The organism is Rhodococcus sp. MS16, from assembly GCF_013277795.1.
GTDB lineage: Bacteria > Actinomycetota > Actinomycetes > Mycobacteriales > Mycobacteriaceae > Rhodococcus_F > Rhodococcus_F globerula.
Map to the genome: position 1 here is coordinate 974,520 of NZ_VBTM01000001.1, position 50,508 is coordinate 1,025,027.

General features: G+C 61.6%; 48 protein-coding genes, 1 tRNA gene, 1 rRNA gene and 1 riboswitch (1 of these 51 cut by a window edge). Of the genes, 10 read left to right on the forward strand and 40 right to left on the reverse strand.

The window, feature by feature from the left end; all coding sequences use genetic code 11:
- Positions 1 to 668, forward strand: the 3' portion of a protein-coding gene (locus FEZ60_RS04415; protein ID WP_045067854.1) for a metallophosphoesterase. It extends 478 nt beyond the left edge of the window; 668 of the gene's 1,146 nt are visible here — the last part of the coding sequence; the start codon falls outside the window, past its left edge; its stop codon occupies positions 666 to 668.
- A gap of 22 nt (positions 669 to 690) precedes the next feature.
- On the opposite strand, the gene gcvP is transcribed toward FEZ60_RS04415, so the two are convergent.
- From gcvP to FEZ60_RS04470, 11 genes are all read right to left on the reverse strand, one after another.
- The gene (gene gcvP, locus FEZ60_RS04420; protein ID WP_045068165.1) at positions 691 to 3,549 is read right to left on the reverse strand and encodes an aminomethyl-transferring glycine dehydrogenase; all 2,859 of its coding nucleotides are present in this window, start codon (positions 3,547 to 3,549) and stop codon (positions 691 to 693) included.
- Between the two features lie 52 nt (positions 3,550 to 3,601).
- Positions 3,602 to 3,730: riboswitch (glycine riboswitch) on the reverse strand.
- 213 nt (positions 3,731 to 3,943) lie between these two features.
- Positions 3,944 to 4,495: a MerR family transcriptional regulator gene (locus FEZ60_RS04425; RefSeq protein WP_230590041.1), complete on the reverse strand. Its 552-nt coding sequence runs from the start codon at positions 4,493 to 4,495 to the stop codon at positions 3,944 to 3,946.
- Between the two features lie 407 nt (positions 4,496 to 4,902).
- Positions 4,903 to 5,376 (reverse strand): bifunctional nuclease family protein, encoded by a 474-nt coding sequence (locus FEZ60_RS04430; protein WP_033231914.1) that lies wholly within the window; start codon positions 5,374 to 5,376, stop codon positions 4,903 to 4,905.
- Positions 5,377 to 5,465: 89 nt separating this feature from the next.
- Positions 5,466 to 6,203 (reverse strand): MerR family transcriptional regulator, encoded by a 738-nt coding sequence (locus tag FEZ60_RS04435; protein WP_033231913.1) that lies wholly within the window; start codon positions 6,201 to 6,203, stop codon positions 5,466 to 5,468.
- Positions 6,203 to 6,694 carry a glycogen accumulation regulator GarA gene (gene garA / locus FEZ60_RS04440; RefSeq protein WP_033231912.1) on the reverse strand — a complete coding sequence of 164 codons (492 nt, stop codon included), beginning with the start codon at positions 6,692 to 6,694 and terminating at the stop codon, positions 6,203 to 6,205. Before garA ends, FEZ60_RS04435 begins: the two co-directional genes overlap by 1 nt.
- A 199-nt stretch (positions 6,695 to 6,893) precedes the next feature.
- On the reverse strand, positions 6,894 to 7,298 hold the full coding sequence (gene gcvH, locus FEZ60_RS04445; protein WP_033231911.1) for a glycine cleavage system protein GcvH: 405 nt from the start codon (positions 7,296 to 7,298) through the stop codon (positions 6,894 to 6,896).
- A 46-nt stretch (positions 7,299 to 7,344) separates the two neighbouring features.
- A complete protein-coding gene (locus tag FEZ60_RS04450) occupies positions 7,345 to 8,097 on the reverse strand; it encodes a DUF881 domain-containing protein (RefSeq protein WP_033231910.1) in 753 nt (250 codons plus the stop codon).
- 3 nt (positions 8,098 to 8,100) lie between these two features.
- Positions 8,101 to 8,451 carry a DUF1290 domain-containing protein gene (locus tag FEZ60_RS04455; RefSeq protein ID WP_033231909.1) on the reverse strand — a complete coding sequence of 117 codons (351 nt, stop codon included), beginning with the start codon at positions 8,449 to 8,451 and terminating at the stop codon, positions 8,101 to 8,103.
- Between the two features lie 14 nt (positions 8,452 to 8,465).
- Positions 8,466 to 9,332, reverse strand: coding sequence for a DUF881 domain-containing protein (locus tag FEZ60_RS04460; RefSeq protein ID WP_045067855.1), 867 nt, complete (start codon positions 9,330 to 9,332; stop codon positions 8,466 to 8,468).
- A complete protein-coding gene (locus tag FEZ60_RS04465; protein WP_033232180.1) occupies positions 9,329 to 9,928 on the reverse strand; it encodes a CDP-alcohol phosphatidyltransferase family protein in 600 nt (199 codons plus the stop codon). Before FEZ60_RS04465 ends, FEZ60_RS04460 begins: the two co-directional genes overlap by 4 nt.
- Before the next feature lie 146 nt (positions 9,929 to 10,074).
- On the reverse strand, positions 10,075 to 10,689 hold the full coding sequence (locus FEZ60_RS04470) for a CoA pyrophosphatase (RefSeq protein ID WP_033231907.1): 615 nt from the start codon (positions 10,687 to 10,689) through the stop codon (positions 10,075 to 10,077).
- Between the two features lie 101 nt (positions 10,690 to 10,790).
- Here FEZ60_RS04470 and FEZ60_RS04475 point away from each other — a divergent pair, with 101 nt between their 5' ends.
- Entirely contained in the window at positions 10,791 to 13,007 is a 2,217-nt protein-coding gene (locus tag FEZ60_RS04475) for a DUF2254 family protein (protein ID WP_172935584.1), read from the forward strand.
- 1 nt (position 13,008) lies between these two features.
- On the opposite strand, the gene pepN is transcribed toward FEZ60_RS04475, so the two are convergent.
- From pepN to FEZ60_RS04500, 5 genes are all read right to left on the reverse strand, one after another.
- Complete coding sequence (gene pepN / locus FEZ60_RS04480) at positions 13,009 to 15,495, reverse strand: aminopeptidase N (RefSeq protein WP_045067857.1); 2,487 nt, start codon at positions 15,493 to 15,495, stop codon at positions 13,009 to 13,011.
- Positions 15,496 to 15,533: 38 nt separating this feature from the next.
- A complete protein-coding gene (thiD, locus tag FEZ60_RS04485; protein WP_033231904.1) occupies positions 15,534 to 16,334 on the reverse strand; it encodes a bifunctional hydroxymethylpyrimidine kinase/phosphomethylpyrimidine kinase in 801 nt (266 codons plus the stop codon).
- Between the two features lie 97 nt (positions 16,335 to 16,431).
- The gene (locus tag FEZ60_RS04490) at positions 16,432 to 17,736 is read right to left on the reverse strand and encodes a DUF1254 domain-containing protein (RefSeq protein ID WP_172935585.1); all 1,305 of its coding nucleotides are present in this window, start codon (positions 17,734 to 17,736) and stop codon (positions 16,432 to 16,434) included.
- An 88-nt stretch (positions 17,737 to 17,824) separates the two neighbouring features.
- Complete coding sequence (locus FEZ60_RS04495; RefSeq protein WP_239654742.1) at positions 17,825 to 18,445, reverse strand: class F sortase; 621 nt, start codon at positions 18,443 to 18,445, stop codon at positions 17,825 to 17,827.
- Positions 18,442 to 19,155: a hypothetical protein gene (locus tag FEZ60_RS04500; RefSeq protein ID WP_045067859.1), complete on the reverse strand. Its 714-nt coding sequence runs from the start codon at positions 19,153 to 19,155 to the stop codon at positions 18,442 to 18,444. The genes FEZ60_RS04495 and FEZ60_RS04500 overlap by 4 nt, the downstream gene beginning before the upstream one ends.
- A gap of 412 nt (positions 19,156 to 19,567) precedes the next feature.
- Between FEZ60_RS04500 and FEZ60_RS04505 the strand changes: the two genes are divergently transcribed.
- Positions 19,568 to 21,013 carry a UDP-N-acetylmuramoyl-L-alanyl-D-glutamate--2,6-diaminopimelate ligase gene (locus FEZ60_RS04505; RefSeq protein ID WP_346343324.1) on the forward strand — a complete coding sequence of 482 codons (1,446 nt, stop codon included), beginning with the start codon at positions 19,568 to 19,570 and terminating at the stop codon, positions 21,011 to 21,013.
- A 38-nt stretch (positions 21,014 to 21,051) separates the two neighbouring features.
- On the opposite strand, the gene FEZ60_RS04510 is transcribed toward FEZ60_RS04505, so the two are convergent.
- Entirely contained in the window at positions 21,052 to 21,408 is a 357-nt protein-coding gene (locus tag FEZ60_RS04510) for a hypothetical protein (RefSeq protein WP_033231900.1), read from the reverse strand.
- A 301-nt stretch (positions 21,409 to 21,709) separates the two neighbouring features.
- Between FEZ60_RS04510 and FEZ60_RS04515 the strand changes: the two genes are divergently transcribed.
- Together FEZ60_RS04515 and FEZ60_RS04520 are read left to right on the forward strand one after the other, a co-directional pair.
- On the forward strand, positions 21,710 to 22,381 hold the full coding sequence (locus FEZ60_RS04515) for a HemK2/MTQ2 family protein methyltransferase (RefSeq protein ID WP_172935587.1): 672 nt from the start codon (positions 21,710 to 21,712) through the stop codon (positions 22,379 to 22,381).
- A gap of 5 nt (positions 22,382 to 22,386) precedes the next feature.
- Entirely contained in the window at positions 22,387 to 22,608 is a 222-nt protein-coding gene (locus FEZ60_RS04520; RefSeq protein ID WP_172935588.1) for a CDGSH iron-sulfur domain-containing protein, read from the forward strand.
- A gap of 136 nt (positions 22,609 to 22,744) precedes the next feature.
- On the opposite strand, the gene FEZ60_RS04525 is transcribed toward FEZ60_RS04520, so the two are convergent.
- Positions 22,745 to 23,056, reverse strand: a complete 312-nt coding sequence (locus FEZ60_RS04525) for a MerR family transcriptional regulator (protein WP_033231898.1) — start codon at positions 23,054 to 23,056, stop codon at positions 22,745 to 22,747.
- 804 nt (positions 23,057 to 23,860) lie between these two features.
- On the opposite strand from FEZ60_RS04525, the gene FEZ60_RS04530 reads away from it, so the two are divergent.
- From FEZ60_RS04530 to FEZ60_RS04545, 4 genes are all read left to right on the forward strand, one after another.
- A complete protein-coding gene (locus FEZ60_RS04530; RefSeq protein ID WP_172935589.1) occupies positions 23,861 to 25,006 on the forward strand; it encodes an alkane 1-monooxygenase in 1,146 nt (381 codons plus the stop codon).
- The gene (locus FEZ60_RS04535) at positions 25,003 to 25,332 is read left to right on the forward strand and encodes a hypothetical protein (RefSeq protein ID WP_116103422.1); all 330 of its coding nucleotides are present in this window, start codon (positions 25,003 to 25,005) and stop codon (positions 25,330 to 25,332) included. Before FEZ60_RS04530 ends, FEZ60_RS04535 begins: the two co-directional genes overlap by 4 nt.
- Before the next feature lie 129 nt (positions 25,333 to 25,461).
- Positions 25,462 to 26,172, forward strand: coding sequence for a GAF and ANTAR domain-containing protein (locus FEZ60_RS04540; RefSeq protein WP_033231897.1), 711 nt, complete (start codon positions 25,462 to 25,464; stop codon positions 26,170 to 26,172).
- A 218-nt stretch (positions 26,173 to 26,390) separates the two neighbouring features.
- A complete protein-coding gene (locus tag FEZ60_RS04545; RefSeq protein ID WP_242484381.1) occupies positions 26,391 to 26,804 on the forward strand; it encodes a hypothetical protein in 414 nt (137 codons plus the stop codon).
- Between the two features lie 94 nt (positions 26,805 to 26,898).
- Here the strand turns inward: FEZ60_RS04545 and FEZ60_RS04550 are convergent, their stop codons facing one another.
- From FEZ60_RS04550 to FEZ60_RS04560, 3 genes are all read right to left on the reverse strand, one after another.
- Positions 26,899 to 27,297, reverse strand: a complete 399-nt coding sequence (locus FEZ60_RS04550; protein ID WP_172935590.1) for a hypothetical protein — start codon at positions 27,295 to 27,297, stop codon at positions 26,899 to 26,901.
- A 21-nt stretch (positions 27,298 to 27,318) separates the two neighbouring features.
- Positions 27,319 to 27,762: a DUF6389 family protein gene (locus FEZ60_RS04555; RefSeq protein WP_172935591.1), complete on the reverse strand. Its 444-nt coding sequence runs from the start codon at positions 27,760 to 27,762 to the stop codon at positions 27,319 to 27,321.
- 114 nt (positions 27,763 to 27,876) lie between these two features.
- Positions 27,877 to 31,161: a protein kinase gene (locus tag FEZ60_RS04560; protein WP_172935592.1), complete on the reverse strand. Its 3,285-nt coding sequence runs from the start codon at positions 31,159 to 31,161 to the stop codon at positions 27,877 to 27,879.
- A 134-nt stretch (positions 31,162 to 31,295) separates the two neighbouring features.
- On the opposite strand from FEZ60_RS04560, the gene FEZ60_RS04565 reads away from it, so the two are divergent.
- A complete protein-coding gene (locus FEZ60_RS04565) occupies positions 31,296 to 32,126 on the forward strand; it encodes a class II glutamine amidotransferase (RefSeq protein WP_172935593.1) in 831 nt (276 codons plus the stop codon).
- A gap of 83 nt (positions 32,127 to 32,209) precedes the next feature.
- Here the strand turns inward: FEZ60_RS04565 and FEZ60_RS04570 are convergent.
- From FEZ60_RS04570 to rrf, 19 genes are all read right to left on the reverse strand, one after another.
- Positions 32,210 to 32,283, reverse strand: a tRNA-Pro gene (locus FEZ60_RS04570).
- A gap of 101 nt (positions 32,284 to 32,384) precedes the next feature.
- Positions 32,385 to 33,812 (reverse strand): ribosome biogenesis GTPase Der, encoded by a 1,428-nt coding sequence (der, locus tag FEZ60_RS04575; protein WP_033231894.1) that lies wholly within the window; start codon positions 33,810 to 33,812, stop codon positions 32,385 to 32,387.
- A complete protein-coding gene (cmk, locus tag FEZ60_RS04580) occupies positions 33,809 to 34,489 on the reverse strand; it encodes a (d)CMP kinase (RefSeq protein WP_172935640.1) in 681 nt (226 codons plus the stop codon). The genes der and cmk overlap by 4 nt, the downstream gene beginning before the upstream one ends.
- A gap of 11 nt (positions 34,490 to 34,500) precedes the next feature.
- The gene (locus FEZ60_RS04585) at positions 34,501 to 36,066 is read right to left on the reverse strand and encodes a pseudouridine synthase (protein ID WP_172935594.1); all 1,566 of its coding nucleotides are present in this window, start codon (positions 36,064 to 36,066) and stop codon (positions 34,501 to 34,503) included.
- A 79-nt stretch (positions 36,067 to 36,145) separates the two neighbouring features.
- Positions 36,146 to 36,853, reverse strand: a complete 708-nt coding sequence (gene scpB, locus FEZ60_RS04590; protein WP_172935595.1) for an SMC-Scp complex subunit ScpB — start codon at positions 36,851 to 36,853, stop codon at positions 36,146 to 36,148.
- On the reverse strand, positions 36,850 to 37,665 hold the full coding sequence (locus FEZ60_RS04595; RefSeq protein ID WP_051730308.1) for a segregation/condensation protein A: 816 nt from the start codon (positions 37,663 to 37,665) through the stop codon (positions 36,850 to 36,852). The genes scpB and FEZ60_RS04595 overlap by 4 nt, the downstream gene beginning before the upstream one ends.
- Complete coding sequence (locus FEZ60_RS04600; RefSeq protein WP_095886393.1) at positions 37,665 to 38,648, reverse strand: ParA family protein; 984 nt, start codon at positions 38,646 to 38,648, stop codon at positions 37,665 to 37,667. The genes FEZ60_RS04595 and FEZ60_RS04600 overlap by 1 nt, the downstream gene beginning before the upstream one ends.
- A gap of 172 nt (positions 38,649 to 38,820) precedes the next feature.
- Positions 38,821 to 39,744 (reverse strand): site-specific tyrosine recombinase XerD, encoded by a 924-nt coding sequence (xerD, locus tag FEZ60_RS04605; RefSeq protein ID WP_092807649.1) that lies wholly within the window; start codon positions 39,742 to 39,744, stop codon positions 38,821 to 38,823.
- 1 nt (position 39,745) lies between these two features.
- On the reverse strand, positions 39,746 to 40,378 hold the full coding sequence (locus FEZ60_RS04610) for an NUDIX hydrolase (RefSeq protein ID WP_045067870.1): 633 nt from the start codon (positions 40,376 to 40,378) through the stop codon (positions 39,746 to 39,748).
- Between the two features lie 7 nt (positions 40,379 to 40,385).
- A complete protein-coding gene (locus FEZ60_RS04615; protein ID WP_172935596.1) occupies positions 40,386 to 42,146 on the reverse strand; it encodes a CTP synthase in 1,761 nt (586 codons plus the stop codon).
- Positions 42,147 to 42,289: 143 nt separating this feature from the next.
- Positions 42,290 to 43,237, reverse strand: a complete 948-nt coding sequence (locus FEZ60_RS04620; protein ID WP_172935597.1) for a copper transporter — start codon at positions 43,235 to 43,237, stop codon at positions 42,290 to 42,292.
- Positions 43,234 to 44,418, reverse strand: a complete 1,185-nt coding sequence (steA, locus tag FEZ60_RS04625; protein WP_033232172.1) for a putative cytokinetic ring protein SteA — start codon at positions 44,416 to 44,418, stop codon at positions 43,234 to 43,236. Before steA ends, FEZ60_RS04620 begins: the two co-directional genes overlap by 4 nt.
- A gap of 88 nt (positions 44,419 to 44,506) precedes the next feature.
- Complete coding sequence (gene recN, locus FEZ60_RS04630) at positions 44,507 to 46,282, reverse strand: DNA repair protein RecN (RefSeq protein WP_045067873.1); 1,776 nt, start codon at positions 46,280 to 46,282, stop codon at positions 44,507 to 44,509.
- A 3-nt stretch (positions 46,283 to 46,285) separates the two neighbouring features.
- Positions 46,286 to 47,233: an NAD kinase gene (locus FEZ60_RS04635; RefSeq protein WP_033231883.1), complete on the reverse strand. Its 948-nt coding sequence runs from the start codon at positions 47,231 to 47,233 to the stop codon at positions 46,286 to 46,288.
- Positions 47,230 to 48,060: a TlyA family RNA methyltransferase gene (locus FEZ60_RS04640; protein ID WP_172935598.1), complete on the reverse strand. Its 831-nt coding sequence runs from the start codon at positions 48,058 to 48,060 to the stop codon at positions 47,230 to 47,232. The genes FEZ60_RS04635 and FEZ60_RS04640 overlap by 4 nt, the downstream gene beginning before the upstream one ends.
- 1 nt (position 48,061) lies before the next feature.
- Entirely contained in the window at positions 48,062 to 48,304 is a 243-nt protein-coding gene (locus tag FEZ60_RS04645) for a hypothetical protein (RefSeq protein ID WP_033231881.1), read from the reverse strand.
- Positions 48,305 to 48,379: 75 nt separating this feature from the next.
- A complete protein-coding gene (locus tag FEZ60_RS04650) occupies positions 48,380 to 49,363 on the reverse strand; it encodes an HAD hydrolase-like protein (protein ID WP_045067875.1) in 984 nt (327 codons plus the stop codon).
- Complete coding sequence (locus tag FEZ60_RS04655) at positions 49,360 to 50,253, reverse strand: hypothetical protein (RefSeq protein ID WP_245006025.1); 894 nt, start codon at positions 50,251 to 50,253, stop codon at positions 49,360 to 49,362. The genes FEZ60_RS04650 and FEZ60_RS04655 overlap by 4 nt, the downstream gene beginning before the upstream one ends.
- A gap of 67 nt (positions 50,254 to 50,320) precedes the next feature.
- Positions 50,321 to 50,437, reverse strand: a 5S ribosomal RNA gene (gene rrf / locus FEZ60_RS04660).
- Positions 50,438 to 50,508: the final 71 nt, after the last annotated feature.

Genomic DNA, 50,508 nt, shown 5'->3' on the forward strand with positions numbered 1-50,508 from the left:
CCTTGATCACCGACTTGCATGTTGGCCCGGCCCGCGGAGTCGACTTCACCCGCAAGGTGGTCGAGATCGTGAACTCGCAGAATGTCGATCTGATTGCGATCGGCGGTGACCTCGTGGACGGCACAGTCGCGAAGGTTGCTCCCGATCTTGGGCCGCTCGCCGATCTTCATGCGCCGGACGGGATCTTCGGGGTCAGTGGCAATCACGAGTTCTACGCCGACGACGGCGGCAAGTGGCTCGACGTGTGGGAAACCTTGGGGATCACCACGCTTCGTAACAGCCGAGCGTCGATCGAGCGTGGCGGCGACACCATCGACATCGTGGGTATCCACGACTACACGTCACCGGCCCCGTACGAGCCGGATCTGACAGCAGCACTGAACGGGCACGATCCGAACACGTTTGCGTTGCTGCTCGCCCACGAACCCCGCCAAGCGCTCGAAGCGTCGGAGATGGGCATCGATCTGCAACTGTCCGGGCACACGCACGGCGGACAGATGTGGCCGCTGCGCTATCTCGTCCCGCTGCAACAACCTTCGGTGCAGGGCCTGGACACGATCGGCAATACCGTTCTGTACACAACGCGCGGCGCCGGAGCGTGGGGTCCGCCGGTGCGCGTCGGCGCGCCGCCGGAGATCACCGTCCTCGAACTCGTTCGCGAGAACTGATGGTCTCCGGCGGGCACACGCCTTAGTTGCCTGCGAACGCTTCGATCGGCGGGCACGAGCAGATCAGGTTGCGGTCGCCGTGTGCACCGTCGATACGACGCACGGACGGCCACACCTTGGGACGAGCCTTACCGCGCGGGAACACTGCGATCTCACGCGAGTACGGGTGATCCCACTGCGCCGCGATGCTTCCGGCAGTGTGGGGAGCGCCGCGAAGCGGGTTGTCCTCCACAGTCCACTCACCGGCTCCCACGCGATCGATCTCGCCGCGAATGGCGATCATCGCGTCGCAGAACTCGTCGATTTCCTCGAGGTTTTCACTCTCGGTCGGCTCGACCATCAAGGTGCCGACCACGGGGAAGCTCATGGTCGGAGCGTGGAAACCGTAGTCGGCGAGACGCTTTGCGACGTCGTCGACGGTCACGCCGGTGTCCTTGGTCAGACCGCGCAGGTCGAGGATGCACTCGTGCGCGACCATGCCGTTCTCGCCGGTGTAGAGAACCGGGAAGTACTCGTCGAGTCGACGCGCGATGTAGTTGGCCGACGCGATGGCGGTCAGGCTGGCGCGGCGCAGGCCCTGAGCTCCCATCATCCGGATGTAGGTCCAGGTAATGGGCAGGATTGACGCACTGCCGTACGGCGCTGCCGAGATCGTGCCTCTACCACCGAGTTCGGGGGCCATCGGGTGTCCGGGCAGGAACGGCGTCAGGTGCGAGCGCACGCCGATCGGTCCGACGCCGGGTCCCCCGCCGCCGTGCGGGATGCAGAAGGTCTTGTGCAGGTTCAGGTGGCTGACGTCGCCACCGAATCGGCCCGGACGAGCAAGGCCGACAAGCGCGTTGAGGTTGGCGCCGTCGACGTACACCTGGCCGCCGGCGTCGTGTACTGCTGCGCAAATGTCGGAGATCTCGTGCTCGTAGACACCGTGGGTGGACGGGTAGGTGATCATGATCGCGGCGAGACGCTCGGCGTGATCGGCGATCTTCGCGCGCAGATCGTCGACGTCGACGTCACCGTTGGGGCGGCACGCAACAACCTCGACGCGCATCCCGGCCATGACGGCCGAAGCCGCGTTGGTGCCGTGAGCACTCGACGGGATGAGGCACGTGTCGCGGTGATCGTCGCCGCGGCTGAGGTGGTAGTTACGGATCGCGAGCAGGCCCGCGTACTCCCCCTGGCTGCCGGCGTTGGGCTGGAGGCTGACGTTGTCGTAGCCGGTGACCGCGACCAGCCAGTCCTCGAGGTCCTTGATGATCTTGAGCAGTCCGGGTGCGTCGGACGTCGGCGCAAACGGGTGGATTGCGTTGAACGCGGGCCACGTGATGGATTCCATCTCGGCGGTCGCGTTGAGCTTCATGGTGCACGAACCCAGCGGGATCATGCTGCGATCGAGCGCAATGTCCTTGTCGGACAGCGCGCGCAGGTAGCGAAGCATTGCCGTTTCCGTACGGTAACGGGTGAAGGCTTCGTGCTGCAGGTAGTCGGAGGTGCGCTCCTGAGCAGCCGGAACCGAGTTGCCCTCGGCTTCGATGGCGACAACAGCGTCGTCGATCCCGAAAGCGTCGAGCACCGCGAGAACGTGATCGGCGGTGGTGGCCTCGTCGCAGGAGATGCCGACATGATCGGCGTCGACCAGACGCAGGTTGATTCCGGATTCCTTTGCGGCAGCGACAACGTCGGCCGCCTTGCCCGGAACCTGAGCCAGCACGGTGTCGAAGAACGAATCGTGGACAACGGTCACGCCGCCCTCACGCAAACCGTTTGCCAACGCGTGCGCCCGGGCAGCGACGCGCAAGGCAATCGCCTTGAGTCCCTCGGCGCCGTGGTAGCTCGCATACATCGCGGCCAGGATGGCGAGGAGCACCTGAGCGGTGCAGATGTTGGACGTCGCCTTCTCACGGCGAATGTGCTGCTCACGCGTCTGCAGCGCCAGGCGATACGCCTTGTCTCCGTCCGCGTCGATGGACACGCCGACCAAACGGCCGGGCAGCTGACGCGCGAGCTTGGAGTGCACCGCCAGGTAACCGGCGTGCGGTCCGCCGTAACCCATGGGAACACCGAAGCGCTGGGTGGTGCCGAAGCACGCGTCCGCACCGAGCTCACCGGGCGAGGTGATGAGCGTCATCGCAAGTAGGTCGGCACCGACGGCAACCAGTGCGCCGCGCTCATGAGCTTCCGCAATGATCGAGGTGTAGTCGACAACGCGTCCAGAAGCGCCCGGGATCTGGGCGATGACACCGAAGAAATCGCCCTCGGGCAGTCCGGCAGTGAGGTCAGCGGAGACGATCTCGATGCCGAGCGGCTCGGCGCGCGTCTCGATGACAGCAAGGGTCTGCGGGTACAGGTCCTCGTCGACGACACAGCGTGGGGACTTGCTGCGGTTCGCGCGGCGCAGGAGCGTCATGGCTTCGGCAGCGGCGGTGGCCTCGTCGAGCATGGACGAGTTGGCGAGCTCCATGCCGGAAAGATCGGCGACCATGGTCTGGAAATTGAGGAGGGCTTCGAGGCGGCCCTGGCTGATCTCGGGCTGGTACGGCGTGTACGCGGTGTACCAGGCCGGGTTCTCGATGATGTTGCGCAACAACACCGGCGGTGTCAACGTATCGAAGTAGCCGAGGCCGATCATCGACGTGGCGACAGTGTTCTGGGCAGCGAGGGCGGACAGTTCCGCGAGCGCTTCGTGCTCTCCGACCGGCAACGGCAATGCGTCGAGTCCGGCAGCGATTCCGCCGGGTGCGGCGTCGAGAATGACCGACGGAACGGCCTTGGTTGCGAGATCGTCGAGGGAGTCGACCCCGATGAGTTCGAGGATGCGCGCGAGTTCCGCGGCGTTCGGACCGACATGGCGGTCGGCAAAATTACGGCTTGCAGCGTCGATCACGACAACTCCCAGGCAGATCGGAGGATCAGGACACACACCGACTGCGGTGTGTTCCTCCCCCTCTGTCGCCTGCTCGACAACGAGCGCCTGAGAGATTCGGTAGTGATCCACCATGCCGGCGGAACCACAGCCTTTCCCCGTCGGCGGGTGGGTTATCCCACCGCTTTCCAGAGGCGTCGGAGCCCGTACGGTCCTTGGTGCCTGAGAGATTGACGGGGAGGTATTGCTCCTTCGGCGCCCTGATAACGCTCACGACAAGTCCGCAAATCGAAGACTGGTGTGTGAAGCACTACCCGAGGCTCTCCCGTACGCCGGCGACGCGTGGACCAGTCTAGTTGACCGGCCGACCTTCCGTCGCCACCACATCGACCGAGCGGGTGTGACGCCCGGAACACTATCCGGTCTTGCGGCTCACGCGATTCTTGCGGCGCGACGCCAATTCGTCTTCGGGATTCGGATCACTTTCGCCGCCGTCTGCACGCTCGGCCGGGAAGTCGGCGATGGTTCCGGTGAGTTCACGCATCGCGCCGCTGACGGCGATGCCGAATACTCCCTGCCCACCTTGGAGCAGGTCTACGACCTCTTCGGGGGACGTGCACTCGTAGACGGTGGTCCCGTCGGAGAACAGAGTGATGTTGGCGAGATCGCGAACGCCGCGGTGACGCAGGTGATCGACGGCCACCCGGATGTTCTGCAAAGAGATTCCGGTGTCGAGCAATCGCTTGACGATCTTGAGAACCAGAATGTCCTTGAACGAGTACAAACGCTGGCTGCCGGAGCCGGCCGCGCCGCGGATGGACGGGACGACCAGTGCGGTCCGTGCCCAGTAATCGAGCTGACGGTAGGTGATGCCGGCGATCTGGCATGCGATGGGAACGCGGTAGCCGACAAGATCGTCAGGAATGGAGTCGTCCGGGAACAATCCCGGCTGCAACTCTTCCGACATTGATTGGGCAGCCGGATCTGCAGTCAGTTCAGCGACGCCGGAATTCTCCGCCTTGCCTAAGTTCGACTGTTCTTCCACTGCCGTCTCCTTCTCGATACGCCATCGTGTCATCACGCTGTGCTATGCGGCAGAGTCTGATACCCGAACAGAAACGGATACCCGCGTCAGCCGATCTCGAACCACCGAACATTTCGAAGCAGTGAATCCGAGGCACGTAATTCCACGAGTGGACTTACCTAGAGTACGCCCCGACAGAGCACCAAGACCAGACTCTATTTCAAGGCTCAACGATCTTCACCGCTCGCAACGGTAAGACCCCGGCGCGATTTTGGTCAACGCAACACGCCGAACGAGACTAAACCTCTACTTGAGAGTTGAAGCCTCAAGCCAGTCTCGGAAACGATCGGCTAACCGTCAGTTGCCTTGAAATCATCCGGCGAGATCGTGTCCAGGAATTCCTTGAATTTCTCCACCTCGTCTTCACGCTCGTCAGGAATGACCAATCCCGCCTCGGCAAGGACTGATTCCGAGGCAAAGATCGGGACCCCGATCCGAAGTGCCAACGCGATGGAATCCGACGGACGAGCGGAGACCGTAGTTTGCTCGTCGAAAACCAGGTCGGCATAGAACGTGCCTTCTTGCAGATCCACGATGCGGACTTCCTGCAGACTGCGGCCGAAGGATTCGATCAGTATTTTGATCAGGTCGTGTGTGAGCGGCCTCGCCGGCTCGACTCCCTGTTGCTCCAGAACGATCGCCGTGGCTTCCGTCTGCCCGATCCAGATCGGAAGGTACCGATCACCATCTGACTCGCGGAGCAATAAAACCGGCTGATTCTGGGGCTGCTCGACACGAACTCCGATCACACGCATTTCGCCCATCGAGCTTGCCTCCAACCTGAAATGACCCTGGTGGCCGAATTCACGACCGTACTGAGATTCTATTCGCGTGGAACGAGATGATCGAGAACTCAGCGATCAAGACTTCCGCGGACTGCTGATTTGACCAGGCATGTATGCAATGTCAACGACAATGCTGCCAGTTCTCGAACCATTTCCTCGGCTCGATCACGGGCACCCGCATCACGTCCCTTGGCTACCGGTCCGGCGATCTGGGTAACCAACCCGGCTTCACGATCCGCAGCCAACTTGAACGCACGTAGATGTCGTACTTCCAAACCGTATTCCGCCATCGCCTTGGCTGTCCGGGCCAACGTCACTGCGTCTTCGTCGAAGAATCCGGCAGCGCCTGGCACGATCAGGCCGGTGCGAATGAGGTCGGTCAGGAATCGATCGTCGATGTCCGCGCGAGCGAGAAGATCCGCCCGACCCACTCGGACTTCTCGATCCACCCGGAAAACCTCGGGCGATACTTCTCCCGGAGCGATCGACAGGACGCGCGGACGTCGCGGCGCAGAGTTGTCTGCGCTGACCGTCGCGGCACCACTGTCGATCGCCTCGAGTTGTTCCTTGATGACTTTCAGCGGCAGGTACTGATCACGTTGAGCGGTCAGTACGTAGCGAAGACGCTCGCAGTCCTCGATGGAGAACCTGCGGTATCCCGACGGCGTCCGTTGTGGGCTGATCAAGCCCTCGGACTCGAGGAAACGAATCTTCGAAATCGTCACGTCGGGAAAATCTGGACGCAACCGATCCAGCACGGAGCCGATAGACATCCCCGGCTGGCTCTGCTGCCGCAATGCCGTCATTAGCTACCAGCACCTGCTGACGCCTCGCCCACCTGCGAACCGCCGGAACGCGGGCCGGTGAGGAAAACCAGACGGAACTTACCGATCTGCACCTCGTCGCCGTTGGCCAGCACTGCCGAATCGACAGGCTCACGGTTGACGTACGTGCCGTTGAGGCTTCCGACGTCGACGACGTGGAATTCGGCTTCTTCCTGACGGAACTCGGCGTGGCGGCGGCTGACCGTCACATCGTCGAGGAAGATGTCACTGTCCGGGTGGCGACCTGCCGACGTGGTCGGCTGATCCAGCAAGAAACGCGATCCCGCGTTTGGTCCTCGTTTGACGACGAGCAGAGCCGCGCCGGCAGGTAGACCTTCGACACCCGAAACCGGCTGCTCGGCGGCCGGTGCTGCTGAGGAGTTGTCGAGCTCGTTGAGGAAATCTGCACGGAATACCGATGTGGTCTCCGCCGGCGTCTCCCCGTAGCCCGCGTCGTTACCGTTCTCGCTCACTGTTTCTCCTCCTCGATCAATCGTCCAGATCAGAAATCACTGGACTACGCAGTGCACTTTTTTCTCGAGCATCTTTCACAGTCACTTACAGATACGACCTGCACCCCGACTTGGCACATGCGTACCCCACGACCGTACCCTGCGCGCACCCTTGTGTGCAGCGAGACTGGCCGCGACACAACGGGTCGGCAGTCAAGCCCTAGCTGGACGTCAGTGCGGTGTATCCCGCAGCATCCAAGGTCTCCGAAATCGCACTGTCCAAAGTGGCTTCGTCGGCAACCTCGAGATCGACGAGCCAACCGTTGTTGTACGGATCGGTGTTCACGAGTTCGGGAGCACCGTCCAATTCGCTGTTAGCCGCAATAACTTTCGCGGTGAACGGCGCAAAGATGTCGGATACGCTCTTGGTCGATTCGACCTCACCGAGCGATTCGCCAGCGGTGACGTCTTCTCCCGCGGCGGGGAGCTGAACGAACACCACATCTCCGAGCTGTGACTGAGCGAAGTCGGTAATGCCCACTCGAACAGATGTCGGGCCGGTTCGCTTCACCCACTCGTGCTCCGCGGTGTAACGCAGATCGGTAGGTGTATCGAGCTCACTCACAGTGGCTTCCTTTCACATGCCGCCCGAAAGTTCCGGACGCAAAAATTCAATTTCCGGGTTGAGCGTATTGGCGCGGATTCAATTGTCGCAAGGCGGAGATCGTGACCTGCTGTGATTGCTCGACGGTGGAACTTCCGCCGCCCCGTGACACGTTGTCGAACACTCCGCCCGGAATGTTCAATGCCGCTGCCAAAGTCGGCGGATCGCCGATCGCGCTCACAGTGTACGGCGCTGCGATCTTGGTTCCGTCCACTTCGATGTCACCGCCGCGGCCACCGACCCACGAGTTCACGCCGATCCGGATCGGTTCGCCTGTGGCTCCGGCAATCTGAATAGCCTCGGCTCCGGCGGCACGTAGTTCCTGGATCAGATCGAGAATCACCTCCGGCCCGACACCACCCGTCGGATCGGTCAACGTCATGGTGACGCCAGGACCGCTCGCCGGCGCTGTCCCCACCTGGATGGAGAGGGCATTCAATCGGGCCTGCGCTTCACCGAGAGCCGCGTCGGTGCTTCCGCTGCGCCGCAATGTCGCCAGAGAATCCTCGAGCTCCGAGACTTCCTGTCGCAGCGCGGCTTCGCGCCGATTCAGGTTGTCGAGAACCACAAGGAGATCGGCGGGGCGCGCAGAATCGAGCGAGTCCCCCGCAACGGTGCTGCGCACCTGAGTTGCGATTGCCACTCCCAGAACACCGAGCAGAACTGTCGCAAGAATTGCGAACACCACGTTGCTTCGGTGCTTGTTCACCGGTCGCAACTCGTGTCGTCCCTCGTCGTGCTTCCTGACCGCGTCAGCCATGTCTCACGCTCCGAACAGCCGGCGACGCAGTGCCGCTGCATTGCCGAAGATTCGAATCCCCAGGACCACTACGATGGCCGTCGAGAGTTGCGTGCCGACTCCGAGCTGATCACCCAGCCAGACGATCAGCGAGGCGACAAGAACGTTGAAGACAAACGAGACGACAAATACCTTGGCGTCGAAGATCTCGTCCAAGTACGCCCGCAAGCCACCGAATACCGCATCGAGTGCGGCTACAACGGCAATCGGAAGATACGGCGCGAATGCGTCGGGCACCTGTGGGCTGAAGACAACACCCAGGACGATGCCGATCACCAACGCGGCGAGTCCGTACAGGGCGGAACCGGCCTTCATCGAACTCGCTCCATCTATCTAGGTCCTATCGGTTCAGTCGCAACGCGCACCGGGCGCGTTGCGGCGGGCGGAAGGCTCATCGAATTATCCTCGGCCACAGCAAAACCGACGCCGTACAGCTGCGCGATGCTGGACATCCGCAGGTAGGCATCGCTCACGACAAATTCTCGCTGCAACGCACGAGAGTCACCGATCGCCTCGACGACGTACGGCGAGAAGACGGGCTGATTGTCGACCAGCATCGCGCCGCCGGCCTGACGGATCGTCACCGTCGGGCCGATGCGCACGCCGCCCACGGCAACGGCCTCGGCGCCGCCGGCCCACAGTGCGTTGACCACACTCTGTATATCTCTATCGAGTACGACGCTCTTTCCCCCGACGCTGCGTTGCGATGCGTCGGAAAGATTGGGGCGCCCAGCCGGGTCGGTGAGGGTGACGGTGATGCCTTCGCCGTGTACGGCTTCGGCGCCCGCTTCGGATTCGACGCCGCGCAGTTCCCCGAGAATTTGGTTGCCTTCGGTGTCTCCGGCCAATGCGGTGGCTCGGGCGGCGTCGACCTGCTCGGTGAGGGAGTCCCGAGTCGCGTCCAGATCGTCGATCTGATCTTCGGTCGCACGTACCTTCGCAACGAGATCGGAACGGAGATCTTCGGTGCCGGACACCTGCCCAACTGCCGAGACCGCTGAGACTGTCAGGACAAAACCGAGCAGGAGTCCGCCCAGAGCCAGCCACGGCCCGGTTCGGGGCATGGAGTTCTTGCTGTGTTCATGTTCTCGTTCGAGTGCTGCAGCCTCGTATCCGGGATCGAGGTGTTCGGTCATCAGCGACCGGAGCAGTGACGGCACCGGGTTGCGGCGCACGTCCTCCCCCGTTCTTTTCATCGGGGTACAACCTCGTAGGTCCGCGCAATCCGGGCAGCTTTGAGCACGTAGATCACGGCGGTCCACACGTACAGGACTGTTCCCCAGATCAGGAAGGCAAAACCGAAAGCGTGAGTGAATCCGGCGATCGGCCAATCTCCGTGGCCGGCCAGTATCAGCGGCAACGCAAACATCAGCAGGAATGTCGCGGCTTTGCCGAGATAGATGACCTCGGGCGGCGGGAGGCCGCGTCTGCGGTAGATCGGAAGAGTGAGAGCAAGGATCAAGTCCCGGCCGATCAGGATCGCTGCGACCCACCAGGGGATGAAGTCGCGGGCCACAAACGTCACGAGCGTCGTCACGACGTACAAGCGGTCGACCAGTGGATCGAGAACAGCGCCCAATTTCGAGCTCTGATCGAGAATCCGCGCCAGTTTGCCGTCGAGCCAGTCCGTGAATCCGGTGAGCATCAGCAGCGCCAGCGCCCACCCGTCAGAATGTGTCACCAAGAGCAGGTAAGCGAACACCGGGAGCAGCAGCAGGCGAGCCATGCTGAGAATGTTGGGAACCGTCAGAACTCGATCTGTCACGACAAGTTCCTGTTCACCTGATGTCACTGCACACACCTCGTATTGTTCCGCACTCCGCATCGAACTGCCCGCCGTTGCGGCGCCGTGGTGCCAGCTTTCCACAGCACTTGCGACATTTTGCTCATGGCCGCCCCTCGTGCGTGCCCAGGGTCGCTCGCGCCGTGCGGGTGTTGTTACCGCCAGGCGAAGACGGGTTGTTCGAGGTTGTCGATCCGGGTGTGCCGCCCACTGAGAACTTCCCGGAGTTGGTAGACGACGGCACCGGTCGGAGCATGCACGAGGCTGGTTCGAAACGGCCACTGCACCACAGGATTCGGCGACTCCTCGATCGACACGAAACGCGGGTCCACATCGAGTTCGGCTGATGTGACCGCGTACAACGACGCAACCTCGTCCGGGTTGGGTACCAATTTTTCGATCTCGGCGCCCGACCACACGACAAACGGGCGGATCACGAAGCCTGAGCGTGTGACGTAATCGTCGAGGCGGCCGATGATGTCGGACGTCGCGGCGGTCAGCCCCAGTTCTTCGGAGAGTTCGCGCAGGGCGCCTTCTTCGGGTGTTTCACCGGCGTCGACGCTCCCGCCTGGCAGGGCGAATTGACCGGGGTGCGCGCGCATTTTGCTCGGCCGCTTGGTCAGCGGGAACACCGATGTGCCGTCGGCATCTCGCATCAGGGCAAAGACCACAGATGCCAACCTGCGCCCATCGAGGTCGACAGACCGTGGTTCGAAGGTCGAAAAGGCTGATTCGACATGGGCCCGATCCAGTAAATCCGCGTTCACCATTTCTCGACAGTAGCGCGGCCCCGGCAAGATTCAGACACAGGCCAGTTTCCAATTGAGCGTTTTGCGAGAATACCTGCGGAAAACCCTGTCATGCTGACGTAGTGAAGGCATGGTTCGAGCACACGGTCGTCGATACCGGACGGCTGCCGTTGTTCTTCTTGCTGGTCGCGTTTTTACTTACCTTTCTGTTCATCAGATTCAGTGTGCGCATGATCCGCGCCGAAGTGTCGTGGTGGCCGGGCAATGTCACGCCGGGCGGTATGCATATCCATCACATGGTGTTCGGGCTGATGATGATGCTCGTCTCCGGGTTTGCCTTTATCGCATTGGCGGATTTCCACACCCCGGTCGCCAATTGTGTGCTCGCGTCGGTGTTCGGAATCGGTAGCGCCTTGGTTCTCGACGAATATGCGCTGGTTCTGCATTTGCGTGATGTCTATTGGGCCGAAGAAGGTCGGTCGTCGATAGATGCGGTCTTCGTGGCGATCGCCATTTCCTTTCTTTTCTTGTTCGGCGTCCATCCGATCGGGTTTGCCGGCGAGTTCGACCCATACGAGGAAGATCGCAGTATCGCAACCCTCATTGCAATTGTTGTCGCGCTGATACTCCAATTGGCACTCGCGATGATCACACTTCTCAAAGGCAAGTTGTGGACCGGTTTGATCGGATTGTTTTTCCCGCCGCTCCTCATCGTCGGCGCAATCCGCCTGAGCCGCCCGGGTGCGCCGTGGGCCAGATCCCGGTACCGCGACAAGCCGGCGAAGATGTCTCGCGCGGTCGCCCGCGAGCAACGCGTCAGGGAACCACTGATCAAAGCCAAAATTCGATTTCAGGAAAGCGTCTCGGGGAGTTTCGGGGTACCGGAAGCCATCCCTTCAGCAGCAGCTGAACCGACCACGGTGTCGACACCCGAGCCCCCGGCTACGACTCCGAAGTGGCGGCTATCCGACGCACTGCGGTGGCGTCGTACCCGCAGACGGCTTCGCACCGTCCCCGTGTGGCGGTTACCCGTTCTGCTTGTCGTCGCGGCATTCTTCTTGGCCGACACGCTTATCGATCTCGACAGTTCGGTGTTCGACGGCTTCGGTTCTGATTCGCTCGAATACGCCGTGGATCCGGGAGCTACAGCAACTCTGCTGAGCGTGATCGCCGGTGGAATGATCACCCTCACCGGTCTGGTGTTCACTGCGATCACACTGGCCATGCAATTCGGCGCTTCGCAGATATCGGTGCGAGTGGTGCCGATGCTGGCTCAGCAGCGAGTCATGCGATGGTCCATCGGGATGTTTCTCGCGACATTTGTCTACTCGATCATCGTTGCCCTCGATCTTGCTCTCAACACCCAACATTCAGCTCCCCAGATATCCACGTACACGGCGCTGTTTCTTGCGATCATCAGCGCCATTCTGTTTATTGCACTGGTGTCCCGAGTTGGCTCGATTCTCAATTCCAGTCGGCTTCTGCGGTGGATCGCAGCCGAAGGACGAAGCGCAATAATTCGCTCGTACCCGCATTACGACAAGTCGACGCAGGACGCAACTGCTGCACCCGTAGTCGCCAATCCCGCACCGGCCGACGACGAGTCCGCAGACCTCTTGATCGTCCGACTGCGACACCTCTCCCCCAACGGGCGCATACTGCTGGCGATCAACCTGCCGCGACTGGAGCGGTTGGCATCGAAGTGGGGGGTCAGCATCGCAGTCGTGCCCGGCATCGGAGAATTCGTCGCCCAGAACGCGCCGCTGTTCGAAGTCCGTGGCACCTCGATGGCGATCCGTCCGGATTCGCTGATGTCGTGCCTGGTTTTCGGTGACACTCACGGTCCCGTAGTCGGTCCGGCCGCGGCAATCCAATCCATTGTCGATATTGCGCTCAAAGCATTGTCTCCGGCTATCAACGATCCTGGCCGCGCGGTCCAAGCTCTCGACCACATCGAGGATCTGCTCGTTCTGCTGGCACCGCGGGTGCATGCCGACTCCGCGACGTCCACGTTGACCCGAATCCGCGGGCAGCAGAGAACCTGGACGGACTACGTGTCCATCGCGACCGACGAAATTCGGCACTTCAGTACCAATTCCGCCCAGGTGCAGCGCCGCTTGCGCGCCGTGTTCACGACCTTGCTGGCAGCGTGCCCGGTGGATCAGCACGCTCCGCTCCTCGAACGCCTCGACGCCATGGACGCCGAACTGACCCGCGAGTGGACCGGCGAACTGGACATACGCCTGGCCGGTGTCGCCGATCCCCAGGGCCTCGGATCCGAGGCAGGTGCAAGCGGCCGTGTCCATCCTCTGATTGTCGGACAACCAGGAGCGAAGTAATTCAGAGCGCCGAGTTGAACGCCTGAACCTTCAGATCCCGAGACAGGTTGTCGCGCTTCTCGAGCACCAACCGCCGCAACGACGCCGGCGCATCGGCATTGGCGTCGAGCCACCGATCGACCGCAATCAGATCCCCGGACGCCGGGAACAAGCCATTCACCAGGCGCCGCGCAATCTCGATGCTGCGCCCTGACCACCACGTGCGCAACGAGGCAAAATAGTCCGCCGCGTAGCCCTCGATCAGGGACGCGTCGACGCCGGCTTTGAAGCCGCCGATCATGGCATCGAGATGATCGTTCGACAATGTGAAGTCTGTGGTTGCGGCCTGCCAGACGCGTTGCTTGGTCGCTGCGGTGGGCAACGACGCGAGTGCGCGAGCGTATGCGATCCGGCCGGCCGATGTCCCGTCGCTGCGCAACTCGTGGTCGAGGTCACTCGGTTCGGCAAAGCCTGTGGCAGCCAGGGCAATCCACATCGACCACCGAAGATCGGGGTCGAGAGCGAGCCCGATCGGGCCGGGGCTCTCGCCGAGCAGGATGGCACGCAACGCGTCAGCCCGCGAATCGTCGAGCGCCGCCGCGGCGGCACAGGCTCGGGCCCACGCCAACTGACGGCCCGATTCCGGTTCGCTCTCGAACATCGCCTTCCATGCCGTCGCCAACCACCCAGCCGCCGCGCTGGAGCGCAGCTCGCGCGGAACGTAGTGCGCGATTGCGAACTGCGCGTCAGCAGTGATCGAACTGAGAATCGCCAGGTCCGGTTCGGAAGGGCCACTTTGTTCGGCCACCGCGAGGTACCGGAATACCGACAGCTCACCGTCACGTACGGAGTTCCACAGCGAGGACAGAATCAATCCACGCGCGAGTGGATCGACAACACGCTCGAGCGACGATTCGACGGTGGCCAGCGACGCGGCGTCGAGCCGAATCTTTGCGTATGTCAGGTCGTCGTCGTTGAGCACGATCAGTGGTCCCGCGGGAACGTCGATCGGTGTGCGCTCCGCCGAAATGTCGACCTCGACGCGTGCCGTGCGAACCAGGTCGCCGGTATCGCCGTAGTTGTAGACCCCGACTGCCAGACGATGCGGTCGTGGATCAGTTTGCACCAATTCCCCGCCCTCGAACGTCAACGTCGACACTCCCGTTGTCTCGAGCCAGGCACGTGACCAATCGCGCATGTCTCGCCCGGACGTCGCGCTCAGCGCGTCGAGGAAATCGACTAGCCGAGTGTTACCGAAAGCGTTCGCCCGGAAGTACTTCCGTGACGCCTCGAAAAACGCGTCACGCCCGACAAAGGCCACCAGTTGTTTGAGGACACTCGCACCTTTGGCGTAGGTAATGCCGTCGAAGTTCAGCTTCGCAGCTTCCAGATCGACGATGTCGGCGACGATCGGATGCGTGGTCGGCAACTGGTCCTGCACGTACGCCCAGGCTTTTCGCTTGATCGCAAACGCCACCCAGGCGTCGGTGAACCGCGTTGCCTCGACGCTGACAAGCGATCCCATGAAATCGGCGAACGATTCCTTGAGCCACAGATCGTCCCACCACACCATGGTCACGAGGTCGCCGAACCACATGTGTGCCATCTCGTGCAGGATCGTGTTCGCGCGGCGCTGGTACTGCTCGGCAGTGGCTTTGCCGCGAAACACGTAGGACTCTGTGAAGGTGACGAGGCCCGGATTCTCCATTGCGCCGAGGTTGTATTCGGGAACGAATATCTGGTCGTACTTGCCGAACGGATACGGGTAGTCGAAGGCATCGGCATAAAAGTCGAGACCTTGCCGAGTCACCTCGAACACGTCGTCGGCATCGAGGTACTGGGCCAGCGACGCTCGGCACAGAACACCCAGTTCGACGGTGAGGTCGCCGCGACTCCACCCCGAACTCACTCGATGGTACGGACCGGCCGCCACTGCCGTGATGTACGTCGAAATAGGCAGTGTCGGAGCAAAAGTGACGGTCTTGCTGCCGGCGAAATTCGAATCTGTCTGCACGGGAACCTGATTCGACAGCACTTCCCAGGACTGCGGTGCCGTGACCACAAAAGTGAATGGCGCCTTCATGTCCGGCTGCTCGAAGCACGCAAACACCCGACGCGCATCCGCTGGTTCGTATTGTGTGTAGAGGTACGCCTGCCCGTCGGCGTCGTCGACAAATCTGTGCAGACCCTCTCCGGAGCGGCTGTACTCCGCAAGCGAAACAACCTGCACGACGTTCACATCCGACAACCCGTTCAGCGCGATCCGCGCACCGTCGTACTCGACAGCGATGCGACGGCCGTTCACCTCCACCGATTCGACTGCCCTACCGATGAAATCGAGCCACGTAGAATCCACGGTCGATGTCATCTCGATCGTGGTGACGGTCTTGAACGTCGCCACAGCAGGGTCGACCGCCGAGCGGAGGTCCAACTCCACTCGATAACCGGTGACCGATACCGCGGACGATCGGAGAGTGACTTCAGTTCGGTTCAGGTTTGCTGTGCTCACCCGTCTGATCCTGCCAGGCCGGGCGAACATCAGGTCCCCTATCCAGTGAAAGCTCCCTGCCACACGGTGTCGAACGGCGTGTGCGCCGAGACCCGGGCCTCGATACCCGCGGTGACAAACTTCTTTGCCAGTGCCACAGCTTCTCCCACGTCAGCGCCCTTTGCGAGTTCTGCGGTCACCGCAGCGGCAAGGGTGCAACCGGCACCGGAGACGCGCTCCTGGCCAACCTTGGGAGCAGAAAGTACCGTCACGTCGGTTCCGTCGAACAGCACGTCGACGGCGTCGTCGCCGGCCAGTTCCACGCCACCCTTGGCCAGAACGTACTTCGGTCCGAGATCGTGGATACGACGCGCTGCTTCGATCAGTTCGTCGACGCTCGAGATCGCGTCCATTCCGGCCAAGGTGCGCGCCTCGAAGAGATTCGGGGTGACAACAGTTGCGAGGGGCAGGATCGAATCACGAAGTGCCGTATCGGTATCGAGTGCCGCTCCGGGCTCCTGACCCTTGCAGATCAGAACCGGATCGAGAACCACGTGCCGCCACGACTGACGACGCAGCCCCTCCGCAACAACCTCGATGGTCGCGGGAGTTCCCAGCATGCCGATCTTCACGACGTCGAGATCGTGCGCCGACGTTGCTGCCTCGATCTGGTCTGCGATCACCTCGGGTGCGATGGGGACAAAGCGGTGGCCCCAGTTGTTCTTCGGGTCGAAGGACACGATGCACGTCGTGGTGGCGATTCCGTAGACACCGCGGGCCTGGAAGGTCTTGAGGTCGACCTGTAAGCCGGCACCACCGGTGGATTCGGATCCAGCGATGACATAGGCGAGGTCAACCACGGTACAAACTCCTTTTGAGGCTTCGACACCATTCACGGATACCCGCGAACGCCGGAGGTCGAAGTTTATCAACGTTGACCCCGGCGCTTCTCCGCGACTACGTGTCCTGGTTACTCACCCGCTCCACCGGAGGGTACGAATAGGTTTCGTCGAGGATCGCCTCCCCTGGCATATAGAGCCGAAGCACCAGCCTGAATGCTGCATCGGGCGACGGCAGCCAGTTTGCTCGCGCGGTGGCGTCGGTCGGCGCGTCCTTCGAGATGGTGATCCGGAGAGACCCATCTGTTTCGTAGCGGATTCCGGCGGTGCGGTCGCCGATCGAGTACCGGTCTATCGGGTTGTCAACCAGGTAGTAGCGCGGAATGTCGTAGAGCGTGATCGACCAGAATGCGCCGACGGGCGGTTTCTCCGGGAAGTTGATGAGATAGGTGTTCTCGCCGATCAGAGGCGCTCCGGTCACGTCGGTGAAGGCTTGTGCATACACCGCTTCGTAGGCGTGATTTCCCCACAGCCCCAGGCGGCACGCAATCGCCCTTTCGACAATGCGCACCTTCTCGTCCAGGATCTTCCACCGGTCGTCGTCGATCGTTCCGAGGCCGAGGTTGTAGAGGTTGTAGTCGAAGAGATGCAGGCCCACCGTCCATCCGTTGAAGACCGGTGCCTGGCCGTGTTTGGTGGCGTCCTCGAGCTCCGCGACGCCGTCCGCATACCAGGCGCGCAGGTCATCGCTGTCGACATCCGGAGACCACAAACCGGAAAACTGCTCGATCAGGGCAGATTCCGCGGTCGGAGCGGGGAATGCCTGTGACCAGCGGTGTGCCTGCTGCCAGAAGAGCAGATCGTCGGTAAGGTTCACGTCCACCGCGGGTAGACCGTTCACTGTCGCGGCCGGGTCGAGTGACTCGAGTATCAGCAAATCCTGCAGCTTCGTCACGGCGGGAATGTCGCCAGGGCCGGTGCAGGCAAATCGGCCGACTATCGACACAATGTCGGTTGAGGCCTGGACCACCGGATGCTCCGATTCTCCGGTCCAGCCCGGTGGGACGATCAGAAAACTGCCGGCTTCATTGCCCGTAGCCCGCGTGCCGACATACGCGATGTTGTTCGTCCAGGCGTCGACAAATTGGAGTACGTAATAGCGATCCCCGGTTGCGGGCACGTCCAATCGCAGTGGTCCACCCGAAAGGTCAAGCTGCGCCATCGAATAGACGGTGTCGTTGTTGATCGTGACAAACGTGTCCTCTGGCCCTGCAAGTTTGCGGGCATGCGAGAAACTGTTGAACGGTGTTGCAGGATTGGAGCCGACGCCGGTCGTGACATAACGCTCCACCTGTCGGAGGTTCTCCACCAGCGGGTAGTAATAGAAATAAGCAGCGGCCGCGGTCTCTGTCAGTGCACTCACACTCGTGTCCTTCAATCGGGCACTGTAACCAGTGCGGCGAAGACGCTAGTGCGGCCAACGATATCGATAATCGCGACAATGCGTAGAACTACGACAAATCGGGAATCCGTGTCGCCCAGGCGATGTCGTTGTCCTCGTAACCCAGCGGCGGACCCACAAACTCTCCCCCGCACGTGATCAACGCAAGCGTCTCCGGTCCGTCCATTCGGTTCAGGCGCTCGACTGGTAGTTCCCCGTCCTTGCGGTACTCGTCAACCGCATCGATCCGATAGGTCCACTCGTGGCCATCCTCCCCGGTCAACGTCACAACCGACCCCGGAGTCAACGCGGAGAATTTCTTTCCGAAACCGTCACCGGCGTACACGTCATTGATGTGGCCGGTGATCACAACAGTTCCCGTACCCGAACCCGGAAATGCGGAGTCCGCCCACCAGCCGACCTTGCTCACATCCTCCGGAGGAATCAGCGAACCACCCGACGTTGTCTTGATCGCAAGAACCACGGCGGCCTCGCTGCCGATGCGCAACTGAGTCGGTGTTGCCGGATTGTCGACTACCGCCTCCAACGCAGATGGCAGATCCTCCTGCCCGGTCGCGAGAACCCGAACCGGTTGGTCACTGTCGTCCGAACACCCACTGACACACAACAACACCGTCAGCGCCGCTGCGCCGCACAGGCGCCGAAGCGTCTGGCGAGACGATTGCGTCACCGCGAGATCGGCCCGGACGGAACCTGGGAAATCGGAACTCGATTGCCTACATCGCGTCCGGGCAGTTCACCGTTCTGGTTGCCACCGTTGTTTCCGCCATTTTCGCCACCACCGCCGCCGTTTCCGCCACCCTGGTTGCCGCCATTCCCGCCGTCGTCTGGGCAGTCGGTCCCCGGATCGGTTGTATCGCCCGTCAGCACGATCTTGACCGCGGAGAGGTCGACGGATTGATTCTGCGCCACGAGGTTCGGAGTCGACGCATCAAAGGCGAGGGTTGCTCGGACCGGAATCACTCGTCCGTTGTCCGTATGCGTGACTTTCGTTCCGGACATCCCCAGATCCTGGGTCAATGTCATACGTGAGCGGAGTTCTGGGTCGCCGGTGAGTCCCGCGCCGTCGATCCGCAAGGTGCCGCTGACCGGGCTGCCATGCGCGCGGATGGTTACCGAGGCTCGAAACTCGAGAGTGTCGCCTGGGACAGCGCGCCAGGACTCGATGGAATTGATCTTCGTGCCGGGTGTGCCGGTCGAGACGTCGTACCAGCCGTCGACGACGGCTGGATCGAGCGACATGGAGTTGTCATTGATCTCGGGAACGCACGTCTGCGTCAAAACGGGCGCGGCGCCGGCTACTCCCGGCAGCGCCGTAGTGATCAGGGCTGCGGTGGCAAAGATCGCTGCGCACGCACCTGCGGTACCAAAAGTTCTCATTCCCGCTACCCTCACCTACGGTCTGACAATCTGGTCAATTCAGTCAAAATACCAGTACAATCGCATATAACGGCACGATCGGACTGACAAAATATTCTTGTGGTGCCATCGGGCAATTATTCCGCAGCCGATCCCGACATTGGGTACATCGTTTCGGCGCGATTCAAAAGTTACAGTTCACCCGAGTAACCGCCGCGCGGCAATTGTGCTCACGCAGGCCTGATCATCCGCGCGTGTGCATAATCGGCGAGCGGCAGCGGAATGATTGCGGTGTGCAGTGCCGCGTGACGTGTTTGGCGCAACTCGCAAATGTCAAACCTGAGACATGCCACCTCGAGCACAAACGCCGTGATCCGACATGCGCACCGTGTCGAATAGACCCAGCAGACAACCGAAATGGTCGCTCGAGGCGGTGGCTGAATATCTCGGCGCGGACAGCGAGTTACTGCACGAGCAAGGAACCCTGGTTGTTGCCGGCGTCTGTCAGGACTCCCGTCAGGTTCGCCCTGGCGATATTTACGCGGCGCTGCCAGGCACCGAACACCATGGTGGCGAGTTCGTCGCCGAAGCCGCGCAGAGGGGTGCCGTCGCTGTGGTCAGCGATCGACCCACTGAAATATTGCCGGCGTTTGTGGTGAAGAACCCCCGAAAGATCCTCGGCCCTTTGGCCGCTTGGATATACGGCGATCCCTCCACATCGCTCGACGTATACGGCGTTACCGGCACCAACGGCAAGACCAGCACTACGTTCATGCTCGAAGCCGGTCTAGCCGCGGCCGGACTGCGCACCGGCATCATCAGCGGAATCTGCGTTCGGGGACCAGACGGCGTATCGGAAGCGGAGCGAACAACACCTGAAGCGTGCACGTTGCAACGTACGTTGTCCGCTTTCGTCGACAACCACGTCGACGCCGTCGCTATGGAAGCGTCGAGTCATGGTCTTGCACTACACCGAGTCAATGGGACGTTCTTTCGCGTCGCTGCCTTCACGAACCTTTCGCGTGACCATCTGGATTTCCACAAAACTATGGCGTCGTACTTCGACTCGAAGGCGCAGCTTTTCTTACCCGAACGTTGCGCCTGCGCGGCGATCAGTGTCGACGATCTGTACGGCAAAGCCCTCGCTGAACGCGTCACTGTTCCTCGTTTGACCTTCTCATCGCATGGTGCCAGCGCCGATGTCACCGCCACTGACATCGAGGCCGATCAAACGGGAACATCTTTTGTCGCACGCCATGGGAGTTGGGAGAGGAAAATCCGGCTGCGCCTGCTGGGGTGTCACCAAGTTGACAACGCATTGGCGGCAATTGCCGCTCTTCGCATCGGAGGAGTCGATATCGCGGCGGCGCTCGACGGTATCGAAAATCTCGACACCGTCCCTGGGAGATTGGAAAATGTGGAAATAGGACAGAATTTCCTGGCATTCGTCGACTACGTACACAACGCAGGTGCGCAACTCCGCTTGTTTCCGTACCTGCGCTCGTTGTCGAAGGGAAAGATCATTGTCGTCATCGGCGCCACTGGGGGCCGGGACCCCGGCAAACGCGAGCCTTTGGGTCGTACTGCCGGCAGTCATGCCGACGTTGTTGTCGTCACCGACGAAGGTCCGTACCGCGATGACGCAACAGCCCTCAGAAATGACGTGGCCGCGGGGGCGCGACACGCGAATCATGCAGAGGTGCTTATCATTCCGGATCGGAGTGATGCTATACGGACCGCCGTATGCTTGGCAGAAGCAGGCGATATCGTTGTCGTTGCGGGGCGTGGGAACGACCACGTGATGAACTACGACGGTACGGAGATAGTGTTCGACGATCGCCAAGTACTCGAGCGCGCACTCGTCAAGTATGCAAAATAGTTGTCAGCGCACTGTCGTCCATTCGCCCTTCGGATCGGTCAGAACAAGAAGGAAAACGACGCCGCACCGTACGCTACGGCCAACCCTACGAGAATCCATCCGACATACGATCTGATGGACAGTCTGCGAGTGCGATGCCATCGCGGCGACGCTCGTAAGAATGCCCCTACGGCGCCCACCAAGAGCGTCACGCTCGGCAAGAACACCAAAAGGCGTCGATCCTTACGCGAGCAGACCAGCACGTCGGTGTCGAAACACTCGCCCCGCCGAGAACCCAACACCACAAGTGCCACTATCATCACAATCACAACCAGGACGATCGAGACTGCGTAAGTGATTGTCCTCCTGCCGATTTCCCGCTCGGCCCCTGCGGCAAGACCGGGTTGTTCAGTCATCGAGGAAACCCTCCGCTGTATTTCACGCCGACCCATTCAGTATCGCAGTAGCGTTTCGCTCACGCTCGGCGCCCAGAGGCATTCGTGGGCCAATCGACCGCGCCGTCGTGATGATTGATCTGTAACCAGTCATACCTCCCGCCATACTCGCCTTGTCCTGATTTCAAATCGACTCTTGTCATCCAGTCTAAATGTAGCTTATCTACATCAGTGGATGCAGATAATTGACCGTTTGGAGTATAGGATTGCTTCAGTTAAACGGCCGCGTCACACCAGAACGCACAACCCCGAGGAGTCACCGATGCTCTTGCGTCTGCCAGGTGTTTACCCTCCGCAGGAAGATACGTGGCTGCTGGCCGACGCACTGGCCGCAGAGAGACTAGGACGGGACTCACGGGTACTGGATCTCTGCACCGGGACAGGGGCGCTGAGCTTGCGCGCCGCTGCAATCGGAGCCAGATATGTCACCGCCGTCGACATATCTCGTCGCGCAGTCGTCACCACCCAGTTGAATGCCATCCTGCATCGGCATTCGATTCGAGTGATTCAAGGCGATCTGACTACACCCGTTCAAGACCAACGTTTCGACGTAGTCATTTCCAACCCCCCGTACGTTCCTGCGCACGACGACGTCCTACCCACTCGCGGCGTGGAGCGGGCGTGGGACGCGGGCGTAGACGGGCGGGTGCTTCTGGATCGGATATGTACACACGCACCCCGAGTGCTTGCCGAGTCAGGTGTTCTCTTGATCGCGCAGTCTGTGCTCAGCGGGATTGAGAAAACTCAGTCCATGCTGGAAGAACAGGGATTATCTGTGGAAGTCGTGGCTCGCGCGGAGATCCCTTTCGGGCGCGTACTCTCCGCGCGGGCGGCACTGTTCGAGGCCCGCGGCCTCATCGCTCCGGGCCAGCGCACCGAAGAGATCGTTGTCCTTCGGGCCGCGAAACCAAGTCTCGACAAGGAGGTCATGTGAATTCCATGTCCGATACCGAACGCGACATGAGCACGGTCACCGTCACCGTGTGCCCGGACGGACCGATACTTGTTCGTGGTCCTGCAACCCTGATCGATGGCGCGGGCAATCCGATCGAACGAAAACGGGCAACGGTCGCGCTGTGCCGATGCGGTGGTACGAGTATCTCTCCGTTCTGCGACGGCACACACAAGAAAAGGAAGTCCATCCATCGTGACCAGCGCTGAATGTGGACGTGATGTGGCAAAGCCATGTGAGCCCTCGGCGCGGCCTAGTCGACCAGAGGACGTGAGGTTCGAGAGTTGTAGCGAGCCATCATGATTCGCAGTGGGCCTGCAGAGGAAACCGGAACCAACTCGCCGGTCAGACTCGAACTCCAGTTTGTTCGCTCAACTGTGCAACCCTCGCCGCCAGAATTGAATTCTCGGCCTCGAGCGACAGTATTAACCGGATGCCGACCAAGTTGACACCGTCGTCGATCAGCGCAGTGATACGGGCCAGCGTCTCCAGATCCGATTCGCTGTATCGGCGGGTTCCGCCTCCGGTGCGGGTCGGTGTCAACAACCCTCGTCGCTCATACAATCTCAACGTTTGCGGCCCGACTCCGGAAAGTTCGGCCATCACCGAAATTCCGTAAACGCCTCGAAGCGCGCGCGCCTGGGTCTCTGACGTCACGGTATACCTCCTAGGCGTCTTCATTGACCGTGCAACCTTAACATTCTCTGCATTTCAATCTAACGTCGCCAGCACAGATTTCATGAGTCCAGCAGTGTGCAATGCGAGCGCGCATTCGTCCCGTCAATTTTCCACCTCAGCTGTTGCCAATTATCTGCAGCTGCTGGTATAGATTTTGAGGGAAGGCGATGGGCGCAACCGTCGAATGAACAGACATATCTGAATGAACAGGCAGATCTAGTGTCACATCTGCAGAACGACGCCTCAGGCAGTGTTAACCACGCAACTCCAGGAGGCCCAATGACCAATCACGAGGGAAACCGGACCAAGGCTTATCCGAGAGTGTCGAGAGAGCCTGCGTTGATCGGGTTTCGAAACACGGACACCAACTCCAAACCGACCTGCCTGACACTGTAACGTGGTCCGAAGATGGGCGGTGCGATAAGCGCAGTGCTACAAGCAAACTGAACAGCACTAGTTATTTTGCTGTCCAGTCCAGAGAAGTGTCGTCCAGATCCTGAAGTTTCTGCTTGATTTCCTGCATGCTCGGCGCGTGACCGCACATTTCCTCGCGGCACCATTTACCTCTGTGAACATTCGTGTACGGACACGTCCCAAATGGCGTGAAACAAGACGCCGCAACACGAGACTCTGTCGATAGACACAGCGCCGAGAATGCTCGGGAACCACCCATCAGTCGCACGAATATCCTTGTAACTTATTGCGACGGAAAGGGATACATAGGTTGCATGCTCAGCAAACGACCGGAACACCCACGACTGTGCAGCACATGCTGGAGACACCATGACGACCGACAAAGATATCGCTACCGAGACAGTTGATCTACCCAGGTGGCGGGATCGAAAACGGTATTGGTGGCCCGTGGCCTTGTTGATCCCACTGAGCCCATTCCTGTCCTGGTTGCTCGTCGATCGTCTGAGCTTGGGATTGTTCTGGGCGACCGGGGCATGGATTCTGGTACTGATCATTCCGATCATCGACTTGATTTCAGGTAGAGACGGCCAGAGCCCGCCGGATCATGCAATTCCGCCGCTGCAAAAGGATCGCTATTATCGTTGGTGCACCTACCTTTTCGTGCCACTACAGTATGCCGGGTTGATGTTTGCGTGCTGGTGCTGGGTGAACGCCCCCATGGCGATGGGTGAGAAGATCGCCCTCTCCATGACAGTCGGAGTCGTAGCCGGCGTAGGAATCAATGCCGCACACGAGCTCGGACACAAAAGCGAAGCCGTCGAGCGATGGTTGGCAAAAATTGTTCTCGCACAATCGTTCTACGGGCATTTCTTCGTCGAACACAATCACGGGCACCATGTCCGAGTGGCAACACCGGACGATCCAGCCAGCGCTCGGTTCGGCGAATCATTCTGGATGTTTTTGTCACGCAGTGTAATCGGCGGATTGAAATCGAGTTGGGCGATCGAAACAGCGCGTGCGCGCCGACGCGGAAAACTCAGCTGGGGTGCGCAGAACAGCATCGTTCAGACATGGGTGATGAGCATCGTCTTATTCGGTGGACTGATCGCAGTGTTCGGCTGGCAGATCGCCCCTTGGCTGGCACTCCAAGCGATCGCCGGGATTTCATTTTTGGAGGCGGCAAATTACATCGAACACTACGGACTGCTACGCAAGCGCAGATCCGACGGCAGTTTTACGAAAGTCCGACCGGAGGACAGTTGGAACAGTGATCACATCGTCAGCAATGTGTTCCTCTATCAACTTCAACGTCACAGCGATCATCACGCCAACCCACGCCTGAGATACCAATCATTGCGAAGTAGCCCGACGGCACCGCAACTGCCGGCGGGATACGCGGTAATGATCGTCTGCGCTTGGATACCCCCGTTGTGGAGGTGGCTCATGGATCGCCGTGTTCTCGCCTACTACGACGGTGATCTCACCCTCGTCAACACGAAAGCGACTTCACGATGAACGCGCACACCGGTGAGGAAAGGCAGGGCTCCACTCCCCCTGCAGGAACGACGGACCGCAGTAAAATACCGCCCGCCCCGGAGATCATCGCAGCGGTGGAATTCCTCCGCACGCAACCTGACGCAGCAAGCATCCGGCGCCGATATCTTGAACTGATAACACCAGGCAACGAGCGTGACGGCACCACCATCGACTACACCGCCGCTGAGCGCTACCTCCTCGCGACCGCTGCACGATACAAACGACAAGTACGCCTCGGTTCCCCCGCAGAGCAGGATTCCGGAGAGCAAGGTTTCACGAAGCAGGACGACACCGACGGAAGATGATTCACAGCATTTCAACCGTCGAGATCCGGGAAGCGTCGAGCCGCAAAAAGCTTCTGACGACGGGAAAGTAGGATCTAGTACCGTTCGATGCAGGTAGGACTTAACAGCAGACCCCGAGGTGCACAAACGATGTCTTGGCCAGACAATGCCCTGACAGAACCCGCAGCTGTTTTTGCGGCGTTGGCCCAGATTCTTTACTCCGCGACAGACGATGCCGACGTGTACAACGCGATCTGTTCCGCCGCGGTCGAATTGATTCCCGGTTGTGATCATGCCAGTTTGATGCTGCGCCGTGGGAACACCACCGTCACCGTCGCTGCGAGTGATGAGATGGCCGCTTTTGCAGATGATTTGGAGCGCGCCACCGGAGAAGGTCCGTGCCTTGACGCTCTCGAAACCGAAACACCACAGCTCGAGTCGGATCTGCGCACTCCGAACCAGTGGCCTGAATTTGCGCGGCAAGCTCTCTCGAAGACTCCGATCCGTGGAAGCATGGGGTTCCGCCTACTCGTCGACCGACGCAAAATCGGTGCTCTCAACCTCTTCTCCGATACACCGGGAGCGTTCACGGAGGACATAGCCGACGTGGCTATTGTTCTCGTCTCCTTCGCGTCTGTGGCAGTCACTGCGTTGTCGCGAGGAGAGGATGCCGAATCGCTGCGGCGAGGTCTGACCGGTAGCCGTGAGATCGGCCAGGCCGTCGGTTTGCTGATGGGATTACACGGGGTATCGAGCGACGCAGCATTCGAGATTCTGCAGAGGACTTCGCAGAACATGAATGTCAAGGTCGCAGACCTCGCTCGCGACGTCATCGTCCGGCATCGATCTACTCTCGACTGACCGGCTCGCTGCCTCCTGAGAAAGTTGGCGCGAGACGGTTGCCTGGCAGCCGGCAGCATCATGTCTGGCCCGCTGGGATAGGATCTGTTTCAGTTCTTCGTCAAGCATCGGCAACGGACGTTTAATTCCCATGCCGTGCTGCCCTGCAACGGCCACCTCGAACAGGTAGGTCAATCATTCCCCTTACGTCGAAGCACTCGGAAACATATAACGACGCATTGATCGCACTGGCCGCTGCAACCCAGCGTCCGGCCAATGTTGTCAACCTCGCCGGCGATTACGCCATCCGTGTCGATCTCGAGTACAGCCGCTACGTACTGGCCACCAACACTGCCGAGGGTCTGTCGGACGAAACCTATCCCGCCGGCTCGTGGTTGGTTCGTATCTTCCAATCTCAAATCGGCGGCCTCCCAGACGAACTACTCGCCGACGCCACCGATGAATGGCTTATCGACGCATTCGATTCCGTTCTCAGGCGCCTCGAAGCCGACGGAAAGAAGATCTTCGCGGACGCGGACTTCGGAGACGTCAGCCTCCTGAAGCCGGCAACACACGTGATATCGGTGCACTCACAGATCACCCCGGCCCCTCGGCTGCGTTGCACGACTGAGGGATCTGCTCTGCAGGAATAAGTCTCACTCGATCGAATACGAACCAGATCGAAACTGTGTCGCTACAGCCGTTGCTCCGAACCACGCGCTTTGCCGCATTCCAGCAATGTGGATGTCAGCCGAGCGCTTCCCCCACCAAGAACGCGACCTTCTGCCGTTCCACATCCACGTCGAAGTCGGCGTCGCGGGCGGCGATGCGCGCGATCAGCTCCGTCACCGCAGCGTGGATCGTCTGTCGCAAGAATCCGCGTGGGTCGGAATCTCCCAGGACGTCGGCACTGTTCATCTGGATCTGCGCAGTGATCGTGCGCCGCGCCAGAAAAACATGCGGGGACCGGACACCGGTCGGATCAGTCACCGTCGTGATGTCGCCACCGACGATGACAAACAGGTCGAAGTCGTACTGGAACTCCACGTTCCGCAGCTGCCACTTGATCCGACTCAACTCTTCGAAGTAGGTCAGCGGTATCGACGGGCCGCCGAACACCGATCTGAACCTGAGCCGATGCGTCATCCGGCCACACCGATCGAAGGCTCACTCACGGTTCGCTCCGACGGGGCGCGGGTCGACAGCACCGTCCGGCGTGGCGACCTCCCAGTACAGGTTGGATGGCCCGACCAAGATGAGTGGGTCGACCCACTCGGCAACGACCTCGACGATGACGTCCTCGAGTTCCTCTCGTGACCAAATCCGCGGCCGGACCGGAACCGCAGGCTCCCAGCCGTCCTCACCCCAGATGACGCCGAACAGTTCCCGCTCATCACCGAGCTGCCTATCCAACGTGAACGCATCAGGGCCGTCGAATCGCGCCCAGACATCGAACGTGCCGTGCGCGTCCTGGTCGACGAATACCTCGATGATCACGCCGTCAATGCGGGCAGACGCTGTGTTGCGTATCGTTTCGAGCCGAGCGGCCACTACCGGCGACGCGGTGTCGAGGACGGCTCTCAGCGCGTCGCGGTATTCAGTTGCTTCCACGGACTCAGCATATCCGTGCCGTTCCCGGAGCAGTTCACCCTCGGAGCAACAGCATGCCCCTACAGCAGGAGAACACTAAATCTATTGATCGGCAACGGATCTCGCGAGATCGTGTCAAGATGTCCGATCACGGTCCCTCTCCACAATCCAGGCTGCAACCTGCGCCCGCGAGGTGAACCCCAGTTTTGTCAGTATGTGCTCCACATGCCCCTGGGCGGTGCGCGGTGAGATCACCAGCCGATCGGCGATGGCCTGGTTTGTCAGGCCCTGCGCGATGAGATCGGCGACTTGGCGTTCCCGCTTGGTCAGTCGCGTCGAGGCGTCCATGCCGGATCCGGCTGCGTCGGAGAGCCGTTCGTGGAGGGCGTAGGAAATTGCAGCTTCGAGTCCGAAGCCTTGCCCCTTTCGGAAAGCCGCCGCGAATGCTTTGTCTCCGAGCTTCTGACGCGCCTTCTGATCGCATTCCTGGTGATAGACAAGTAAGTTGGAATGAATAATCGCGGTGCTGCCCATTGCGTGCGCCAACCCATCCGCCGCTCCCATCAACACTGCGGCTCTGGTGGCGTCGCGCCGCCCGCACTCGATCCAGGCCATCGTCTCGAGGCAAGCTGCTGCGACGCGTGGGTGGTGTACCAGGCGGGCCAACTTCAGCGATTGCTCGAGTAGCCGCATCGCACGATCGGTATCGCCTTTTCGCCACACGGCGATGCCGAGGGCCCACAACGAGAGCGACCGATACATCTTCTCGCCATAGTGGTCCGTGATCGAGAGGACACGCTCGAGACATTCGATTGCCCTGTCCATCTGGCCGCTCAATCCATAGGCCAACCCCAACGAATACAACGCACCTACCTCGAGCGTCCGATCGCCGTGACGGCTGAATCCGGCGGCGGCGGCTTCGAGAAGCGAGGAAGCGCGCCTGGGGTCACCACTGTAAAGAGCATGCATTCCGTCGGCGAAGTCAACGAGTGGGCGCATCATCGGGTCACGCGTGTGAGCGGTGAGACTCCGTGCCTCCTCGACGCGGCCCGCCCCGGCCCTGAGGTCACCTTGAATACTCGCCATCAGCGTGGCGAAGTAAAGACCCTTGGCCCAGTCGAGGGTGAATTGGCCGCTCTGACGGGCAAGCAAGTGGTCGATCCAGTGCCGGCACTCGTTGTACAGGCCTTGGGAGCTCCAGAAGAAGGACAACGCGACAGCGGTTCGCAGGCCGGCGACGGGATCGTCGACGACGCTGAATTCGAGGGCTTCCCGCAGGTTCGGTTGCTCGCGCTTCAGACGCGCGATCCAGTCGAGTTGGCGGTCGCTGACCCACTCGGCCTCCGCGTCGAGCGCCAACCGTTCGTACCAGTCCCGGTGCCGGCGGCGCAGTTCCGTTAGAACGCCGGACTGCTCGAGCTTCTCGTAGCCGTACTCGCGCAACGTCTCGAGCATCCGGAACCGCACCACCGACCCATGTTCCTCGCGAATCAGAATCGACTTATCGACCAATGACGTCAACGTGTCGAGAAGCGCGCCCGGATACTGGTCCGCGCTGCACACCTGCTCCGCAGCATCGAGTTCGAAACTACCCGCGAATACCGCCAACCGACCCCACACCAGTTGCTCACTGGCAGTACATAACTCGAAGCTCCAGTCGATACAGAGCCGCAACGTCTGCTGCCGCGACGGGGCGCCCCGGATACCTCGAGTCAGCAGCGCGTATCGATCAGTCAATCGCTCGAGAATCTGCTCGAGCGACATCGCCCGCAATCGCGCCGCCGCCAGCTCGATCGGCAACGGCAGCCCGTCGAGCCTGCGGCAGATCCCGGCCACCGTCTCCGCGTTCTCCTCGGTGAGCACAAATCCCGGAACTGCCGACGCGGCGCGCTCGCCGAACAACGACACTGCATCGTATTTAGACAATCCCCGGAGCGACGGCTTCCGCTCGGGCTCAGGGACGCCAAGCGGCGGAACCCGCAGCACCGCCTCCCCACCGATGTCGAGGGGTTCGCGGCTGGTAGCCAGAATCCGTAGCGACGGACAGACGCGCACCAGGGTCGCGGCCAATTCAGCGACGGCATCGACCAGCTGTTCACAGTTATCCAGAACCAGCAGCAATTCCCGCGGTTCGAGAAACTCGATCAGCATCTCCGGTACCGGTCTCGCCGACTGGCCCCGCAGTCCCAGCACACCAGCCACTGTTTCGATCAGCAACGACTCGTCACGCAGCTCGCCCAACTCGACGAGCCGGACGCCATCGTCAAATTCGCTGTGCATCCCCGCCGCGAGCCGCATCGCCAGCCGCGTCTTTCCGACCCCGCCGATCCCGGTCAACGTCACCAACGGGCCAGCGGCGAGCAGGTTCTTCGCTTCGGTCAGCTCGCGTCGGCGGCCCACAAAGCTGGTCAGTTCCAGCGGAAGCTCCCCCGTCGTGCTCGGAGTAAAGGCACCTGAACGTCGCAGTCGACCTTCAGGGCCAGGTCGCCAGCCGCCGCCCGGTTCGCCGGGTTCGCCGGGTTCGGCACGTAGGGACATCTCGTCGACCGGGAAATCGTAGTGCCGTTGCATTTGCCGCAGTTGCTCGCCGAACTCCGCGGCAGTGACTGGGCGCGCGCCGGGCGTCCGCGACATCGCGCGAGAGATTACTTCGGCCACGTCGTCGGGGATCCCATGGTCACGCAAGTCGGGTACCGCTTGCTTGGTGATCCGCAGAAACTGCGCGACAACTTGCTCACCGCTACGACGCTCGAACGGGGCGTGACCGGTGAGAGCGCTGAACAGGACAGCGCCAAGACCGTAAATATCGGCCGCTGGACTCGACGGATCTCCCCCCAGCACCTCCGGCGCCGTATATGCCGGCGACCCGGTGACGACCCCGGTGGCAGTCTCGAAACCACCGGTGATATGCGCGATACCGAAGTCGGCCAACTCCGGTTCGCCGTACTCGGTGAGCAGGATGTTGGCGGGTTTGATGTCTCGGTGCAGGATGCCGAGCCTGTGCGCCGACTCCACCGCGCCCGCCATCTTCACCCCCAGGCGGAACGCCTGATCCAACGGCAGCGGACCGTCGCGTCGAATCCGAGCATCGAGGGAATCCCGCGGGTGATACGGCATCACGATGAACGGACAGCCACTGTCGGTGGCGCCGACCTGCAAAATGTTGACGATGTTCGGGTGTCCGGTCAACCGGCCCATCGCTTGCTGTTCCCGGAAGAAGCGAGACCTGTTCTCCTCGTCGAGATCAACCGTGAGCACCTTCACCGCAACCGGGCGATCCAAATCTGCCTGCATGCAGCGGTAGACGACGCCGAATCCGCCGCGGCCGATCTCCTGGACATCGTCGAAGCCGGCACTTCCCAGTTCCACGGCCGACGGCGGCGGGTAACGCTGAGTGCCGAGCGAATCACCTTCACCCATCGGACGGCCTACTCACTCCGTCGGCACCTAACTCCTGGCCACTGGTCCCGACGGCACGACCAGCGCCCTTCAACCCTATCCCTCACCAGTCGTAGAGGATCGTCATCACTGCCGCAATCTGATTCAATGGAAAGATGTGCAGGTGGCTGGCATATTCAGGTGAACCGATCCTTGCGCATGACCTCTTGTTCCGGCCGAAGCACTCGCTAATCGACCAGAGCCTGCATTCCCGTCTCGGTGCGACGACAACCAATGGCGACGGCTTCGGAATCGGTTGGTACGGGGAGGGCAGCGAGCCTGCCCTGTTCAAGAGCATTGAACCCGCGTGGAACGACTCGAACCTCCGCGAGGTCACCAGCCAATTGCGCACTCCGTTGCTCTTCGCTCACGTCCGCGCATCAACCGGTACTCCGGTGCAGCGCAGCAACTGTCACCCATTTCGGCACGGGAATTGGATGTGGATGCACAACGGTTCCCTGCACGGGTTTCATGAGATCAAACGCGAATTGGTGACCGCCATCGATCCATCGCTCTTCCCCGACTTGGAGGGCTCCACGGACTCGGAAACTCTGTTCTTTCTCGCGCTCACCTTCGGCTTGACCGATGATCCGTTCGACGGGGTTGCCAGAGCGGTCGGGTTTGTCGAGCAGACAGCCCGCGCCCACGGAATCGACAATCCAGTACAGATGACGGTCGCTACGACGGACGGAACATCAACCTGGATCTTCCGCTATTCGACTGAAAGACAATCAAGGTCGCTCTTCTTCTCCACCGAGATCTCCACGCTGCGGAAACTCCATCCCGAAGTGGAAGCATTGCACCACCTTGGTGAAGAAGCACGAATCGTCGTTTCCGAACCACTGCGCGACCTTCCGGGAGCGTGGAACGAGGTGCCGGAATCTGCTGCGGGTGTGGTTCAAGCGGGACGGGACGAAATGCGGGAGTTCGAGCCAATCCCTACGTGAGTGTCGGTTCGACATCGACATCCACTCAGACAAACAAAAAATGCGGTTCCGGATTTCTCCGGAACCGCATTTTTGTTCTTCGGTCGGGCTGACAGGATTTGAACCTGCGACCACTTGACCCCCAGTCAAGTGCGCTACCAAGCTGCGCCACAGCCCGTCCGCGCCCTTGTTTCGGGCGCTTGGAAAGATTACATCAGAGACGGGCTGAAGTACCAATCGGCAGGTCAGAGCCTTTTTAGTACTGTTTGGACGCAGAAACTAGCGGCTCTTACGGTCCCGCTTCTCGCGCACTCGGACGGATACGCGGATCGGGCTGCCGTCGAAGTTGAACTCTTCACGCAGACGCCGCTCGATGAACCGGCGGTAACCGGCCTCGAGGAAGCCTGTGGTGAAGAGAACGAAGGTCGGCGGGCGTGTGCTTGCCTGCGTCGCGAACATGATGCGAGGCAGGCGACCACCACGCATCGGCGGCGGAGTTGCTGCCACAACTTCCTTGAGCCAGGTGTTCAGGCGACCCGTGGGGATGCGCTTGTCCCAAGACTCGAGAGCCGTGTCGAGCGCAGGGACGAGCTTCGCCACGGCGCGACCGGTGTGGGCGGAGATGTTGACTCGCTGAGCCCATGGAACGCGGACCAAATCGCGGTCCACTTCCTTGTCCAGCATGAGTCGACGGTCCTCGTCCACGAGGTCCCACTTGTTGAATGCGATCACCAATGCGCGACCCGTGTCAGCCACCATGCTCAGAACACGCAGGTCCTGCTCGGTGATCGGCTCGTGTGCGTCGATGAGCAGGATCGCGACCTCAGCGGCCTCGATCGCGCTCTTCGTGCGCAGCGACGCATAGAACTCGGCGCCGCTGGCATGGCTGACGCGCTTACGCAGACCAGCCGTGTCGACGAAACGCCAAGGGCGCCCACCGAGTTCGACGATCGAGTCGACCGGGTCGACGGTGGTGCCGGCAACGTTGTGTACGACGGACCGCTCGTCGCCGGACAGCTTGTTGAGCAGGCTGGACTTTCCGACGTTCGGCTTTCCGACCAGAGCAACACGACGCGGGCCGCCGCCGGGGATGCCTTCACGCGGGGTTTCCGGAAGCTTCTCCAGAACCTCGTCGAGCAGGTCGCCGGTACCGCGGCCGTGCGTCGCACTCACGGAGTACGGCTGACCGAGGCCCAAGGACCACAGTGCGGCGACCTCGGACTCGGTGCGTCCGTCGTCCACCTTGTTGGCAACGAGGATGACCGGAGTCTTGGAACGACGCAGCACGCGAGCGACCGCTTCGTCGGTCGCGGTGGCGCCGACAACAGCGTCGACGACCAGGAGAATGGCGTCAGCCGTTCCCATGGCCAACTCGGCCTGCCGAGCAACGGCCTGCTGAAGGCCCTTTGCGTCGGGCTCCCATCCGCCGGTGTCCTGGACGAGGAAGCGTCGGCCGGCCCAGTTCGCCTCGTACGAGACACGGTCACGGGTAACGCCGGGGATGTCCTCGACTACCGCTTCACGGCGGCCGATGATGCGGTTCACGAGCGTCGACTTGCCGACGTTCGGTCGACCGACAACAGCCAAGGTCGGGACGGCAATGTGCGCTTCGCCTTCGCCGTCCGCTTCGAGATCGGCGTAGTCCCACTCCGATTCCTCGGACCAGGTTCCGTCGCCGGCAAATTCGGTTACCAGATCGTCGCTCACTGCACTGCTCCAGTTCTGTCGCTGACCACCAACAGCAGCTTGGCGATCACATCTTCAATGCCCAATTCGCTCGTATCCACCAGGATGGAATCCTCGGCAGGGCGCAACGGCGACACTGCCCGAGTCGAATCGAGATGGTCACGGCGCTGCACATCAGCCAGCACCGCTTCGTAATTGTCTTCGCGGCCTTGGCCGACATTCTGCGTATTGCGCCGTGCCGCACGGGTTTCCGCCGATGCGGTCAAGAAGATCTTGACGTCCGCATCAGGGAGTACGACGGTTCCGATGTCGCGTCCTTCGACGACGATCCGCTCTGCGCCCGCCGCCAACTCACGCTGAGCGGCAACCAGCAAGTCGCGAACCTCGGGCACGGCGGACACAGCGGAGACAGCCTTGGTCACCGCGTCGCCGCGGATCTCCTCGCTGACGTCCGCGCCGTCGAGATGCACCTGCTCGTTGCTCGGATCGGTACCGATGGACCAGGGCAACGCCGCAACCGCAGCGGTGATCGCCGCAGCGTCAGTCAGATCGATTCCCTGACGCAGCACGTGCAGGGTCGCGATCCGGTAGATAGCTCCGGTGTCGAGGTAGCGGGCGCCCAAACGCTGCGCCAACGCACGGGAGACGCTGGACTTGCCGGTTCCGGACGGTCCGTCCATCGCGACCACCAGCGGCATGGACGAATCGGTCACAGGCCGACCGCCTCGTACAGTCCACCGACCTCGCTACGACCGAGTACGCGCTGCGTTCCCGGACGCTGATCGCCGAGAGCGACAACGCCGACGTTGGTGCGAACCAGACGGACAACGGGGTGACCGACCGCATCGAGGAGGCGACGCACGATGTGCTTGCGGCCTTCGTGCAGAACGAGCTTGACGAGCGTCTTGCCCTCGTTGATCTCGAGCACGGTGAACGCGTCCACCTTGGCCGGACCGTCGTCGAGGGTGACACCGTCACGCAACTGCTTACCGGTGCTGCGCTCGACAACGCCGTGAACCGTGGCGAGGTACGTCTTCGGAACCTCGAACGACGGGTGCATCAGGCGGTGGGCCAGATCGCCGTCGTTGGTGAAGAGGAGCAAGCCCTCGGTGTCGGCGTCGAGACGGCCGACGTGGAACAGTCGCTGACCGGACTGAACGCGCTCGGAGACGATGTCGCCGACACACGGGCGACCGAGGTCGTCAGACATGGTGCACTGCCATCCACGCGGCTTGTTCATTGCCAAGTAGACGAGGTCCTTCTGCACGACAACACGAACGCCGTCGACGCGGACTACTGCGTTCTCGGGATCAACACGCAGACCCTGCTCCACCACGATGCGGCCGTCGACCTCGACGCGACCCTGGTCGATCAGTTCTTCTGCTGCACGACGTGATGCGACGCCGGCCTGAGCCAGCACCTTCTGCAAGCGGACGCCGTCGCCCTTCGGCGGGCCGTCGTGCTTGGTGACCTCGGCGTGCTGATGACGCGCCGGCTTGGCGTTGGACACCAACGGGTTCTGGGAGACGACGCGCTGCGGCTTCTCCGTCTTCGGCTTGCCACGCTTGTTGGTTGCCGCCGGTGTCGGGGCTGCCGGGCGCTTGCGCGGAGGTCCGTCGAATTTGGATCCACGAGGAGCGTTTGCCCAGGCAGTGCCGCGAGGGGCCTCGGGGCGTGCGCCGCGCTGATCGTCGCTGCGACGGTCAGCACCACCGCGCGGTGCGCGACGGGCATCAACGTGAGGGGTACGACGGTCATCGCTGCGGGGGCCGCGACGATCGTCATTGCGCGGGCCTCGGCGGTCATCGTTGTAGCCACCACGACGGTCGTCGGTGCGTGCCGGACGACGGTCGTCGTTGTAGCCACCACGACGGTCGTCGGTGCGTGCCGGACGACGGTCGTCGTTGTAACCACCACGACGGTCGTCGGTCCGTGCGGGACGACGATCATCACTACGTGCGGGACGACGATCATCACTGCGCGGAGGGCGACGATCATCACTGCGCGGGGGGCGCCGATCATCATTGAATCCACCGCGACGGTCATCCGTGCGGGGGCGGTCGGATCCGGCATTGCGGTCGTATCCGGAAGTACCGCGGGAAGTGTTGCTGCGTCCACCACGCGGGGCTTCGCTGCGTGCGCCACGGGGGGCGTCACTGCGTCCACCACGGGGGCTGTCGCTACGACCACCGCGGGGGGCATCGCTGCGTGCGCCGCGGGTGTCGCGGGAGTTGTTACGGTCCGGTGTGCCATCTCGGCGAGCGGGATTGTTCACTTTTTTCCTGTCAGTTTTCAGCTGTTTCCCGACTGTGGTCGGGTCTTTTCTTTCTGCTGACGACGGCGGGTTTTCCCCGTCAGTCGTCGTCGACTTCGGTGTCCACCACGTCGGTGGGCACGTCGGCCTTGTTCATTCTCGCAAATCGCGGATCGGATTCGAGGCTTTCGCTGATGTCGTCGATCAGGTCGACATCAGGCAAAAGCGGTGCCAACTCCGGGAGATCGCTCAGCGAGCTCAATCCGAGCCGTTCGAGGAACAGTTCGGTTGTGGAGTACCGTGTCGCGTTGGTGTCCGGGTCTGGCCCGGCTTCCGCGATCAGTCCGCGGGCGAGGAGTGTGCGTACCACCCCGTCCACGTTGACGCCTCGTACTGCACTGATCCGCGCACGAGTCAACGGTCCACGGTATGCGACTATCGCCAAAGTTTCCAATGCTGCGCGGGTCAGTTTGGTACGTGCGCCGTCCAGCAACAGCCGTTCGACGTAGGGGGCGAATTCTTGCCGCGTGTAGAAACGCCATCCGTCGCCTGCGTATCGCAGGTCTATGCCGCTGCCACGGGCGGTAAGTGCAGCCGACATCAGTTGCAGTCGCTGCTCGACGCGAGCCGGATCGGTACCGGTCACGGAGGCAAGTTGCGCCACCTCCGCCGGTGAATCGACTACGAGCAGCAGCGACTCGAGCACAGCGTCGAGTTGAGTGTCGTCCAGCTCGAAAGCGAGAGCCGAATCACCCTCACCGGAGTCTTCTACCTGCACAGATTCCGTCGCGGCGGGATAGAGACTCATCGGTAGTCCTCCTCGGTGACGGGTGTTGATTCCTCGCCTGTCCAGGTAACGAGCAGTGGCCCGAGCGGCTCGGGTTGGTCAAAGGCAATGGTGCGCCGACGGTACAGCTCGAGCAGCGCCAGGAAGCGGGCGACAATCGGGGCGGCGTCGTCACAGTCCTCGATCAGGTCCGGAAACGGTACCCACTCCCCTGTGCCGCGGGCACGCAGTAGTTCGAGGATGAACTCCGCTTGTTCGGGGATCGAGATATTGGACACATGCAGGTGATCGAGGCTGACTGTGGGCACCGGCCGGGGTGCGAAAACGGCTGCGGCGATCTCGGCGAACTTGTGCGAATCCACTCCGAGCAGCACTTCGGGAAGGAGATCGGCGAACTGGTCCTCGACGGCAACGGAGCGGGGGTATCGCCGCAATGCTGCTTCCTCGAGTTCACCGAACAGCGTCGCAACTTGCTTGTAGGCGCGGTACTGAAGGAGCCTGGCAAAAAGAAGGTCGCGGGCTTCGAGCAGAGCAAGATCCTCGGCGTCCTCGACTTCTCCTGCCGGCAGGAGCCTGGCGGCTTTCAGATCGAGAAGTGTCGCGGCGACAACAAGAAACTCCGTCGTCTGATCGAGCCCCATCGCACTGCCGAGTTGCCGGGTGTACGCGATGAAATCGTCGGTGACGGTGTGCAGCGCTATCTCGGTGACGTCGAGTTGGCGTTGGTTGATCAGGGAAAGCAGCAGATCGAACGGCCCTTCGAAGTTACGAAGTGTTACGCGAAACTCTGCAACTGCTGGGGATGAATCTTCTTGCGGTGGAATCAGTTTCACTAACGACCAGACCGGTGGATTACTTCGCGGGCCAGCGCCCGATACGCCTCGGCTCCGGCAGATTTGGGTGCCCAGGTGGTGATCGGCTCGCCGGCCACGCTGGTTTCGGGGAAACGCACGGTGCGGTTGATCACGGTGTCGTAGACAACGTCGCCGAACACCTCGACGACGCGCGCCATCACCTCACGGGCGTGGAGTGTGCGCGAGTCGAACATCGTGACGACGATACCGGCCAACTCGAGTTTGGAATTGAGCCGGTCGTGAACCTTTTCGACGGTGTCGTTGAGCAGCGCCAGACCGCGCAGGCTGAAGTACTCGCATTCCATCGGAATGATCACCGAATCAGCGCAGGCCAAGGCATTGACCGTCAGCAGACCGAGCGACGGCTGGCAGTCGATCAGGACGTAGTCGTATCGATCCAGAACCGGATGCAAAACGCGACCCAGCGTCTGTTCACGTCCCACTTCGGTAACCAGCTGAATCTCGGCCGCCGACAGATCGATATTGCTCGGCAGCAGATCCAGTCCGTCGATCCGGGTGCGCATCAGCACGTCGTCGATGGACACACGCGGTTCGACGAGCAGGTTGTGAACCGTCAGTTCCAGATCATGGTGCTGCACACCCAACCCTGCGGACAGTGCGCCCTGCGGGTCCAGATCGACCAACAGCACGCGGCGGCCGTACTCCGCCAACGCCGCCCCCAGATTGATCGTGGACGTCGTCTTGCCGACGCCACCCTTCTGGTTACACATCGCGATGATCATCGCGGGACCGTGGTGCGGCAACGGGGTCGGCATCGGGACTTCTCGTACCGGCCTACCGGTCGGTCCGAGTTCTTCGACTGACGCAGTGTCCGACGAGGTCGGTAGGTCGAATATCGCCTCGGAATCGGCGGCAGGGGCAGGTTCGGTAGAGGGGTCGAGGTACTGGGTTGTGACATACGGCGGCGCTGACTCCGCCGCTGCTCGCTGCGATGTCGACACGGTCCGATGCTCCCCTGTTCTTTCGACGGTTGCTCTCGGCGCCGGCAACCCGTGGAATACCCGGCAATACCGAATTCCGACAGGCTGAATACTCACAAGAGTCGCTCGCGCGCCTTGAACGCTACCGCTTATTTCTCCGATTTCTCACGCAACACGCATTACACGCAGACGGCTAGCGCGCCCGGGGGTGTGCTTGCGCCCACACTTCACGTAGCGCTGTGACGGTGACCAAGGTGTAGATCTGGGTTGTGGTGACCGACGCGTGGCCCAGAAGTTCCTGCACAACACGAACGTCGGCACCGCCGTCCAGTAGGTGTGTGGCAAAGGAATGTCGCAGCGTGTGGGGCGAAACGTCAGCCGTGATTCCTGCGGCAGCCGCCGAGTCCTGAAGGATCTGCCAGGCACTCTGCCGGGACAACCGTCCACCTCGCGCGTTGAGGAACAGGGCAGGCAAGCCCCTGGTAGCCAGTGCGGGCCGGCCACGCACAAGATAAGCGTCGACGGCCTCGATCGCGGGCCGACCGATGGGCACCACGCGTTGCTTTCCGCCCTTGCCGTGGAGCACAACGGATCGAGAGTGGGTGTCGATGTCGTCGACATCGAGGTCGATGGCTTCCGAGATACGAGCTCCGGTGGAGTAAAGCAGTTCCAGGAGTGCGCGATCCCTCAGATCCCGGGGACCGTCTCCGGCTGCGCCACCACCGGACGCTTCCAATAGCGCGATGATCTGGTCGAGCGGAAGCGCTTTGGGGAGTTTGCGTCCGGGGGTCGGCGGTTTGACTGCCCGGGCCACGTCGACCGTTGTGAGTCCTTCAGCGGTCGAGAACTTGTGGAAACCGCGTACAGCGATCAGGGTCCGCGCGGCAGAACTCGGTGCCAACGCGACAATTCCGGCGTCCTTGTCCCCCAGCCGCAAATTCGTCACGAATTCCGTGATGTCGTTTTCAGCAACTCGCGAGACATTGTCGATGCCCCTGGCATTGAGGAATTCGACGTATCGATACAGATCCCGGCGGTACGAGAGAAGAGTATTGCGAGCGGATCCCCGCTCGACCGCTAGGTGGTCCAGAAATGAATCCACCTGTCTGGCAAGCATTTCAGGCCCTGGACTTGCGTTCTCCGAAGGCGGTCGGACGGTCCGGCCACGGAGCGTCGGCTGGTCGCAACTCTGTGCCGACAGCGCGTGCTGCCGCCAGCGCCATGATGCCGGACACCGCGGTGGCGTTCACCAGATCGCCGCGCAAGGCCATGTCGACGGCCTTCGCCAACGGCACCCGCGCAATCTGCAGGTCCGCCTCTTCGTGTTCGGGATCTTCCCGGTCGACGTCGTGCAACCCCTCTGCGAGGAAAACTCGCACAGCTTCGTCGGTGAACCCCGGCGAGAGCGCAACGTCGACAAGCACGGACCAACGATCAGCGCCGAGTCCGGTTTCTTCGCCCAACTCACGCGCGGCCGCGTCCAACGGACTCTCGCCAGGTGCGTCGAGAAGACCGGCCGGGATCTCCCACAACCGATGACCGAGCGGATGCCGGTACTGATGAATCAGAACAAGATTGTCGTCGGCGTCGATCGCCACCACCGCAACAGCGCCGTGGTGTTCGACGACCTCCCGGTCGGCGCGCTGACCTCCTGGCATCACCACGGAGTCCTTACGCAGCGCGATGATCGCGCCGGTGTAGATCGTGGTGGAGTCGAGGGTGTCGAATTCGTGCCGACCGGGGTCGCTCATGTGATTGCTAGACCTTTTCCGAAGATTCGGTGACGGCATCGAGTTCGGTCTCGGTTGCTGCGGTGTCGATGGTCTTCTCGGCGTGAACGTCAACGGGCAGACGCTCTTCGAGCTTGTACTTCAACGCCGCATCGATGAACGCCGAGAACAGCGGGTGCGGACGCGTCGGGCGGCTCTTGAGTTCCGGGTGTGCCTGCGTTGCAACGAAGAACGGGTGCTGCTCGCGCGGGTACTCGACGAACTCGACGAGATAGCCGTCGGGCGACGTACCGCTGAACTTCAAGCCGGACTTGGCAATCTGCTCACGGTAGGTGTTGTTGACCTCGAAGCGGTGACGGTGACGCTCGGACACATTTTCGGTTCCGTAAGCCTGCGCCGCAACCGAACCCTTGGTCAGCACTGCCGGGTACGCACCCAGACGCATCGTGCCACCGAGGTCGGCCTCGCCGGCGATCACGTCTTCCTGATCGGCCATCGTGGAGATGACGGGGTACTTGGTGTCCGGTTCGAATTCAGCCGAGTTGGCGTCCGTCAAACCGACGCTGCGTGCGGCTTCGATGACAACACACTGCAGACCGAGGCAGATACCGAGCAGCGGGAGCTTGCGTGCGCGGGAGTACCGGATCGCGCCGAGTTTGCCTTCGATACCGCGGATGCCGAAGCCGCCGGGGATCAGAATGGCGTCGACGTCGCCGAGTGCGGCCTGAGCACCTGCTTCGGTCTCGCACTCGTCGGAAGCAACCCACGAGATCTCGACCTTGGAACGATTGGCGAAGCCGCCCGCACGCAGAGCCTCGGTCACCGACAGGTACGCGTCCGGCAGGTCGACATACTTGCCGACCAACGCAACTCGGACGGTCTCACGCGGCTGGTGAACCCGATCGAGCAGATCGCCCCATACGGTCCAATCGACGTCACGGAAGGGCAGACCCAACTGACGCACGACGTACGCGTCGAGGCCCTCGCGGTGCAGAACCTTCGGGATGTCGTAAATCGACGGCGCGTCGGGAGTGGAGATGCAGGCGTCGACGTCGACGTCGCACATCAGGGCGATCTTGTTCTTGAGGCCCTGCGGGACGTCACGGTCGCAACGAAGGATGAGCGCGTCGGGCTGAATGCCGATGCTGCGCAACGACGCAACCGAGTGCTGCGTCGGCTTGGTCTTGAGTTCTCCGGACGGGCCGAGGAACGGCACGAGGGAGACGTGCAGGAAGAACACGTTGTCGCGGCCGACGTCGTGGCGGACCTGACGGGCGGCTTCGAGGAACGGCTGCGATTCGATGTCGCCGACAGTTCCACCGATTTCGGTGATGACGACGTCGGGGCGCACGCCCTGCAGATCCGGGCCGCTCATCTCGAGGATGCGTCGCTTGATTTCGTCGGTGATGTGCGGGATGACCTGAACGGTGTCGCCCAGGTACTCGCCGCGTCGCTCCTTGGCGATAACCGTCGAATACACCTGGCCGGTGGTGACATTGGCCTGACCCGAGAGATCGCGATCGAGGAAGCGTTCGTAGTGTCCGACGTCGAGGTCGGTCTCCGCGCCGTCTTCGGTGACAAACACTTCACCGTGCTGGAACGGATTCATGGTGCCCGGATCCACATTGAGATAGGGATCGAGTTTCTGCATGGTCACGCGCATGCCCCGCGCGGTGAGCAACTGTCCCAAACTGGAGGCGGTCAAACCTTTACCGAGCGAAGAAGCAACACCTCCGCTGACGAAGATGTGCTTGGTGGCGGTACGCGTGGTGTTGCGTGACTGTGGCAAAAGGGGCTCCCGTGACGACTGTGCAGGGCTTGGTCTGTTGAAGCAATGCTGGGGCCTGCCGACCCACGGGATTTCACGGTAACACCTATGGGGCCCCGACGCCTACTACGCGCCGAGTTTCGCCCCACGATGTGACCGGGGTATCAACTCGCGGGTGCACCGACGGTGATCGCCGCGGCTCCCGGGCCGGTTCCGTACCGCCCTGCTCCGCCGTTCAACTGCTCTTGCAAAGCCAGCGAGGTAGTGATCTTCCCGGCTTCACGATCAACGTTGTCGATAGTCGTCAGACCCGCTGAGAGCGCCGCATCGGCCCGTACAACCGCAATCGGACCATTGCCATCGGCCGAGCCCGGTCGACCCGCCAGGACCGTTCCTGCGCCGCGTCCGTCCAGCGCACCGGCAAAGCGGGCGATCACGGCGCCGCGATTACCGGAGGCCCCGTCGTCCGATGCGTTGTCGCCCGTGAGGACCACCGCGAGCTGAGCCGGCTTGACGGCGCCGTCGTACGTGACGAAACCTGCGCTGCGCAACGTGTCGAGAGCCAGATTCAGCTCGTCCGGTGTGCTCTGCGGCTCGCTGGTCGATCCGTTGAGCAAGAGGACTGATCCGAGCAGGTCACCGGCGAGGCTTCCCTGGTCGACCGCTCCCGTCTTGAGAGTGATGCCCGCGGGGATCACGTTGTTCACGACCGTCCGCAGACGGTCACCGCCGCTGGCATCGGCAAACGAATCCGTCAACGACACGCGACCCGTCACGGCGCCGCCCGATGCCGCGATCAATCGCGTGACACCGTCCAGATCGCTCGGATCAGCGTCGGGTGCGGTCACCAGCACAACGGTCCGACCGGCGAGAGAATCACGTACGACGCGTCCGCCCACTGCCGAGTCGAAACCGTCGGCGGAGTTGAGTTGCTCTTCGAGATGATTGTTCTGTTCGTTAAGATTTTCGATCTCGTTCTGCAGATCAGCCTTGTCGTCGCGCAGGCCGGAGAGCAGCCCACTCGACAACATTCCGGATCCCAGAACAACGCCGATGGCGAGTGCCAAGAAAATAGCCGCAATCGAAATTGCGTGTTGACGCATAGAAATCACTTGAAGAGCCCCTGAACCCACAGCGCAAAGCTGTTCCATGTTGCGATTGCCCAGTCGAGAACTTCACTACCGGCATTGGATACGACCAGCGCGACGATCACCGCGACCAGTGCGGCGAGCACCAGAAGAGCAATAGCTCCCCCGGATACCCGACTGCGATACAGCGTTGCGACGGCTTTGGCGTCGACAAGTTTCGGACCGACCTTGAGTCTGGTCATGAACGCCGACGGATTGCTTTCGCGGCGAGCACGATCGAAGAATTCGTCGAGCGAGACGACGTTACCGACCGTCACGATCAGCGACGCGCCATGATGGTCCGCAAGCAACAAAGCCAGATCCGTCGGTGACCCCGTTGCCGGGAACGTCATCGCTCCGATGCCGAGATCCTGGATACGCGAAAGACCGGCAGCATGACCGTCCTGGTCCGCAGGCAGAACCACCTCGGCGCCGGACTTCAGAGTGGCGCTGGTGATTTCTTCCGGGTCGCCCACGATGAGGTCGGGGCGGTAGCCGGCTTTGCTCAGTACATCGGCGCCCGCACCGACGCCGATCATGATCGGCGAGTACTCCTTGATGAACGGCTTGAGGTTCTTGAGATCCGCCTCGTGATCGGGCCCGTCGGACACCACCACGACATGGCGGTCCTTGAGATTGATGTCGACGTCTGGCACGCCGATACCGTCGATGAGGAGCGGACTCTCGGTTCGGATGAACTCGATTGTGTTGCCGGAGAACGCTTCGAGGTGGTCGACGAGCCCGGTTTTTGCCTCGATCATCCGGTCGGAGATCTCGGCCTCGGACTGTTCCTCACCCTTGAGGAGGCTCTTTGTTCCGTTGAAGACCTCGCCTTCGTGCAGGCGAATCTTGCTGCCGTCCTTGATCGACTTGAATACCTCGCCGTCCGGCGCGTCGATCAGGACGATGCCGTTGGCGACGATCACCTCCGGGCCGAGGTTCGGGTATCTACCGGAGATGGACGGCGATGCGTTGACAACCGCGAGCACTCCGGCTTTCACCAGAGCGTCGGCTGTTCGCCTGTCGATGTCGAGTTCGTCCAGGACGACGATATCCCCGGGACCGACACGGCGTAAAAGCTTGGCCGTATTCCGATCGACCCTGGCGATGCCGCTGATCCCTGGCAACGACGTGGTGTTACGGGAGAGCAATGCGGGCATCTTCATGGCTTCGATGATGAACCCGAACCTGCCGCTATCGGTGGAGGCGCGCCGAACCAACTACCACATCAACCACAACTGCACCACGTATTGTTCAATCTGTGACGCGTGCCGCATTGGCTATTTCCAACAGTTCCTCGGCGTGCGCACGACCCGTTTCAGTATCGTCCAAACCGGCCAACATCCGGGCCAGTTCCACGACTCGATCGCTGTCCGAGAGTGTCCGAACACCACTGCTGACGACGCCGCCCTTGTCGTCGACTTTGTCGACTACGAGATGGGTATCAGCGAATGCCGCCACTTGCGGAAGGTGCGTCACCACAATCACCTGATGTGTCCGAGCAAGTTTGGCCAATCGGCGACCGATCTCGACGGCCGCACGACCACCGACTCCGGCGTCCACTTCGTCGAACACCATCGTCGCGCCCGTGTCGCTACCGGCAAGAACAACTTCCAAGGCGAGCATCACGCGTGAGAGTTCACCGCCCGACGCGCTTTTACTGATCGGCAACGACGGAGCGCCGCTGTGCGCCGACAACCGGAACTCCACCTCGTCTACGCCACCGGAGCCGGCATGCAATTCCACTCCCCCGACGTTCAGCGGAGCCGAATCCTGAGGACCGGCAACCTGCTGCCGAACACTGACTTCCAAACCGGCCCGGCCCATCGCCAGTCCGGCCAATTCCGCGCTGACGGCTTTCGACAGTTTTGCTGCCGCCTTCACTCGCGCCGCGCTGAGTTTGGTGGCCGCATCTGCTGTCAGTGCGGCGGATTCCTCGACCTGCTTGCTCAACAATCCGAGAGCATCCGACGATACGTCGAGTTTGGACAGTCGAGTACGAGCAGTGTCGGCCCATTCCAGAACTCCGTCGACGTCAGCGGCATACTTGCGCGTCAGCGTCTTCAGTTCGGATTGACGTGACAGCAGTGTGTTCAGAGCACCCGGATCAGACGGTAATCCAGCGAGGTAGGTATTGAGATCGCCGGCTACATCGGTGACAACCGCGATGGCATCGGCCAGCCGCGCACCCAATCCGTCCAAATCGGAATCGACGACGGACTCGATCCGCGCCCTGGCCTCCGACATCAGATCCAGTGCGGGCGAGACTCCGACATCAGCACTGGCCATGTCGTCACTACCGGCGAGCGCTGCATGTGCTTCCTCGGCTGCCGAGCGCAACGAATCCAGATCACTGAGGCGCCGAACCTCTGCCACGATGGTGGCGTCCTCGCCCGGTTCCGGTGCAACACCGTCGATTTCGTTGAGCGCGAAGGTCAGCTGATCTGCTTCCTGCGCCAGTTCGCGGGCCTTGGATGTGCGTTCGATCAGTTCCGAACGAGCGTCGAGCCATTCACGACGATGCTTCCGGTAGCGCGTCAGGAGCGTTCCGATTGTCTTGTCGCCGAAGCGATCCAGAGCATTACGCTGCTGGTCGGGACGAAGCAGGCGGAGCTGATCGTTCTGGCCGTGCACGGTCAACAACGGGTCGGTGAACTCCGAGAGCACACCGGCCGGAACGCTGCGACCACCGAGATGCGCTCGCGATCGTCCGTCGCTACCGACGGTCCGGACCGCGATGATGCTGCCGTCCTCGTCGCGCTCGGCTCCGGACGACTCGAGGATCCGCGCGATCTCTCGTTCCGACGCCGGCGACAAGTCCGTGACGAACCTGCCCTCGACAACTGCGCGGGAGGCGCCCAAGCGCACCCGTCCGGCATCGGCTCGCGCACCACTGAGCAAGTGCAGGCTGGTGACAACCATCGTCTTACCCGCACCGGTCTCACCGGTCAGGACGGTCAATCCCTCGTGGAATTGCGCTGACGCCTCGGAGATCACACCCAGGCTGTCGATTCGGATCTCTGCGAGCACGTTTTAAGGCTTCCTTCCCCGCCACCCGGTCACCGGCAATTCAAACTTCCGCACCATCCGATCGGCAAACGGCGCCGAATCCAGTCGTACCCACTTGACCGGAGTCGCACCCCGAACAATCTCGACGCGTCCACCCGCAGGCAGTTCCAGCGTGCGGCGACCGTCGCAGAACACCAACCCGTCGTGACTGCCGGCAACGGTCTCCACCGCGATCAGAGACTCCGGACTGGTGACGAGTGGACGCGCGAACAGTGCGTGAGCGTTGCTCGGAACCACAAGTAGCGCTTCGAGTTCCGGCCACACCACCGGACCACCGGCAGAAAACGCATAGGCCGTCGACCCTGTCGGCGTGGACACCAGCACACCGTCGCAGCCGAATGCCGACACCGGCCGCCCGTCAACTTCGAGAACCACTTCGAGAACGCCCAGGCGCGAGCGGTTTTCGATACTCGCCTCGTTGAGAGCCCACCCGCGATCGATGATCTCGTCATCGACGCGAATCACGACGTCCAACGTCATGCGGTGTTCCACGCGGTATTCCTTGCGGACTACCTGCGCGAGAGCCTCTTCGAGATGCTCGGCCTCGGTCTCCGCCAGGAACCCGATGCGTCCGAGGTTGATTCCGAGAACCGGAATCGACGCTTCTTGAGCTAACTCCGCGGCACGGAGAAAGGTGCCGTCGCCGCCGAGAACCAGAACCATCTCGCAGCCGACTGCCGCTTCGGGACCTGGGTGAACAACTGTCACATCAAGATCCGGCGCCGAGAATCCCTCAGGCGCAGTCATTGCCTCGATACGCGAGCTGTCAGCTTCGTCGACCAGCACCCGCAGGCCAATGCCCGCGCTCTCGAAGATCTTTCCGACGCGTCTGGCAGTTTCGGCGATATCACGGCGACCCGGGTGTGCCACCAGGAGAATCTCGCGTGACTCACCCCCGGCAGTTGCATTCACTGCGGACCTTCCTCTACAGCTCTGCGGATAAGATCCTCGACCGACGGCGCATCGTCAGCCTGCTCCTGCGGCTCGGTTTCCTTCTTGAGCCACAGGAAGTACTCGACGTTTCCGGACGGGCCGGGCAGCGGACTCGCAACAACACCGGCGGTACGTAACCCCACCTTGGCGGCAGCTTCGGACACTTCGAGGACAGCGGAAATCCGAAGCTCAGGGTCACGAACAACCCCACCTGCTCCGACTCGATCCTTGCCGACCTCGAACTGCGGCTTCACCATCGGAACAAGATCAGCGCCGTCAGCGGTGCACGCGACAAATGCCGGGAGTACAAGTTTGAGAGAAATGAACGAGAGGTCGGCAACAATCATGTCGACGGTCCCGCCGATGGTCTCGGCGTCGATAGCGCGGACATTGGTGCGGTCGATGACGTGAACCCGCTCGTCCGACTGCAGCCGCCACACCAACTGGCCGTATCCGACGTCGACGGCAACCACTTCTTTGGCACCGCGGGTCAACAGAACGTCGGTAAATCCACCGGTCGAGGCACCGGCGTCCAGACAGCGACGCCCCTCGACACTCAGCCCTGATTCGCCGAAAGTGTCAAGAGCGCCAATCAGTTTGTGTGCTCCGCGGGAGGCCCAAGAGACTTCCTGCTCGACCTCGACCACGCGCAGCGGTGTTCCGGCTTCGATGGCCGTAGCCGGTTTGGTGGCAACGGCGCCCGAGATGAGGACCCGGCCGGCCGAGATCAACTCTTGTGCGTGATCGCGTGAACGTGCCAATCCACGACGAACGAGTTCAGCGTCGACGCGTGCTCTACGTGCCATGTCAGACCCTGTCCACAGACGCCAGTGCTTGGACCAGCACCTCGTGTGCTTGTTCCAGTAATTGCGCCTTGTGTGGAATCACGCCTGCTCCGTGCTGATCGTTCGGATCCTGATCGAGTTGCCCGAGACTCACGAGCAAAGCGTCGACGTCGGACCGAATACGCTCCGGGTCAACACCTCGCGACGGCCCAGGCACACCGGTGCCGGGGCTCGTGTTTTTGTTGTTCGATATCGGGGTGCTCATCGCGCACAACGCTAGTGCATGACCATTGGTTGCGCACACATCCCCACCCCGCGAGTCGAACACTCTTGCGAGAATTTACGCCAACCACGAATCTACGACGCGTTGCACATCGGCGTTCGATGCCTCGACGTTTTCGAATGCCGGATGTTCCCATGCCACGGGAGCGAGTGCGCGCAGCAGCGACGTCTCGTCCCCCACCATGGGTCCGTCCACGACCAGTGCCGTCCCGGACGCGGAGATGGTCCACTTCGAGTCGGTGCCGACCTTCGACAATGCGGCAGGCTGGTTCAGTGCGTCCAGGGTTGCAGCAATGTAGGTGGGGTGCTGTTCGAGTGGAGCGCGCAGAACATCAGCGGGCGTGCTGACACCGGTCAGAACAAGCAGCGAATCAATCGAAACAGCATGCGCACCTTCAATATCCGTATCGAGGCGATCGCCGACGACCAACGGTTTGGTGCAACCGCTGCGGAGCAATGCATCGTTCATGAGCGGGGCCGCGGGCTTGCCGGCCACCAATGGTTCTACCTTGGTCGCTGCGCGCAGCGCCGCGACCATCGAACCGTTTCCGAGCACCAAACCACGCTCGGAAGGCAGCGTGGTGTCGAGATTGGCCGCCACCCACAGTGCGCCTGCGCGAATTGCGAGGCAGGCCTCGGCGAGGATCGACCAATCGGTTGCGGTCGAATGCCCCTGTACGACGGCAACTGGAGATTCGGCAAACTCACGAACCGGACGCAGTCCGACCCGAGTCACCTCGTCGGCAAGCGCTTCGGTGCCGACAACAAGGACCGCAGACCCGGGAGCGACCCGTTCGGCAAGCAAACGGGCAGCCGTCTGTGAACTTGTCACAACCCGGTCGTCGACAGAATCGAAGCCGAGTTCGGTCAGATGCGCAGACACGTCCGACGGCGACCGGCTCGCGTTGTTGGTCACGTAGTAGAGCGCTTGCGATCCCTGGCCCAGAGCACTCTGGGTACCAGGAATCGCGTGAGCGCCCGCGTAGAGCGTCCCGTCGAGATCGAGCAGAAGTACGTCGTACTGGCTGCGAAGAACCGTCACAGATCTTCTCCGGACAGCTCCGCCACCCGCTCTTCTGCATCCGTATCGCCCTCGAGATCTGCTGCTGCAGCATTGAGGAACCACTTCAGACCGTCTTCGACGCGGCCGGCCGCAACAAGTGCGTCGGCGTAGGCGTAGAACAGCCTGGCAGCAGACGCACCGGTGCGCTTTGCATCAAGATCGGCAGTCTGCAAGGTGACAACGGCCTGATCGAACTGGCCGAGATCCATCCGGGCGCCTGCTACGACCATCCGAAGCTCCGACGCTTCATCACCCGACAGCAGTTTGGCTTCGTCACTACGACCGAGTTCGATCGCCCGCTCGGGGCGACCCAATCCGCGTTCGCAGTCAGCCATCACTGCAATAAGTCCAGGACCGCCGGCCATACGACGAGCTGCACGCAGCTCGGACAATGCTTCAGCCCATTCACCGGCGTGATACGCAGTGATTCCGGCAGCTTCACGAACAACCGCGATTCGGCCGGCGCGCTGACGGGCAGCACGGGCATGGAGCAGTGCAAGTTCCGGATCTTCGTCGACCAACTTGCCGGCCATGACGAGGTGACGCGCAACTGTGTTGGCGTTGTCCTTGTCCAAGCTCAGCAGATCACGACGAACAGCCGGATCAAGTTCGGTCGGTTCTACGTTGTCTGGTAGATCGGGTTCGTCAGGGCGTGCTGCCTGACGCTGATTGCGGTCACCGTCGCGTCCACGAGGGGTAAATCCACCCTCGCCGCCACGACGCGATCCGCCGCTTCTGTCTCCGCCGCTGCGGCGGTCGCCGCCACCGCTGCTTCGGGGACCACGCCCGTCGTTGTCACGACGGGGGCCACCTGAACGAGGCGCTCCTCCCCCACGGAAGGACCGACGCTCGTCGCCATTCTCCGACACAGTCTTTCCTTTCATACAACGCACGAAAGGGGACCCAGTATGTTGGGTCCCCTTTCGGTTAACGGGTGTTCGGCGGTGTCCTACTCTCCCACACCCTGTCGAGTGCAGTACCATCGGCGCTGAAGGGCTTAGCTTCCGGGTTCGGAATGGGACCGGGCGTTTCCCCTTCGCTATGACCGCCGTAACTCTATGAAACTGTCACAGTAACTAACCGTGAACCAGATCCTCCACACACCCACCGACAAGTGTCGGTGA

Bases quoted from the DNA above. Each gene is read 5' to 3' on its own strand.
- FEZ60_RS04455 (WP_033231909.1), bottom strand. From the start codon at position 8,451: ATGAAGGCCGGTTCCGCCCTGTACGGACTCGCCGCGTTGGTGATCGGC.
- FEZ60_RS04470 (WP_033231907.1), bottom strand. From the start codon at position 10,689: ATGGTGAACGCGGATTTACTGGATCGGGCCCATGTCGAATCAGCCTTT.
- FEZ60_RS04640 (WP_172935598.1), bottom strand. From the start codon at position 48,060: ATGGCACGTAGAGCACGCGTCGACGCTGAACTCGTTCGTCGTGGATTG.
- FEZ60_RS04610 (WP_045067870.1), bottom strand. From the start codon at position 40,378: ATGAGCGACCCCGGTCGGCACGAATTCGACACCCTCGACTCCACCACG.
- FEZ60_RS04530 (WP_172935589.1), top strand. From the start codon at position 23,861: ATGACGACCGACAAAGATATCGCTACCGAGACAGTTGATCTACCCAGG.
- FEZ60_RS04450 (WP_033231910.1), bottom strand. From the start codon at position 8,097: ATGGCTGACGCGGTCAGGAAGCACGACGAGGGACGACACGAGTTGCGA.
- FEZ60_RS04510 (WP_033231900.1), bottom strand. From the start codon at position 21,408: ATGACTGAACAACCCGGTCTTGCCGCAGGGGCCGAGCGGGAAATCGGC.
- FEZ60_RS04550 (WP_172935590.1), bottom strand. From the start codon at position 27,297: ATGACGCATCGGCTCAGGTTCAGATCGGTGTTCGGCGGCCCGTCGATA.
- FEZ60_RS04520 (WP_172935588.1), top strand. From the start codon at position 22,387: ATGTCCGATACCGAACGCGACATGAGCACGGTCACCGTCACCGTGTGC.
- FEZ60_RS04460 (WP_045067855.1), bottom strand. From the start codon at position 9,332: ATGAAAAGAACGGGGGAGGACGTGCGCCGCAACCCGGTGCCGTCACTG.
- FEZ60_RS04540 (WP_033231897.1), top strand. From the start codon at position 25,462: ATGTCTTGGCCAGACAATGCCCTGACAGAACCCGCAGCTGTTTTTGCG.
- FEZ60_RS04435 (WP_033231913.1), bottom strand. From the start codon at position 6,203: ATGACGGCATTGCGGCAGCAGAGCCAGCCGGGGATGTCTATCGGCTCC.
- xerD (WP_092807649.1), bottom strand. From the start codon at position 39,744: ATGCTTGCCAGACAGGTGGATTCATTTCTGGACCACCTAGCGGTCGAG.
- FEZ60_RS04560 (WP_172935592.1), bottom strand. From the start codon at position 31,161: ATGGGTGAAGGTGATTCGCTCGGCACTCAGCGTTACCCGCCGCCGTCG.
- FEZ60_RS04565 (WP_172935593.1), top strand. From the start codon at position 31,296: ATGTGCAGGTGGCTGGCATATTCAGGTGAACCGATCCTTGCGCATGAC.
- FEZ60_RS04500 (WP_045067859.1), bottom strand. From the start codon at position 19,155: ATGAGAACTTTTGGTACCGCAGGTGCGTGCGCAGCGATCTTTGCCACC.
- FEZ60_RS04515 (WP_172935587.1), top strand. From the start codon at position 21,710: ATGCTCTTGCGTCTGCCAGGTGTTTACCCTCCGCAGGAAGATACGTGG.
- FEZ60_RS04425 (WP_230590041.1), bottom strand. From the start codon at position 4,495: ATGTCGGAAGAGTTGCAGCCGGGATTGTTCCCGGACGACTCCATTCCT.
- steA (WP_033232172.1), bottom strand. From the start codon at position 44,418: ATGAAGATGCCCGCATTGCTCTCCCGTAACACCACGTCGTTGCCAGGG.
- FEZ60_RS04645 (WP_033231881.1), bottom strand. From the start codon at position 48,304: ATGAGCACCCCGATATCGAACAACAAAAACACGAGCCCCGGCACCGGT.
- FEZ60_RS04535 (WP_116103422.1), top strand. From the start codon at position 25,003: ATGAACGCGCACACCGGTGAGGAAAGGCAGGGCTCCACTCCCCCTGCA.
- cmk (WP_172935640.1), bottom strand. From the start codon at position 34,489: ATGCCGCTGGTGGTCGCGATGGACGGACCGTCCGGAACCGGCAAGTCC.
- scpB (WP_172935595.1), bottom strand. From the start codon at position 36,853: ATGAGTCTCTATCCCGCCGCGACGGAATCTGTGCAGGTAGAAGACTCC.
- FEZ60_RS04430 (WP_033231914.1), bottom strand. From the start codon at position 5,376: ATGGGCGAAATGCGTGTGATCGGAGTTCGTGTCGAGCAGCCCCAGAAT.